The sequence below is a fragment of the Paenibacillus sp. GCM10027630 genome, assembly GCF_042676305.1.
Classification (GTDB): Bacteria; Bacillota; Bacilli; order Paenibacillales; family NBRC-103111; genus Paenibacillus_S.
On record NZ_JBHTGY010000016.1, the window covers coordinates 1 to 57,447 of the forward strand.

Annotated in this window: 63 protein-coding genes and 2 pseudogenes (1 of these 65 only partly in view); 52 read left to right on the top strand and 13 right to left on the bottom strand. The window is 45.1% G+C overall.

Features of this window, described 5'->3' with window-relative positions; genetic code table 11:
• Positions 1-520 precede the first annotated feature (520 nt).
• The 3 genes from ACFQ0C_RS09025 (at position 521) to ACFQ0C_RS09035 (ending at position 3,100) form a co-directional block, all read left to right on the top strand.
• On the top strand, positions 521-1,540 hold the full coding sequence (locus tag ACFQ0C_RS09025; protein ID WP_379366011.1) for a DJ-1/PfpI family protein: 1,020 nt from the start codon (positions 521-523) through the stop codon (positions 1,538-1,540).
• Positions 1,541-1,652: 112 nt separating this feature from the next.
• A complete protein-coding gene (locus ACFQ0C_RS09030) occupies positions 1,653-2,297 on the top strand; it encodes an NAD(P)-dependent oxidoreductase (RefSeq protein ID WP_379366012.1) in 645 nt (214 codons plus the stop codon).
• Positions 2,294-3,100: an SDR family NAD(P)-dependent oxidoreductase gene (locus ACFQ0C_RS09035; RefSeq protein WP_379366014.1), complete on the top strand. Its 807-nt coding sequence runs from the start codon at positions 2,294-2,296 to the stop codon at positions 3,098-3,100. The genes ACFQ0C_RS09030 and ACFQ0C_RS09035 overlap by 4 nt, the downstream gene beginning before the upstream one ends.
• Here ACFQ0C_RS09035 and ACFQ0C_RS09040 read toward each other — a convergent pair.
• From ACFQ0C_RS09040 to ACFQ0C_RS09065, 6 genes are all read right to left on the bottom strand, one after another.
• Complete coding sequence (locus ACFQ0C_RS09040; protein WP_379366016.1) at positions 3,097-3,465, bottom strand: transposase; 369 nt, start codon at positions 3,463-3,465, stop codon at positions 3,097-3,099. The genes ACFQ0C_RS09035 and ACFQ0C_RS09040 overlap by 4 nt on opposite strands.
• Before the next feature lie 364 nt (positions 3,466-3,829).
• On the bottom strand, positions 3,830-4,282 hold the full coding sequence (locus ACFQ0C_RS09045; RefSeq protein WP_379366018.1) for a Rossmann-fold NAD(P)-binding domain-containing protein: 453 nt from the start codon (positions 4,280-4,282) through the stop codon (positions 3,830-3,832).
• Positions 4,236-4,496 (bottom strand): SDR family NAD(P)-dependent oxidoreductase, encoded by a 261-nt coding sequence (locus ACFQ0C_RS09050; RefSeq protein ID WP_379366020.1) that lies wholly within the window; start codon positions 4,494-4,496, stop codon positions 4,236-4,238. Before ACFQ0C_RS09050 ends, ACFQ0C_RS09045 begins: the two co-directional genes overlap by 47 nt.
• Before the next feature lie 26 nt (positions 4,497-4,522).
• Positions 4,523-4,768, bottom strand: coding sequence for an NAD(P)H-binding protein (locus tag ACFQ0C_RS09055; RefSeq protein ID WP_379366128.1), 246 nt, complete (start codon positions 4,766-4,768; stop codon positions 4,523-4,525).
• Complete coding sequence (locus ACFQ0C_RS09060; RefSeq protein ID WP_379366022.1) at positions 4,654-5,181, bottom strand: NAD(P)-dependent oxidoreductase; 528 nt, start codon at positions 5,179-5,181, stop codon at positions 4,654-4,656. The genes ACFQ0C_RS09055 and ACFQ0C_RS09060 overlap by 115 nt, the downstream gene beginning before the upstream one ends.
• Before the next feature lie 72 nt (positions 5,182-5,253).
• Positions 5,254-5,883, bottom strand: a complete 630-nt coding sequence (locus ACFQ0C_RS09065) for a DUF2306 domain-containing protein (RefSeq protein WP_379366024.1) — start codon at positions 5,881-5,883, stop codon at positions 5,254-5,256.
• Positions 5,884-6,064: 181 nt separating this feature from the next.
• Here ACFQ0C_RS09065 and ACFQ0C_RS09070 point away from each other — a divergent pair, with 181 nt between their 5' ends.
• Both ACFQ0C_RS09070 and ACFQ0C_RS09075 read left to right on the top strand, forming a co-directional pair.
• Complete coding sequence (locus tag ACFQ0C_RS09070) at positions 6,065-6,658, top strand: TetR/AcrR family transcriptional regulator (protein ID WP_379366026.1); 594 nt, start codon at positions 6,065-6,067, stop codon at positions 6,656-6,658.
• Between the two features lie 191 nt (positions 6,659-6,849).
• Positions 6,850-7,491 carry a DJ-1/PfpI family protein gene (locus tag ACFQ0C_RS09075; protein WP_379366028.1) on the top strand — a complete coding sequence of 214 codons (642 nt, stop codon included), beginning with the start codon at positions 6,850-6,852 and terminating at the stop codon, positions 7,489-7,491.
• Between the two features lie 24 nt (positions 7,492-7,515).
• Here ACFQ0C_RS09075 and ACFQ0C_RS39120 read toward each other — a convergent pair whose 3' ends face one another.
• Positions 7,516-7,881 carry a hypothetical protein gene (locus tag ACFQ0C_RS39120; protein WP_445324349.1) on the bottom strand — a complete coding sequence of 122 codons (366 nt, stop codon included), beginning with the start codon at positions 7,879-7,881 and terminating at the stop codon, positions 7,516-7,518.
• 36 nt (positions 7,882-7,917) lie between these two features.
• Here ACFQ0C_RS39120 and ACFQ0C_RS09085 point away from each other — a divergent pair, with 36 nt between their 5' ends.
• The gene (locus ACFQ0C_RS09085) at positions 7,918-8,280 is read left to right on the top strand and encodes a PHP domain-containing protein (protein ID WP_379366032.1); all 363 of its coding nucleotides are present in this window, start codon (positions 7,918-7,920) and stop codon (positions 8,278-8,280) included.
• A gap of 92 nt (positions 8,281-8,372) precedes the next feature.
• Positions 8,373-8,729, top strand: a complete 357-nt coding sequence (locus tag ACFQ0C_RS09090) for a response regulator (protein WP_379366034.1) — start codon at positions 8,373-8,375, stop codon at positions 8,727-8,729.
• A 217-nt stretch (positions 8,730-8,946) separates the two neighbouring features.
• Here the strand turns inward: ACFQ0C_RS09090 and ACFQ0C_RS09095 are convergent, their stop codons facing one another.
• A complete protein-coding gene (locus tag ACFQ0C_RS09095) occupies positions 8,947-9,309 on the bottom strand; it encodes an Ldh family oxidoreductase (protein WP_379366036.1) in 363 nt (120 codons plus the stop codon).
• Positions 9,310-9,820: 511 nt separating this feature from the next.
• Here ACFQ0C_RS09095 and ACFQ0C_RS09100 point away from each other — a divergent pair.
• The 4 genes from ACFQ0C_RS09100 to ACFQ0C_RS09115 all read left to right on the top strand — a co-directional run bounded on the left by ACFQ0C_RS09100 (position 9,821) and on the right by ACFQ0C_RS09115 (position 12,952).
• The gene (locus ACFQ0C_RS09100; RefSeq protein ID WP_379366038.1) at positions 9,821-10,306 is read left to right on the top strand and encodes an RrF2 family transcriptional regulator; all 486 of its coding nucleotides are present in this window, start codon (positions 9,821-9,823) and stop codon (positions 10,304-10,306) included.
• Between the two features lie 57 nt (positions 10,307-10,363).
• Entirely contained in the window at positions 10,364-11,281 is a 918-nt protein-coding gene (locus ACFQ0C_RS09105) for an NAD(P)/FAD-dependent oxidoreductase (RefSeq protein WP_379366040.1), read from the top strand.
• Positions 11,278-12,711 (top strand): MDR family MFS transporter, encoded by a 1,434-nt coding sequence (locus tag ACFQ0C_RS09110; RefSeq protein ID WP_379366042.1) that lies wholly within the window; start codon positions 11,278-11,280, stop codon positions 12,709-12,711. Before ACFQ0C_RS09105 ends, ACFQ0C_RS09110 begins: the two co-directional genes overlap by 4 nt.
• Before the next feature lie 70 nt (positions 12,712-12,781).
• The gene (locus ACFQ0C_RS09115) at positions 12,782-12,952 is read left to right on the top strand and encodes a hypothetical protein (RefSeq protein ID WP_379366045.1); all 171 of its coding nucleotides are present in this window, start codon (positions 12,782-12,784) and stop codon (positions 12,950-12,952) included.
• A 65-nt stretch (positions 12,953-13,017) separates the two neighbouring features.
• Here ACFQ0C_RS09115 and ACFQ0C_RS09120 read toward each other — a convergent pair whose 3' ends face one another.
• Both ACFQ0C_RS09120 and ACFQ0C_RS09125 read right to left on the bottom strand, forming a co-directional pair.
• Positions 13,018-13,176 (bottom strand): transposase, encoded by a 159-nt coding sequence (locus ACFQ0C_RS09120; protein WP_379366130.1) that lies wholly within the window; start codon positions 13,174-13,176, stop codon positions 13,018-13,020.
• Complete coding sequence (locus ACFQ0C_RS09125; RefSeq protein WP_379366132.1) at positions 13,104-13,466, bottom strand: transposase; 363 nt, start codon at positions 13,464-13,466, stop codon at positions 13,104-13,106. Before ACFQ0C_RS09125 ends, ACFQ0C_RS09120 begins: the two co-directional genes overlap by 73 nt.
• An 8-nt stretch (positions 13,467-13,474) precedes the next feature.
• On the opposite strand from ACFQ0C_RS09125, the gene ACFQ0C_RS09130 reads away from it, so the two are divergent.
• The 16 genes and pseudogenes from ACFQ0C_RS09130 to ACFQ0C_RS09205 form a co-directional block, all read left to right on the top strand.
• Positions 13,475-14,143 carry a type 2 periplasmic-binding domain-containing protein gene (locus tag ACFQ0C_RS09130; protein WP_379366047.1) on the top strand — a complete coding sequence of 223 codons (669 nt, stop codon included), beginning with the start codon at positions 13,475-13,477 and terminating at the stop codon, positions 14,141-14,143.
• 371 nt (positions 14,144-14,514) lie between these two features.
• Complete coding sequence (locus ACFQ0C_RS09135) at positions 14,515-14,955, top strand: DedA family protein (RefSeq protein ID WP_379366134.1); 441 nt, start codon at positions 14,515-14,517, stop codon at positions 14,953-14,955.
• A gap of 29 nt (positions 14,956-14,984) precedes the next feature.
• The gene (locus tag ACFQ0C_RS09140; RefSeq protein ID WP_379366049.1) at positions 14,985-15,554 is read left to right on the top strand and encodes a class I SAM-dependent methyltransferase; all 570 of its coding nucleotides are present in this window, start codon (positions 14,985-14,987) and stop codon (positions 15,552-15,554) included.
• A 106-nt stretch (positions 15,555-15,660) separates the two neighbouring features.
• A complete protein-coding gene (locus ACFQ0C_RS09145) occupies positions 15,661-16,047 on the top strand; it encodes a DedA family protein (protein WP_379366051.1) in 387 nt (128 codons plus the stop codon).
• 100 nt (positions 16,048-16,147) lie between these two features.
• Complete coding sequence (locus ACFQ0C_RS09150; protein WP_379366053.1) at positions 16,148-16,840, top strand: response regulator transcription factor; 693 nt, start codon at positions 16,148-16,150, stop codon at positions 16,838-16,840.
• Complete coding sequence (locus tag ACFQ0C_RS09155) at positions 16,821-17,891, top strand: HAMP domain-containing sensor histidine kinase (protein WP_483875016.1); 1,071 nt, start codon at positions 16,821-16,823, stop codon at positions 17,889-17,891. The genes ACFQ0C_RS09150 and ACFQ0C_RS09155 overlap by 20 nt, the downstream gene beginning before the upstream one ends.
• A gap of 632 nt (positions 17,892-18,523) precedes the next feature.
• Positions 18,524-18,682: a type II toxin-antitoxin system RelE family toxin gene (locus tag ACFQ0C_RS09160; protein WP_379366055.1), complete on the top strand. Its 159-nt coding sequence runs from the start codon at positions 18,524-18,526 to the stop codon at positions 18,680-18,682.
• Positions 18,683-18,866: 184 nt separating this feature from the next.
• Entirely contained in the window at positions 18,867-19,139 is a 273-nt protein-coding gene (locus ACFQ0C_RS09165; protein WP_379366057.1) for a YciI family protein, read from the top strand.
• Positions 19,140-19,152: 13 nt separating this feature from the next.
• Entirely contained in the window at positions 19,153-20,337 is a 1,185-nt protein-coding gene (locus tag ACFQ0C_RS09170) for an aminotransferase-like domain-containing protein (protein WP_379366059.1), read from the top strand.
• A 27-nt stretch (positions 20,338-20,364) separates the two neighbouring features.
• Positions 20,365-21,342 (top strand): MBL fold metallo-hydrolase, encoded by a 978-nt coding sequence (locus ACFQ0C_RS09175; RefSeq protein ID WP_379366061.1) that lies wholly within the window; start codon positions 20,365-20,367, stop codon positions 21,340-21,342.
• Between the two features lie 52 nt (positions 21,343-21,394).
• Entirely contained in the window at positions 21,395-22,693 is a 1,299-nt protein-coding gene (locus ACFQ0C_RS09180) for an LLM class flavin-dependent oxidoreductase (protein WP_379366138.1), read from the top strand.
• A 50-nt stretch (positions 22,694-22,743) separates the two neighbouring features.
• Entirely contained in the window at positions 22,744-23,496 is a 753-nt protein-coding gene (locus ACFQ0C_RS09185; RefSeq protein WP_379366064.1) for an amino acid ABC transporter ATP-binding protein, read from the top strand.
• A 28-nt stretch (positions 23,497-23,524) separates the two neighbouring features.
• Positions 23,525-24,388, top strand: a complete 864-nt coding sequence (locus tag ACFQ0C_RS09190) for a transporter substrate-binding domain-containing protein (RefSeq protein WP_379366066.1) — start codon at positions 23,525-23,527, stop codon at positions 24,386-24,388.
• 27 nt (positions 24,389-24,415) lie between these two features.
• Entirely contained in the window at positions 24,416-25,117 is a 702-nt protein-coding gene (locus ACFQ0C_RS09195; RefSeq protein ID WP_379366068.1) for an amino acid ABC transporter permease, read from the top strand.
• Between the two features lie 12 nt (positions 25,118-25,129).
• Positions 25,130-25,849, top strand: a complete 720-nt coding sequence (locus ACFQ0C_RS09200; protein ID WP_379366070.1) for an amino acid ABC transporter permease — start codon at positions 25,130-25,132, stop codon at positions 25,847-25,849.
• 94 nt (positions 25,850-25,943) lie between these two features.
• Positions 25,944-26,180 (top strand): annotated as a pseudogene (locus tag ACFQ0C_RS09205) (CPCC family cysteine-rich protein); the annotation flags it as partial.
• Between the two features lie 57 nt (positions 26,181-26,237).
• On the opposite strand, the gene ACFQ0C_RS09210 reads toward ACFQ0C_RS09205, so the two are convergent.
• From ACFQ0C_RS09210 to ACFQ0C_RS09220, 3 genes are all read right to left on the bottom strand, one after another.
• Entirely contained in the window at positions 26,238-26,393 is a 156-nt protein-coding gene (locus ACFQ0C_RS09210; protein ID WP_379366072.1) for a hypothetical protein, read from the bottom strand.
• Positions 26,394-26,397: 4 nt separating this feature from the next.
• The gene (locus ACFQ0C_RS09215; RefSeq protein WP_379366074.1) at positions 26,398-27,570 is read right to left on the bottom strand and encodes a sialidase family protein; all 1,173 of its coding nucleotides are present in this window, start codon (positions 27,568-27,570) and stop codon (positions 26,398-26,400) included.
• A gap of 107 nt (positions 27,571-27,677) precedes the next feature.
• A complete protein-coding gene (locus ACFQ0C_RS09220; RefSeq protein WP_379366076.1) occupies positions 27,678-28,382 on the bottom strand; it encodes a GntR family transcriptional regulator in 705 nt (234 codons plus the stop codon).
• A gap of 289 nt (positions 28,383-28,671) precedes the next feature.
• Here ACFQ0C_RS09220 and ACFQ0C_RS09225 point away from each other — a divergent pair, with 289 nt between their 5' ends.
• The 25 genes and pseudogenes from ACFQ0C_RS09225 to ACFQ0C_RS09345 form a co-directional block, all read left to right on the top strand.
• Positions 28,672-28,899 (top strand): hypothetical protein, encoded by a 228-nt coding sequence (locus tag ACFQ0C_RS09225; RefSeq protein WP_379366078.1) that lies wholly within the window; start codon positions 28,672-28,674, stop codon positions 28,897-28,899.
• A gap of 163 nt (positions 28,900-29,062) precedes the next feature.
• Positions 29,063-29,938, top strand: a complete 876-nt coding sequence (gene dapA, locus ACFQ0C_RS09230) for a 4-hydroxy-tetrahydrodipicolinate synthase (RefSeq protein ID WP_379366080.1) — start codon at positions 29,063-29,065, stop codon at positions 29,936-29,938.
• Between the two features lie 22 nt (positions 29,939-29,960).
• Positions 29,961-31,553: a type 2 periplasmic-binding domain-containing protein gene (locus ACFQ0C_RS09235; protein WP_379366082.1), complete on the top strand. Its 1,593-nt coding sequence runs from the start codon at positions 29,961-29,963 to the stop codon at positions 31,551-31,553.
• Between the two features lie 24 nt (positions 31,554-31,577).
• Positions 31,578-32,540, top strand: coding sequence for an ABC transporter permease (locus ACFQ0C_RS09240; protein ID WP_379366084.1), 963 nt, complete (start codon positions 31,578-31,580; stop codon positions 32,538-32,540).
• Positions 32,541-32,553: 13 nt separating this feature from the next.
• Positions 32,554-33,429, top strand: coding sequence for a carbohydrate ABC transporter permease (locus tag ACFQ0C_RS09245; RefSeq protein ID WP_379366086.1), 876 nt, complete (start codon positions 32,554-32,556; stop codon positions 33,427-33,429).
• A 6-nt stretch (positions 33,430-33,435) separates the two neighbouring features.
• The gene (locus tag ACFQ0C_RS09250; protein ID WP_379366088.1) at positions 33,436-35,238 is read left to right on the top strand and encodes a hypothetical protein; all 1,803 of its coding nucleotides are present in this window, start codon (positions 33,436-33,438) and stop codon (positions 35,236-35,238) included.
• Positions 35,239-35,242: 4 nt separating this feature from the next.
• Positions 35,243-36,319 (top strand): sialidase family protein, encoded by a 1,077-nt coding sequence (locus ACFQ0C_RS09255; RefSeq protein WP_379366090.1) that lies wholly within the window; start codon positions 35,243-35,245, stop codon positions 36,317-36,319.
• 26 nt (positions 36,320-36,345) lie between these two features.
• Positions 36,346-38,469, top strand: a complete 2,124-nt coding sequence (locus ACFQ0C_RS09260; protein ID WP_379366092.1) for an MGH1-like glycoside hydrolase domain-containing protein — start codon at positions 36,346-36,348, stop codon at positions 38,467-38,469.
• A gap of 1,144 nt (positions 38,470-39,613) precedes the next feature.
• The gene (locus ACFQ0C_RS09265; protein ID WP_379366094.1) at positions 39,614-40,012 is read left to right on the top strand and encodes a 6TM ABC transporter family protein; all 399 of its coding nucleotides are present in this window, start codon (positions 39,614-39,616) and stop codon (positions 40,010-40,012) included.
• Positions 40,013-40,098: 86 nt separating this feature from the next.
• Positions 40,099-40,956 (top strand): annotated as a pseudogene (locus ACFQ0C_RS09270) (ATP-binding cassette domain-containing protein).
• 479 nt (positions 40,957-41,435) lie between these two features.
• Positions 41,436-41,573 carry a hypothetical protein gene (locus ACFQ0C_RS09275; RefSeq protein ID WP_379366096.1) on the top strand — a complete coding sequence of 46 codons (138 nt, stop codon included), beginning with the start codon at positions 41,436-41,438 and terminating at the stop codon, positions 41,571-41,573.
• 582 nt (positions 41,574-42,155) lie between these two features.
• Entirely contained in the window at positions 42,156-43,172 is a 1,017-nt protein-coding gene (locus ACFQ0C_RS09280) for a LacI family DNA-binding transcriptional regulator (RefSeq protein WP_379366098.1), read from the top strand.
• A 77-nt stretch (positions 43,173-43,249) separates the two neighbouring features.
• Positions 43,250-44,209: a carbohydrate ABC transporter permease gene (locus tag ACFQ0C_RS09285; protein WP_379366100.1), complete on the top strand. Its 960-nt coding sequence runs from the start codon at positions 43,250-43,252 to the stop codon at positions 44,207-44,209.
• Positions 44,206-45,027 (top strand): carbohydrate ABC transporter permease, encoded by an 822-nt coding sequence (locus ACFQ0C_RS09290; protein WP_379366102.1) that lies wholly within the window; start codon positions 44,206-44,208, stop codon positions 45,025-45,027. The genes ACFQ0C_RS09285 and ACFQ0C_RS09290 overlap by 4 nt, the downstream gene beginning before the upstream one ends.
• Positions 45,028-45,109: 82 nt before the next feature.
• A complete protein-coding gene (locus ACFQ0C_RS09295; RefSeq protein ID WP_379366104.1) occupies positions 45,110-46,489 on the top strand; it encodes an ABC transporter substrate-binding protein in 1,380 nt (459 codons plus the stop codon).
• A gap of 124 nt (positions 46,490-46,613) precedes the next feature.
• Complete coding sequence (locus ACFQ0C_RS09300; protein WP_379366106.1) at positions 46,614-47,387, top strand: glycerophosphodiester phosphodiesterase; 774 nt, start codon at positions 46,614-46,616, stop codon at positions 47,385-47,387.
• Positions 47,388-47,403: 16 nt separating this feature from the next.
• Positions 47,404-47,991, top strand: a complete 588-nt coding sequence (locus tag ACFQ0C_RS09305) for a histidine phosphatase family protein (protein WP_379366108.1) — start codon at positions 47,404-47,406, stop codon at positions 47,989-47,991.
• 916 nt (positions 47,992-48,907) lie between these two features.
• Complete coding sequence (locus ACFQ0C_RS09310; protein WP_379366110.1) at positions 48,908-49,126, top strand: hypothetical protein; 219 nt, start codon at positions 48,908-48,910, stop codon at positions 49,124-49,126.
• A gap of 73 nt (positions 49,127-49,199) precedes the next feature.
• Complete coding sequence (locus tag ACFQ0C_RS09315) at positions 49,200-49,508, top strand: transposase (protein WP_445324350.1); 309 nt, start codon at positions 49,200-49,202, stop codon at positions 49,506-49,508.
• 447 nt (positions 49,509-49,955) lie between these two features.
• Positions 49,956-50,867 carry an AEC family transporter gene (locus tag ACFQ0C_RS09320; protein WP_379366114.1) on the top strand — a complete coding sequence of 304 codons (912 nt, stop codon included), beginning with the start codon at positions 49,956-49,958 and terminating at the stop codon, positions 50,865-50,867.
• Positions 50,868-51,294: 427 nt separating this feature from the next.
• A complete protein-coding gene (locus tag ACFQ0C_RS09325; RefSeq protein WP_379366116.1) occupies positions 51,295-52,578 on the top strand; it encodes an IS110 family RNA-guided transposase in 1,284 nt (427 codons plus the stop codon).
• Positions 52,579-53,540: 962 nt separating this feature from the next.
• The gene (locus ACFQ0C_RS09330; protein WP_379366140.1) at positions 53,541-54,080 is read left to right on the top strand and encodes a UvrD-helicase domain-containing protein; all 540 of its coding nucleotides are present in this window, start codon (positions 53,541-53,543) and stop codon (positions 54,078-54,080) included.
• Between the two features lie 412 nt (positions 54,081-54,492).
• A complete protein-coding gene (locus tag ACFQ0C_RS09335; RefSeq protein WP_379366118.1) occupies positions 54,493-54,840 on the top strand; it encodes a 3'-5' exonuclease in 348 nt (115 codons plus the stop codon).
• A 313-nt stretch (positions 54,841-55,153) separates the two neighbouring features.
• Positions 55,154-56,251 (top strand): NAD(P)/FAD-dependent oxidoreductase, encoded by a 1,098-nt coding sequence (locus tag ACFQ0C_RS09340; RefSeq protein ID WP_379366120.1) that lies wholly within the window; start codon positions 55,154-55,156, stop codon positions 56,249-56,251.
• A 564-nt stretch (positions 56,252-56,815) separates the two neighbouring features.
• Positions 56,816-57,447: the start of a hybrid sensor histidine kinase/response regulator gene (locus ACFQ0C_RS09345; RefSeq protein ID WP_379366122.1), read on the top strand. It continues 2,473 nt past the right edge of the window; only the first 632 of its 3,105 coding nucleotides appear in the window; it begins with the start codon at positions 56,816-56,818; its stop codon lies off the right edge, out of view.

The window sequence follows — 57,447 nt, forward strand, 5'->3', positions numbered from 1 at the left end:
TCAAGTCCTATTTTTCATCTTCAGGCAAAAAAAGAGCGGGCTATCTTTTCGATAACCAGCTCTTTTTTGATATTTAGCCCTATGCCTTAACTTAATGACATTGCCTATACGGGAGGTTCTTTTGGTGAAAGGAGGATGTCAAATGTCATGGAGGTCGTTGGTTACATAAATACGATATTCGAAAAAGTCTAGCCTGCTTGGGCTATTGCCCTTCATTGGCTCTCGTAGTGTAACTGGTTGCAGTTGCTCAGTAATCCTCCTGCTCGGTATCGATCTTTCCACCTTGATTGAGAAATTGGAGAAGGGATAATTATGAGCCCTTTTCCACCATATAATCCGAATACCCAAAATAATTTGGACTTTACAAAAAGACTGTTTTTAACGTACTCCGTGTAGATGTTGAAAAGCAGTCATATTTTTAAAGGAAATTTGATGATTAACATGTTATAATTAAAAAGAACCGGACGGTCCGGTCCGAGCGATTCGGTTTGATTAAAAAAATTATTAAGGAGGTGTAAAAATGAACATTCAAGTCGTTTTATTTGAAGGGTTTGATTTATTAGATGTCGTTGCCCCCTATGAAGTATTTGTTACAGCGAGCCAAATAACTAATGAGGAAATTAACGTTCGTTATGTAAGTGTCGATGGCCATAATTTAATGCGTAGTGGCGTTAATAACTACCCGATGGCAGTTGAAGAAAAGTTGGATCTTTCAAAGAAGGGAATTATTTTATTGCCAGGTGCGGCAGGGTCGTTAATTGAGGGAGACCCCGACTCCATTCCAATGAAATTGAAAAATGCTTCTGAAACGGAGTTGGGAGAACTTATAAAAAAAGCCATAAACGACCCGGAAATTTTAGTGACATCGGTATGTGGCGGTTCTATGCTGATGGCAATGACAGGTGTACTGGAAGGCAGGAACGTTGTTACACATCATATGGGAATGGATTTACTATCCGCAAGTGGTGCAAATGCTGTTCATGCTAGAGTTGTGGACGATGGAGATTTAATTACTGGCGCTGGAGTAACATCTGGTTTAGATCTTGCAATTTATGTTGTTGAAAGAGAATATGGTCCAAGGATCGCTCATGAAGTGGAAAAACTATTCCAGTATGAGAAACGAGGAACGGTTTGGAAGAATTCGGGCGCCTTACCTGTTGATTATCATTCGAATACAGGCGAGGATGAAGTGGAATCCAACCATCAGATGGGTGCGAGCAATAAGCATCAATCAGAAATTGATGGCATTTGGAAAGTTGAAATCTCAACTGCGATTGGTAAAATTCATGTGACTTATGATTTAAAGGTGAGAGACAATAAACTTCATGGCACGGCTACTACAGTCGATGATGAAACAGATGTTTCAATCTTAGAAGATACAGAGATTATCGGAAACAGATTGAAGTGGAAGCAACAAGTAAAGAAACCCATGAAATTAAACCTTAATTTTGATGTGACAATTAACGGTAATACCCTAGAAGGTAAAGCAAAGACAGGTATGATTTCTTCGAAATTATCGGGTAAGCGAGTATCTCCATAAACAAGTACTCTTTGGTGGAAGGGGCTTAGATTGTAAGCCTCTTCTAATCTAGTGCGGTAGCAAAAGCAAATAAAAACTACGATAACTTCTAATTAAGAAGGAGAAGATTAAAGTGAAACTATTCGTGGTAGGTGCAAACGGAGGCATAGGTAGGCTAATTGTTAGCCAAGCCCTAACTGATAAACATGAGGTGACTGCTTTTGTACGAAGAACGGAGGGGCTTGAATTAAGTCACTCCAATTTAAAGGTTGTAATCGGCAATATATTGGAAGAGCAACATAAATTACAGGATGCCATGAGGGGACATGATGCGGTTATTTCTGCGTTAGGAAACGGATTGGTTGTAAAGCGTAATGGAGGAAAGATTTTAAATCGTGCAATGAGTTCGGTCGTACAAGCTATGAACGTTAATAATATAAAACGATTATCGCTTTTGATGAGCTATGGCGCAGGTGAAACATTAAGCCATGCAAACATTTTTATTAAATTTTTAGGATATACCTTTTTTCATAAAGATTTTGCAGATTTGAGCGCAGCAGAAAAAGTCGTAGTTGAAAGTAATCTTGAGTGGACTATTGCATATTTTGGATCTTTAACTGATGAAACCGATAAAAATAAATATGTCGCTTCGTCTTCTCTAAAGACGCCTTCCAAATTGACGATCTCTCGTTCATGTGTTGCAGATTTTGTCCTCACCTCAGTTACTGATCGAAAGTTTGTTAAGCAACGTGCTGTGCTAAGTCGGTGGAACGGATGACCTTACTTAAAGGAAAAATTATTGTTGTGACTGGTGCAAGTTCAGGCGTTGGTGCTGCCGCGGCTAAAAAATTATTTGAATGCGGAGCTCACGTTATACCGGTGGGGAGATCAATCCAACGAACGAAGAAGATAGCCAAGGAGTTAGGGGTCAACCCATACACTGCTGACTTTACTGATCTAAACAGTGTAAGGAGTCTAGCCAATCAACTTCTAAATGATTTTTCAAAAATCGATGTATTGGCGAATAATGCAGGAGGAATTCCTATAGAGAGTGGATTAACCGTGGATGGCAATGAACCTATTTTTCAAGTGAATACATTGTCTCCATTTCTACTGACCCTGATGTTAACCCCACATTTGAAAAAAAATGGACGGATCGTGAATACCTCCTCTCGTTCTCATAAAGGAGCGTCCATAAACAAGAGAGATTGGCAAAGGACGAATGGGTTGCGGTCTCATGCGATTTATGCTCGAAGCAAACTTATTACTGGGATGTTGTTCAGGGAGTATCACAGACGACATTCAATTGAGTTTGCGGACTTTCACCCTGGACTCATCAGCTCTGATTTTGGTCGATATATGGGTTTTTACGCGAATATTTTGAAGGTAGTCTTTTCGCCGTTGCTTGCAACACCAGAAAAGGGAGCAGAAACATTAGTTTATTTGGCTGAAACGAGCACTAAACTTAATGGCGATTATTATGTACGGAAACAAAAAGCACAAGGGAACAGGATGCTTGACGATCCTACTTTATCGGCATGGTTATGGGACGAGTGCAAGCAAAGAATAGGAAAACTTTAATGAATTACATGACTTATGCAGCTAACTAGTAGAAAGCTCATGAAATAACGTTCATGATGTACTACCGTTCTATGCCATAGTTCCAGCGGAACGGGATCGGGTTTTCGTTGGCTTCTTGAAGGTAATTCAATACGTTGTTTTAATTCGTCTATAGATTTGACGCGAAGATGGCGAAGTACTTGTTTAGTCATTTTCACGAAAAAGCTCTCAATCACATTCAGCCAAGAACCATGTTTGGGGGTGAGAATAACCTCAAAGCGCTCCGGCCGAGTGTTCAGGTACGCGTTTGTTTCTTTGGAGATATGATCCGAATGGTTGTCTAAAATGATTTGAATGCGCAAACCCTGGTTGTAATGCGCATCCATGGCGATGGATGAAATCCTGTTTCTGGAACGCGGGAAGGTCGTGATGCGCGGGACGCATGAAGAACTGATATGAGCGCTATCGCAGGTTTATCAGTTGGATCTTTTGTGATGCGCGGGAAGAGTCGGGGCTGCAGCCTGCCTGGTTTCCAATATGTCGACCGGATCGATTGCATCGCTGCATCGATCGGGCGCAGCTTGCGGATTTACGAGGCGGCCCGCATCCTGTTGACGATTCGGACGGCTCACGTTTTTAGGAGCGGTTCCAGTTTTCTAAAGCACGCTTCCCATAGCCACGCGGCGGTTGATGGATCGTGAAGCAAGGGAGAACCTTGCCGGATGCGCTTGCGAACATAATAACCGCCATTCAGTTTTTCATCCGTCTCCACCAAATAAACCAGCGTCTCGGCTCCTTGAACGGGATTCGAGAGGAAGGGGGCGAAAACGACCTCAAAATATTCGCATAAAATCCCATGTAGCGTCCGAAGTCGGAGCTGATGATACCGGGATGAAAATCCGCGAATCCGATATCCGGATGCCGCCGCCCGTATTTGCGAAGCAAGATGCCAAGCGCCAGCTTGCTTCGGGCATAGACGGCATGAGGGCGAAGTCCCGAGGTGCGTTCCCAATCGCCCGAATGGAGCGAAGCTCCCTTATGCGACCGGAAAGAGGTATTAATGAATCTGCCTCGGCGTCTTCGAAGATGAGGAGTCAACAATAAGGTCAAAAGAAAAGGGGATAGCGCATTCACCTGGAAAATTGGTTCGTTCCCGTCATCCGTGACGGTGACCGGTTGGAATACCTCCGGCGTTGTTGGCAAGCACATCGATCCCGGGGAAATCATGCAGGAGCCGATCCGCCAATTCGCATACGTTGCGAAAACGGGAAAAGTCGACGGTATATCCTTTGACGCCCAACTCGCGGGCAATCGCTTCGGTGCGGCTGCCGGAACGCCCGACCGGGACCACGATGGCCCCCCGTACATGTAGTTCCCGCACTGCGGCGGCTCCCACTCCTGTACTCGCTCCGGTCACGACAATGATCTTTCCGACTGCAGAGGTTATGGGTTTCCCGTCGCTTTCCCCGGCCCGCTCAATACGACGCGCTGACGGATGTAGGCCCCGCCGGTAGCGGCGGACAGAAGGAAGTCGGCTACGACCGCACGAGGAATGGACAGTTTTCCGGGTGTGGCTAGCGAAGTGGATATGCCGTATCTTCCGCTCGCAGGATCGTCGGTGAGCGCTCCGAAATAGCAGATGGTCCAGTCGAGACCGCTGTCGACGACGCACCGTTCCGCCGCGCCCAGATTGACAAAGTTTTCCGGAATAGCGTCTTTCCGAGCAAGCGGATCCCGACATTCGCATGCTTCAGTGTCGGCCCGGCCCCATAGCTCAGCAGCAGCGCAAGTCTTTGGATCCCGTTTGCCTTCATGGCTTGAACGAGATGGGTCATGGCCGCTTCCATGATTTTCGGTCCGCCGTTCCCTTTGATTGCCAAGCCATTCCCCAGCGCGGACAAAACGGCATCATGTCCGGCCATCCTTGTCAAGAGTCGCTCTTCATCCTCCACGATGCGGCCAATGGTGACGTTCAATTGTTGGTGCGGCACTAGCCCGTCTTGCCTGCGAACGAACGCCGTCACCTGGTGGCCGTTCGCAAGCGCTTGCTGGACCATCTGGCTGCCGACAGCTCCGTTTGCACCTACGATAAAGAGCCTCATAAGCGTTTAACCTCCTCTGTACGTTGCACATAGCGTTGTTCCGTCACCGAGACCGTCCGATCCGAAGGTCGGTCAAGTCAGCCACTTCTTGCGAAGCGCGATTTCGGCCAGCACCAAATTGAGCGACAAGCTGCCCCATACGGCGAGCGCATACGAAGCTTCGTGCGACAGATGGAGGCCGTGTTCACCAAGCATCAACAGAAGATGAATGATCAGATTCGCATAGGTGAGGAAAAAGCTGCGTGTGATCCAGCACGTATGCTGCGCGACATTCTTTCGGCGAATATGGATGTAGCCGAGCCAGGTTGTGGCCAGCCAGAGGCTGTTCAGCACGAGGAAACCTACCATCGTCAGACTTCCCGGGACAAACCAGGCCATGTACAACCCCGGAATCACATTAAGCAGAATCGAAAGGACATAAATACGTCCATTCCATCTGTGCCAGGCGATCGCTTTTTGCCTGATGGCACGAATGGTGCCGACTGGCCCCGTAATCAGCGCGATGACAGCCAGAACGATGTGCGACCGGAGCATGAATGTCCAGAGCGGACGATCGGCCGTAAAAGCGTCTCTGGCGGCGAGCAATTGGTTGAAACCCGGATCCGATACGAAATTTTTGGTCAGCGTATGAGCGACCCACATGAACGAAACGACAGCGAACACAATGACAACGGCGGTTTTCTTTTCGGTGCGATTTTTCACGTCGGCATCCTTTCCTTGGATAAAATCGTGTCTAATGATAAATAATAGGACCGGACCGTCCGGTCTGTATTTCTATTATACGATACTTACCGTTCATTTTAAATAGACAACTTTGGGCGATTTGTGACAATATATAAGGAAACCCCCGCCGCCGCCGATCACATGATGAGGAGGAAGAAGCATGAGGAAACCAGACGAAATACGGGAAAAGATCATAGACCATGCCTTGCATTTGTTTAATACACGAGGCATCGCTCAAACATCGATTCAGGATATTATGCAGGCAACCGGCTTGCCTAAAGGGGCGATTTACCGACGGTTTGAAACCAAGGAATCGATTGTACTGGCTGCCTTCGAGAGGGCCGGGCAGATTTTGCAGGAGTTCTTCGTGCAAGCGGAACGCGAGGGGACGACGACCTTCGACAAACTCCTGAAAATCTCGGCGATTTATCAGGATGCCGTAGACAACCCTCCGATTCCTGGCGGTTGTCCGTTGCTGAATACGGCAGTGGAGAGCGACGGAACATTTCCCGAGCTTAAAAAGAAGGTGGCTGTTGCCTACGGCAGCATGGTCCGGTTCGTGCAGTCCATCATTGAGCAGGGCATTCGAAATGGGGAGCTTCGTTCGGGCACGGATACCGCCGACTTGGCTTCCTTCCTGATCGATTCGATGGAAGGAGCCATCATGGCGAGCCGGCTGACGGGCAGCAACGAACCCATTCAACGAAATATGAAATATATGGAGAGATTGTTGAGAAGCTATTTGATTCAGTAAATGGATTTGAAGCGGGAGTTCTTATCAAAACGATAAGCGGCATCCATAAAGGATGTTGCTTTTCCATTTTCATTGGTTCACAAATCATACACAAAAAATGTCTGGCGAAGGGAAAAAATCTAGGGTACAATTGGGTACGGGAACGGACCGGACGGTCCGGTTCTAAAATTCACAGTAAGGAGATGGAGACCTTGAAAATCCAAGTGGTATTGTTTGACGGTTTCGATATGTTGGATGTGATCGCACCGTTTGAAGTGTTGGGAGGTGCTTCGCTGCTGGCCACAGGAGAAGCTCCCGTCCAATTCGTATCGGCAGAAGGCAAGAGAAAAGTAAACAGCGGGCTGTATGAGGTGGAGTTTGAAGCTACGGCGCAACTGGATCCGAATGAAGCGGGCATTATCGTGGTACCGGGCGGCGCGGGAGATATGCAAGGGGACGGACCCGGCTCTATCTTCGCGTGGCTGAAGCAAGCTTCCGAATCCACACTTAAACCCTTGATGCAGCAAGCGATGGTCAACCCCGCCGTGATTGTGGCGACGGTATGCGGGGGTTCGACACTCCTTGGCATGATGGGTCTCATGCAGGGCAGACACGCAGTCACGCACCATCTCGGAATGGATGCACTACCATCTTTGGGGGTCATCCCCGTTCGCGCTCGCGTCGTAGATGACGGAAATTTGGTGTCAAGCGGCGGAGTGACCTCGGGTATCGATCTTGCGATGTACTTGGCGGAACGGACTTGGGGTTCCCGAATCTCCACCGAATTGGAGAGCATTTTTGAGCACGAACGTCGAGGCACCGTTTGGAAGAAGGAGCAGTCAATAGCAGGTTAAGGGGTTAATATACACTGCATAAGCTCAAAACTGAGGTATGACTTCGAAGCTGAGATGGTTTGATTTGCGTTCTATCCCTGTGTTGCGTCCCGGCTCCTTGCGGAATTGAGCACTTTTTTCACTGTGTCGAGAAGTAATAACCTTTGAAAATTGACTGTTTACCGCGAGTATACCGTGTGCTATTGGCAGTCCGTTATGTAAGCGTCGTTTACCCGCGGCGGCAACGACAGGCCTAGCGGCACCTGCAGAACCAGAATCTGATCTTCCCGGAGCGGCTCTTCGGGCACGCAATGTCGGCATTGAATTAGAGTCGCTTCCTCCGTCTCCTCCGTCGTGAGCACGCCGGCGGTTTCCCTCACAAACCGGCGGATGCTGATGGATTGTCGTCATAGGCTACGTAGCCTATGACTTATGATGACGCTTTCGATGCGGATCGGCACGATTCTCGCCGCTGGCGGCGTCCCGGTGCTTGCACATCCAGGGCAGATGAATAATTACGACGCGGTACCGGAATGGCTGGAAGCCGAACTGAGGGGCATAGAGGTCAAACATCCGGATCATAGCACGATGGATGAGGCTAGAGCACGGGTGCTGACTCATGAATATGAGCTGATTATGACGGGCGGATCGGATTTTCATGGCTTCTATGGTGACAAGAAGAGTCCGCTGGGGTCGCAGAGTCTAGGTATTCAAAGCGTAGAGGCGATAAAAGAGAAGAAGCGATTTCGCAATAACATGCTGAGCAACAAAAGCGTTGCTTCACGGGTAACAAAGCAATCATCCAACTGAATGGAATGTGTAGCTGGTTGTCCCGCACGGAACCGGACATTGCCCTTAGGGTGGTGTCCGGTTTTATCTGGGCAAATATTGAGGAGAAAGTGATGACCGAACCCATACATGTTTTACTCGTATCCGATCACGACATCTGTTTGAACGAATTAACCGCGCTTCTGGGAACGCAACCGGATTTTAACGTACATCCTGCAAACATCGGGAAGGAAGCAGAACGGTTACTGCTGCAGGAGCCGCTCAGTGTTGGGGTTCTTGGCTTCGAATTGATTACGCCTTTCTATGCAGGGTTGGAAATGGCGATGGAATTGCTGGCCGTCAAACCGATCCGGCTCATTTTGCTCACCTCGATGGACGAGAGGGAGGCGATTCTCCATGCTCTTATTATAACTTATTTTTCAGCCTCATGTGTCTCAGACTATGGGAGCATTATAGAGGAGCGGGACTAATTACAAACTTGACTTCGGTGAACGATTAGGAAAGGTTTATGGAGAACTTGCCCCGCTGCTCCCGCTCTCGTGGTTTCTGGCAGTAGTTAGGTAAGCTCTACGTTGCAGAGCTGAATTGCAAAAACGCAAGTCGCTTTGAAGCCCGGAACGCCGCCGCGCGGCACACTTAGCGGATTTTTCGCCAATAGTCCTGCCGTTATGACAAATTTAATACTCGTTAATGTAAGCAATACTTCTCAAGGATTGCAACAAGTGAGGGCGGAAGGTCGATTTCAATTTTATCCTTAGCATAGTTGTCTCCGGGGATATGAATACCCTTGGAGGACAGTCGTTCGATCTGTGATGCCATTCGAGCGGGAAAATCGGGAGCGAGTAGTTCGGGATTTAGGGCCACAATGAACAGGCCTACACCAGGCGAGTGACTCCCCTCCTCAAAGGATGGCGCATCAAGTGACCAGTTCGCACCTGTCGTACCTGCCGCGAGTATTTCAACCATGAGTGCGATATTAGCACCACGAGCACCTCCAAATGCAAGTAAAGCCCCCTTGATCGTTTCACGGGAATTCGTTGTGTTGTGCAAGGTATCCGCTGACTTCGCGGTTTAGCCCGATGTTGCCAAGGTCGCGTAAGTTGTCCCTCGCTTCGAGAACGACGATGTAGCCTTGCCTGCCCAAACGAAATTCTTTCTCTGCTTCGTCGTCCAGTTGAACCCTTAGTCTTCTTCACGTCCAGACGACCAGATGCGATCATCGAAAACACTTCGGGAAAAATATGGCGGTAGGTAATGTTGAGCTAGCCAACAAGCACCGGCTTTATATCGAACGATACACCACAACTTCTTGATAATGAACGTTCCATCTTGATTGAGAAATTGGAAAGGAGTTTCGCGACGTTTGATCTTAAAATCGGATTAAATGGGGGGGATTCAAAAGCCATCACCGATGTGATTTCAATTTCGTCCACCACTAGAAACGACGTTCGGATCAAGGAAAAGTCATTGCAATTTAGAACTTGCACTTTAGAACTGAATCATTTATTATGGATATTAAGGGTCCACATTAATCACAATATTGAGGAGGGAGGAAGGAAAATTGCAGTACTCCAAAAGTACAGATTATGCTCTACACGCCCTAATTCATCTGGGGAACTCGCAGCGTTGCAACAACGTCGGGATCAAGGAATTATCCGGGGTACTTGGTGTTTCCGAAAGCTATTTATCCAAAATCATGTCCAAGTTGAGGCAGGATGGGATCTTACGTGCGGTGCCAGGGGTGAACGGCGGTTACGAACTTGCACGACCTGCGGATCAGATTACGTTTCTTGATGTGATTCAAGTGATTGAAGGAAGGCAGAAGTTGTTCGAATGTTCCAATTCGAGTTCTCGGCAGCATCAGTTGTTAGCGGAAGAGGGGGCTGCACAATGGGATCTGAAACGTCCGGAAAAAAATGAATGTCTGGTAGAGAAAGTTATGTACGGCGCGGAACAGCATCTGTACCAATACTTGCGGGAATACACGATCCAGTCGGTACTGGATGAAGCATTCAAACGTTGTACCCATGGGGCAAACAAGAAGTGATACGCTTCTTGCGCCTTAATTATAGATATTACAGATCGATTAAGGAGGTATTTAAGAATGGAAAAACAACTTTTAGATGTGGCCATTATTGGCGGAGGACCAGCTGGGTTGAACGCCGCCCTTGTGCTTGGGAGGGCAATGAAAAGGGTAGCGGTGATCGATGCAGGCCGTCCCCGCAACGCTGTGACCCGCGAGATCCACGGGTTTCTTACCCGCGACGGGATCAGTCCGAGCGTGTTTCGACAAATTGCGAAGGAAGAAATCAGCGCCTATCCTTCCGTATCATTCGTGGCGGATATAGCGGTGTCTATCACGGGAACCGACGGACGGTTTCAGATTGAGACTGCGCAAGAACAAACTTTTACAAGCAAAAAAATATTGTTTGCCGTCGGCATGCAGGATCAGCCGCTTGCCATTCCGGGACTGGCGGACGTATATGGGAAAAGCGCTTTTGTCTGCCCGTATTGCGACGGCTGGGAATTAAGGTATCAACCGTTGGTCATCATTAATAAGGGGGCTGAGCTTATGCATTTTGCTCCACTCATATCCGGATGGACGAATCGTTTTGCCGTCTGCACGAATGGCCCTGATCAACTGACTGATGCCGAGCGCGAGGAACTCCAGCGAAATCAAGTGCCTCTGTTCGACTCGCCGATCCGATATATCGACTCCAGCCATGGCATCGTCCGGCAAGTCGTTCTTGAAGACGGGACGACCGTTCCATGCACGGGGATCTTTTTCAAACCAGAACTGGTAATAGGATCAGACTTACCGCGAACGATTGGATGCCAAATCACGGAATGGGGGGCGGTCGTCGTCGATGACTTCGGAAAAACGAACGTTCCTGGCATCTATAGCGCTGGGGATGCAGCATCGCGAATGCATCAGGCCATAGCTGCTGCCTCGATGGGCGCATTTGTCGCTGCGGTCATCAGTAATGAGCTAAATACAGAGGTTTGGAGGAGAAAAGGATGAGTAATTTGAACAATATCAAGCGCGGCCCGATCTTGTTTGCCCTGATTATCGGCCTGTTCGTCGCAGCTTTGAACGAAACGTTGATGGGTAATGCCCTTCCCGAATTGATGAAATCGTTTGATGTGTCTGCGGCGACGGCCCAGTGGCTTTCCACTGCCTTCATGCTCGTCGTTGGCGTACTTGTTCCGATGACGGCAATTTTGCAGCAATGGTTCACGACCCGAAAAATTTTTCTGTCAGCGATGAGCCTGTTCTTTGTTGGTACAGTGATCGCAGCGGTGTCGCCGACATTCAGCGTGCTGCTAATCGGACGGATTATTCAGGCGATCGGGACTGGCATGCTGCTGCCGCTTGTTATGAACGTCATCATGACCATTCATCCGCCGGATAAGCGGGGTGGAGCGATGGGAACATTAGGGCTCGTCGTTATGTTCGCGCCGGCGATTGGCCCGACCGTATCGGGTTTAATCGTTGACGGGCTTTCGTGGCGCTGGCTGTTTTACATCGTAACACCGTTTGCGCTGCTATCCGTTATTATCGGAGCCGCTGTGCTGAAGAATGTATCGGAAGTCACCAAACCGCGTGTGGATTTTTTATCTATCGTGTTGTCGACGATCGGCTTTGGTGGAATCGTCTATGGGTTCAGCAGTGCCGGCGAACACGGTTGGTCGGAACCGGCAGTTATCTGGACGATCGCGGCGGGTGGCGTTGCGTTGTTGCTGTTCGTCTGGAGGCAGCTTATATTGAAGCAGCCTGTCATGGATTTACGTGCGTTTAAATATCCGACATTTGCGCTTGTCGCGGTGCTGCTGTTTGTGCTTATGATGACCTTTTTCTCATCGGCCATCATGCTTCCGATGTTTATGCAAGGCGTGCTCCTGATAACGGCATTCAAGTCCGGTTTGATCCTTCTTCCTGGAGGAATCATCAATGGGTTCATGGCCCCGGTCTCAGGCAAGCTGTTTGACAAGTTTGGGCCGCGCGTTCTGGTCATTCCTGGATTGGTCATCGCTGTTATCTCACTGTGGCAATTCACCCGATTCAACGAAACGACGAGCACAGGCTTCCTCGTGGCCATTCACATCGCGCTGATGATTGGCATCGCGCTAGTCATGATGCCTGCACAGACGGCAGGACTTAACCAGTTGCCAAGCCATCTGCACCCGCATGGGACAGCGATCTTAAATACACTGCAGCAGGTGTCCGGCGCAATCGGTACTGCCCTATATATCAGTATTATGTCGAGCGGGCAGAAGCAGTATTTGAGCGGTGCAAACGATCCGCAGGCTCCGGCGGAAATCGCTAAAGGGCTCGCATCCGGCATCAACAACGCATTCTGGTTCGGCGTCATTATCGCGCTCGTCGCGCTTATGTTAGGTCTCTTTATCCGTAAAGGGAAATCGCCGGAGCAAGAACAGGCGGCTGGATGAATTAGCTCGAGAAGCTTTTAAACCGATTACACAGATTAAGCGTCCTTACGCGATTCTGGGAGTCAATGTATTGGCGGCAGATACCGAGGAGGAGGCGCGATGGCTGACTTCAACCTTAGAGCAGCAGTTTCTGGAACTAGTTTGGGGGACTCTTGGTCAAATGAAGCCGCCTGCCAATAAGTATTATCTCTGGTCTAACGCCCAATGGGTACTTGATCTAACTCCATTGTTTCCAAATTAACTATCAGGGCTACTAAACAAAAGGAGTCGGTTTCTATTATGAGTAATTCCACAAAATACGTTGGCTTAGACATGTCGTAGAAGCAAAGAGGATGCCGGTTTTTCAAAGGAGTAGCCTCTACCTAAGCGGTTAATGACACGGATAAGGCCGTTCAGAGACTCCGTATAAGCGTTTGTGATGCGGTGGTCAAAGTAGGCGAATACCTCTTCTTCCCAGTTTGCCATAGCCTTTGTAAGAGGCTCAAAAGCGGATTGTAATTGCTTCGGTATCTTGGCTTTCCAATCGTGATATTTTTGAGGAACGCCTTTTGTCTTGTATCGCAGTCCCATATATCGAAATAGGATTCCTTTAAGTCGTAAGCTATGCCAAGAGAGGGGTGATTCTTAGTCCATAAGTCAAGCGTTATCTTATCCATCTCTGTAAGCTTTTTATGGCGTTTCAGGAGGATAAATCGGTCGTGCATAAGCCCGCGCCGTTCCTTCGGTGATAAGCCCTCTCTAAGCTGTTTGCGGATGGTTAAAAATGCAGATGGGAATTAGGTTTCTTGATCCTGAAACGCACCGACCAAAACTTCGGGAAGGTGACTGTAAGGAATATTTCCGCATTATAAAAGCTGCCTACGGAATACCAGGGAATATTCAAGATACCGATGAACGTATATTCGTATACGGAAGGGCATTCCGTCGAAATGGAACTGTTGCAATGTCCATAGACTCCCCTGAGATGTTCAGCAAAAAGCTTTCATTTAAGTTAGGAGCCGTAAGTTTCCCTCTGATTAATAATAATCTTATAGTTCCGTCATTAAGTGATTCTGGATGGTTTTTGATCTTACATCCTAGCTCAGAACATAGGGAAGACGCGTTTGAGGTTATATCTTATTTAGTGTCGGAAGAATACCAACTTTATCTTTCTAGAATTGGTCGATTCTCTTCCTTATCAAACAGAAAGTACGAGGCGAATTATGGACAGGATAATCCGAATTTCTCAGAAAATAACATAGAATGGGTGTTTCAAGGTATAAAAACAGGTTGGGCAAATCCGCAAAGCCCATATGAGAATATGGCTGGAAGTATTGTTAGAAGTGAAATGGAACGAGCTGTGCGGAAAAAAATCCTATGGGAAGAGGCAATTGAAACAATGGAAAGACGGATTCTTGAGAAATTAAGCATTGAAATGCACGCAGTTTTTTAATGGCTTTATTAAGCTACCATGAAAGAACGGATTAACTTTCATGCTCTGTGGTGCAACGCAGGGGGTGCATGGGAGGCTAACGGGTACGATAGTTGAATAACAGAAAAAGCAGCCCAAAACTGTATTGTTCCAGTTTTGGGCTGCTTTTTGTTGATACTCCCCAAAATACATTTGTACAGCTAACCAAATGTATTTGTGTATTCGGAATGAATTCCTCTGGTTAAGAGAATTTTCATTAAGCGTCCTATTGAATAGGACGTTTTTGTTTTGAGTTTTTCTCTTCAGAAATTCTTTAGTTTTATCCCCGTAAGTTCCTTAGAATTTTAACTTAATATAATCTTATCGACTTTAACTGAGGAGGTTACGTTATTATTCTTATCGGTTTATTGACATGTGTTACGACCGGATATTTATTAGGCAGACTTTTCGGAAAACGAATGGTTGTAAAGTTTAACAAAAGCCGTCATTTTCTAAAGGCAGAAAAATTATTTGAGAAATACGGCGACATTGCAATGTGCTTAGGATTTCTCATTCCGGTCGTGCGTTATATAGTCCCTGTTTTCGTAGGCATAAGAGGCGTGTCATACAAGAAATTTGTTCTGATATCATATTCCAGCGCACTTGTTTGGACAGCTACATTTTTTACTCTTGGAAAGGTTTTTGGCGACAAAATATTGAGATTGCTAGCATTAGTTGATTATAAATCGGTAGGCATTGCTGCACTGATAACTGTCTTGGTATTTATCTTAAATAAGATGTTTAAGCCTAAAGTTGCCAATCACGTATTGTTGCATGAGCAAATCAACAATTGAAGAAAATAAGGAGAAGGATGGAGAATTTCATGGCTTCTGATCAATATTTAATGTTTTTACAAAAATTTATTCAAAATCCTAAGCAAATCGGTAGTGTATTGCCTAGTTCTCGATTTTTGGCTAATAAAATGGTTCAGTCTGTTCCGTGGAGCGAAGTTGGTTCTGTTGTTGAACTTGGATCCGGCACGGGTGCAGTCACTCGGTATATCAAATCGAGTGTATCGGACTTAACCAAAGTGTTTTTGTTCGAGAATGACGAAAACATGAAGGCTAATTTGCAGAAGCAATACCCTAATTTTGTATGTGACACAAACGCATGTTATTTAACAAATGTAATAAATCACCACGGCATCCATCAGTTAGACTGCATTATTAGCGGATTACCGTTTTTTAATTTTCCAAGAGAAATTCGAGAAACATTAATTGATCAAATTATCAAAGCCTTAAAACCGGGCGGCTACTTTGTTGCCTTTCAGTATTCTCTCCAGATGAAAAAGCATTTAGTAAATGCATTCGATATCGAAAGGATTAATTTTTTGCCGCTTAATTTCCCGCCAGCATTTGTGTATGTATGCCGTAAAAAAGGGGGGATTGCATGAATTACGACACACTCATACATTCTATTTCACAATTTGGATATGCCGCGTTATTTTTTGCGCTTGGCTTGGCATCGTGGGTATGCCGATACCAGACGAGGTCATCGTGATGACCGGAGGAGCTGTAAGCAAAACGGGTATTCTCCTTACGTTTCCAGCTTTTATTGTCACCTATTTAGGTGTGATTTCTGGGCTATCACTTGGTTATGTTCTCGGCAGAATTCTTGGAACACCGGTGCTTGATAAACTTCGGCGTAAAAAGAATATCGATAAGCATTTAAAAACAGCAGAAAACATGTTAAACAAATATGGAAATTTTGCTTTAAGCTTTAGTTACTTCATTCCGGTCGTCAGACATATTATTCCCTATTTAGTTGGGATTAATAAAATGCCGTATCGTCATTATGTGCTTTATTCTTTACACCGCTGGACTTGTTTGGACATTTGTCTTTTTTGTGTTAGGTCAACTAGCAGGAGCCCATGTGCAAAGTGTTGAGACAATGGTATATCATTACGGTATATATGTAGGACTTTCATTTACGATAATCATTTTTATGGTTTTTATTATTCAGAAGCCAGAAAAGGGGGAAAGCAAGATGAACACAGTACTAGTCGTAGACGACGACTCGGAAATTCGCGATGTTATTCACGTTTATTTGCGCAACGAAGGATATAAGGTGTTAGAAGCAGAGGACGGTCTTAAAGCGTTAGATGTATTAAAGGTAAACTCCGTGCAGCTCATTATATTGGACGTTATGATGCCCAATTTAGATGGTATAAAAACGTGTATGAAGATTAGGGAAACTTGGACAACACCCATTATTATGCTCTCTGCTAAAGAGGAGGATATCGATAAAATCACGGGTCTTTCTAATGGCGCTGATGACTATGTGGCCAAGCCCTTTAATCCTTTAGAACTGCTTGCAAGAGTAAAAGCTCAGCTTCGGAGGCAAACGTACACCGCAAAAGAATCAATCGATTCCGCGATTACTATACAAGAGCTTGTTATCGACAAAGCAAAGCATTTCGTATCGCTAAGGGGGAAAGAGGTTTCCCTTACACCTCTTGAATTTTCTATTTTGGAGTTATTGGCAAGCCACTCTGGGCAAGTTTTTAGTGCCGATAAAATTTATGAAACGTTGTGGAATGAACCCTCCGGCTATTCCGATAACACGGTCATGGTGCATATCCGCAATTTGCGTGAAAAAATGGAGGAACATCCAAGAAAACCGCAATATATCAAAACGGTTTGGGGAGTGGGATATAAAATTGATAAATACACTATTTAGCCTGATAAGAGGTAAAAAAAGCATCCGGGTCCAGATGTTTTGGGCGTTTGTTTTTAGTTTTATTATTGCGGTTGTTTCCATGGTGTTCGTCTCGAATTTTAATCAAACTTATGTGCCGACTATTTTTTTTGTGCCTATATTCATCTTCTCTTTTTATTTGCTAACCGGCCGCGTGGTCAGATACCTCATTGCTTTAGCAGATGGACTCGATATCATTTCAGAAGGAAATTTGGATTACCGCATACCTATAATGCTGCGAGAAGATGAACTTGGGCGAGTAGCACTAAGCATTAATGCGATGACTGAACGATTAAATCGACAGATTCAAAAGGAGCGGAAGATTGAAAAATCCAAGATGGACCTAATAACAGGTGTATCCCATGACTTGCGCACACCCCTTACGAGCATCATTGGTTACTTAGATTTATTAAGAACTAGTTCATTTCAAGATCAGAATGAGTATGAACGGTTTGTTCAAAACACATATAGCAAAGCCATTCATTTAAAAAAGCTCATAGACGATTTGTTTGAATACACTCGTTTTACATCTAGCAGCATTAAATTAAACCTGAAGCAAATTGATGTCCATCAGCTGCTTGACCAAATGATCTTTGAATTCGAGCCTATTGCTCAGGAAAACAGAGCATCCATTGACAAAGATATCGGTAATACCGCTGTTGTTACGGCAATTGATAGCGAAAAATTTGCGAGAGCCATCGATAATTTGCTGATGAATGCGCTCAAGTATTCCATTAAGCCGGGGACAATCCGCATCTCTATGAAAACGGATGAACAGTTTTTTTACATTACGGTCGAAAATGAAGGAACACCCATCACAAAAGATCAAGAGGAAAAACTTTTTGACCGTTTTTATAAAGGCGATCACTCGCGGCGAATCGAAGATATCCAAACGGGTACCGGTTTAGGTCTTCCGATCACCAGAAACATTGTTGAACTGCACGAAGGAACGGTAACGCTTACACATAATGACGGGATTTTCGTCTTTATAATTACGGTCCCCTTCAGAAATTCTTTAGTTTTATTCCCATAGGTTCTTTATTATTTCAACGGTGGAACTATAGCTCAATAGACATAAGGAGAAGGCTGCCGATACCATAGAACGGTAGCCTTCTCAGCTATCGGGCAGGATTGTTTAATTCACTTCGAGGATAATTTAAGAAAGGAGAATTTGGCGAAGTTCGCATATTAAACGTTATCCGAGAACCTCTAGCGGCTTGAAAATTAATTTATTGCATTAGTATAAACTCGTGAAAGGTGAAGATGAATGAAAACTTTTACTGTTGCTACTGTTCAATATAGTTATAGTACTCATGATCCAGAGCTAAACACAATGATTGATTCATTCATCAAAAAACAATAAAATGACTGCAAAAATTAAATGATTTTACTACCCATTTGTTATCGCAATATTATCCATGTGTGTATTATTCGTAAACGTCAAATAATCCCGACTTATTGGCTAGCACCTTTCACATGCCTTGAGGAGAGGGTATTCTCACTGAAAAGATGCAGGCCCCCTTAGTCTCTGGTTCCTGCGTCTTTGCCAAGTCATGGATCTTCCCCGATTCAGATGTAGAATCTAGACCGTTAAATTCTACTTGATAATATTCAATCAGAATTCGTAAGTGCTCAAAATTATATTCGCCTCGAGGGCTACCTATAATGTACCTATTACATGTCACAAACCAAACCAAAAAAGATTTGAAACGGCTGGATAGGCCGATCATTATGATTGTTCTCGGTATATTGGATGATATTGCAGAAAACCCTCATGCCGGTGAACCACTAGCCATATCACAGCCGAAATTAATGGGTGCATAGCCCTTCATGTCTCCACACATGTGAAGTGCATCGTAATCGCCCATTTCTTTTCCTTAAAATCGTAAATAAAAATAATGTCGAAATTTCACGGATAATATATTGCAAAAGTAAGTGGCATAAACTATAATAACTTTTATTCCGAGTTAAACGATCGAAATAATAATACATATAGGAGAGATGAGGAATGGCATACTTTTCAGTATTTGTAACTGAATTGGATAATTCAAAAAAAGATCAATATTTTTCTGACCATATGAAATATTTGGATGATCTACGCGATCAAGGAACAGTTATCGCAAACGGCAAATTCGCTGATGGCTCCCTAGGATTGATTATATTCCGCGGTGAGTCTCAAGCTGAGGTTGAAGACATTTTATCTCGTTCTCCTTTCGCAATACATGGAGTTCGTGAATTTAAAGTTCATGAATGGGTAGCGAAATGGGGACCTGAAATTTAGGAGAGCGATAATCATGATCGAATCTTTTACGTATAATCGTTTTTTACAAAGTACTAGAACAATGGGTGGCACGAAAAATGATAATCTGGACCAAGTCCATTTATCATTTGGGTATCCCTATTCAGATTTGTTTCCGATTCAAGAGCTCGCCGAGGCAGCAAAACAAGCTACTTTCGAGCAAGGAAAGAGCGCACTTCATTATTTCGGTGGCCCGGCAATTTCATATTTGCCAAGCTGGGTAGGTGGGCGCCTTGAAAAAATCGGGATCCAGGTACCAGTTGAACAAATCAAAATTACGATTGGCGCTGCGCAAGCGATTGAAGTCATAGCACGTATTCTATGTAACGTAGATGATGAAGTTTGGGTTGAAAACCCCAGTTTCTTTGGTGCCATTCGTATGTTTAGTCTTGCGGGTGCCACTATAATTCGACCATTTGAAATCGATTCGAACGGTATTTTGATCGAACCTTTGCAAGTGGAATTGGATAGAAGAGCGCAAGCAGGTGAGGTATTGCCTAAATTGTTGTATGTGATGCCGAATTATCAGAATCCAACGGGAGTTTCTTTATCTGTTGAACGCAGAAAACAATTGGCTGCTTTGGCAAAAACGTATGGATTTTATATATTGGAAGACGATGCGTATCTGGAGCTGAACTATACAAACCAGTTTCTCCCTGCCATTCATACATTTGCTCCAGATCATGTGATTCACATTGGAACGTTCTCTAAAATTATCGGTCCTGGTGTTCGTTTAGGGTGGGCAGTCGTTCCTCCAGCCTTACTGAAATTTGTGCAGCAATTTATGAGTGGTTCGCAAACGAATCCATACATGCAAGAGATCGTATCCACCTATTTGCAGAACAACGATTTTCAATCGTATTTGGATGGTGTTAATGCACATTACAAGGATCAAAGAGATACGATGGTGGATGCGCTTGTAAACACATTTGGTGATCTTATAGAAGTCGAAGTACCACAGGGTGGATTTTTCTTGTGTGTTCGTTTCACACAACCGACAGATGTCATTCAACTGACTCAGATTGCAGAACAACATGGTGTAAGTGTGTTGAATGGTAGTGCCTTTTATGCAAATCGCGAAGGAAGAAACACAATTCGATTGTGTTTCACGTATTGTTCCAAGGAAAAAATTGTGGTGGGAATCCAGCTTTTATATGAGGCGTACCAGCAATTAAAATAGTTACTAATATTTGAGGTGGAGGTTATTATGAGTCATTATACGTTGCATACTCATGGGATTTATCAAATTCGTCTCCCCATGGGCAACCCTCCTTGGATGAACAGTTATTTGTTACCAGATGGGGATGGATACACATTAATCGATCCTGGATTTAATACAGAAGCCATTATTGCATTGTGGCATGAACTCAGTAAAGAGATCGGATTTACATTTGATCAAATTCGTAAAATATTAGTAACACATCATCATCCAGATCATTATGGTCTTGCTGGTTGGTTTCAACAACAATCCCACGCGCCTGTTTATGTATCTACCATTGCGAAAAAACAAATTGAAGGGTTATGGGGAGAGGGCAGACCACTTGTTTCTTTTTTCTTAGAAACCTATCAAAAGAACGGACTTCCAGAAGACTTGTTTGAGCAGCTGGAAGAACATTTGAAAAGCAATGTGCAACAAGTACTTCCACAGGCGACACTGACCACACTGGATGAAGGTGAAACGATCCAAATCGGAGACGCAACGTTCGAGGTATTGAGTATTCCGGGCCATGCTGCTGGTCACAGTGCATTTTACAGTAAAGATCTAGAAGTGATCTTTGTAGGTGATCAAGTGATGCCGGATAGCTTGCCAGATACTTGTTATGTGTCAGATGAGTTTGATCCTAGTCCCATTCATAGTTTTATCCAATCGTTAGATAAATTAAAGCCATATTCCGTACAATTCGCGTACCCTGGTCATCATCAACCATTTGCACATTTCAGTGAGCGATTAGAGCAGCTTAAGCAGCTAAATGCTGACCGTCAACAAAAAGTGATAGATCAATTTACAACGGATGAATGGAAAACTGCATACGAAGTATATTACGGCGTATTTGAACCTGTACCTGCTTTGATTCAAAAACGATTCCATTTTACAGAAACATTATCTCGAGTTCGTTATGCTGTGTCTGAAGGATTAATCGAACAAACGGAACAAAATGGAATTGTGAAATATAGAAAATTGTAGTTGTAGTGTAGAGGGTGGAGGATAAACAGTGACTAACAAACGTAATAAACAAATGAAATTAGGTGCTCGTGTATTCGGTATTGGACATTATCGTACATCTTGGCGTCATCCCAACGTACCGTCGGACGGTAATGTAAATTTTGCAGAGCATATTCGTCAAGTTCAAGAAGCAGAAGCAGCAAAATTTGATTTTGTATTTTTCTCTGATCGCTTGTACTTTGATGAGCACAGTGCTCCAAAGTCAGTGAATCAATTTGAGCCATTAACTTTGCTTGCTGCACTAGCTTCCATTACCAAAAATATTGGTCTAGTCGCTACAGTTTCGACTTCGTATTCAGAGCCATTTAACGTTGCACGTCAATTCATGTCAATCGATAAAATTAGTGGTGGACGTGCGGGTTGGAACGTTGTATCTACAGCATTAAGTGGAGCATCTTTAAATTTTAGCCGTGATTTACACTACGGTCATGTTGAACGATATCAACGTGCTAAAGAACATTTGGATGTTGTACAAGGTTTATGGGATTCATGGGAAGATGATGCGTTTGTATATGACAAAGAAAACAATCACTTTTACGATAAAGATAAATTACACACTTTGAACTATGAAGGTGAGTTTTTCAAAGTTCGGGGTCCGTTAAACATCAATCGCTCTCCACAAGGACAACCCGTGGTTTTTCAAGCAGGTCAGTCTGAGGCAGGTAAAAAATTTGCGGCAGAGTACGCGGAAGGTGTATATACTACTCCAATTTCGTATGAAGAAGCAAATACATTTTTTGAAGATTTAAAAGCTCGTGTTGTAAAAGTGGGACGTGATGAAGACGATATTCTAATCTTTGCTGGCTTGAATCCGGTAATTGGTAGAACAGAAGAAGAAGCAAAGGCAAAATTTGATGAAGTTCTTTCTTATATCACCTATGAAGAGGCGTTAACAGAGATAAAGTTGTTCTTTAAAAATGTGGATTTGTTTAAATTCGATCCAGATGCACCATTCCCTGATTTGCAGGATGAAGGAAATGAAGGATATAGCTATATGGCAAATCGGATTAAAAAGGCCGCGAAGGAATTAGGACTAACACTTCGACAAGCTGCATTCCGTTATGGCACGCCAAAATCCGAGTTTGTAGGGACTCCTGAACAAATTGCAGATCGCATGCAAAAATGGTTTGAGGATAGAGCGTGTGACGGTTTCTTCGTATGGCCTCCATATAGCGAAGGAACGCGTGAGTTCATTGACCTTGTATTACCGATCTTGCGTGAACGGGGATTGTTTAGGAAAGAGTATGAATCCACAACATTGCGTGGAAACCTAGGACTGGATTTTGTTCCAAATCGTTATGCTAATTCTTGATAGGATCATGGATATCGATTGAGCATCGAGAGAATTGGGGTGGAAAAGAAATGCTTCAGTTAGAAAATATCCATAAAAAGTTCGGTTCGGAAGAAGTGTTGAAAGGAATTTCGCTACAGGTCAATCGCGGTGATGTCATTTCGATTCTCGGTCCAAGTGGATCAGGGAAAACAACACTTTTAAGATGCATTAATTTGTTGGAGAAGCCCAATCAGGGAACGATTAAAATCGGTGATTTATCAGTCAATACTGAGAAATTATCCCGCAAAGATATTTTGCAACTACGTAGAAAAACAGCTATGGTATTTCAGTCGTACAACCTATTTGCCAATAAAAATACACTGGAAAATGTGATGGAAGGTTTGCTTGTTGTAAAGAAAATGAAAAGAGAGGAAGCGAAAGCCAAAAGCTTGGCTCTACTTGAAAAGGTTGGATTGGCAAACAAAGCAGATCATTATCCCTCTCAATTATCTGGTGGACAACAACAACGCGTCGGTATCGCGAGAGCACTCGCTTTAGATCCAGAAGTTATTTTATTTGATGAACCAACGTCTGCATTAGACCCAGAGTTGGTTGGAGAAGTGCTGAATGTCATTCAAACAATAGCTCAGGAAGGTGTAACGATGATTATCGTTACGCACGAATTGAGTTTTGCCAGGGATATTTCCACACATGTAGTTTTTATGGAAAAAGGGAACATCGTAGAACAAGCTGAACCGAAGGAGTTTTTCTCTAATCCTCAGCAGCAGCGAACAAAAGAGTTTATTAGTAGTCACCTATCAGAATGGTCCTATGATATCTAATTCATCTATAGAAAAGGGAGTAAGAGAAATGAAAAAGTTTTCTTTAGCAGCAATTATTTTAGCATCGGTTATGGCGTTAACTGCATGCGGCTCTAGCCCAAACAAAGACAATAGCGGGGCGCCTTCAACAGGCGGCGGCGAAACTGCTGCCGCAAAGGTAACTGTGCTTAAAGTAGCACGTAACGCAGTACCTAATCCTCCATTCAGTTATTTGAATGACAAGAATGAAATGGAAGGATACACGGTTGAGTATTTGAAATTACTGGATGAGCGTCTGCCAGAATATAAGTTCGAATATGAACAAATCGCTCGTGAAGCTATGCTTGTTGGTGTTGAGTCTGGTAAATATGATTTCGCAGCAAACTTCTACTACCGTAACCCAGAGCGCGAAGCAAAATATTTGTTCGGTAATGTAGAATACGGTTATTCCTTGAACTCTTTGATCGTGAAAAATGATCGTAATGATATTCATAGCTTGGATGATATGAGAGGGAAGAAATTAACTCCGATGAGCCCATCCACTGGATTACGTACGGTAGTCGCCGATTACAATAAGAAAAATGCTGGTAATCCAATTATTGCAGAAGATATCGATGCGGTAACAGATGCAGAGTCAGTACAATGGGTAGCTAGCGGTAAATATGACGCATTTTTAACAAACACAACCGTATTTGACAACGTAAATAAGCAATTGAAATTGCCATTGAAAATTGCAGCTTATATAACAAAAGAACCGATTTGGGTATTGTATAACAAAGAGAAAAAAGATCTAGCAGCACGTATTGACGAAGTAACAAAAACATTGGTGGAAGACGGTACATTGCCAGCACTTTCTGAAAAATATTTTAAGGTGAACATGTTCAAACCACTTGATGACGTAAAGTTGAAGTAATATTTTTTTGAACGGAGGGGCAACCTTTTGATTAAATTTGCAGAAGTCATAGATGCGTTTTGGAAGCTGCTGCCTAAACTGCCCCTTACGTTATCCTTTACGGTATTGGCATTAGCCGGGGGCACCTTACTGGGATTCGTATTAGCTCTGATTCGAATTTTTCGAATCCCAGTGCTTTCCCAATTGATAATTGTGTATATTTCTTTTATGCGTTGTACACCTGGAATCGTACAATTATTTTTAATTTTTTACGGATTACCCAAGCTATTGCTTCAAGTTGGCATCCAAATTAACTCCTGGAGTAATTTTACGTTTGCAGTGATCGCCTTTGGATTGCATTGTGGAGCTGTTATGTCAGAAGTGATTCGTTCTTCCTACTTAGCCATACCGAAATCACAGCATGAGGCAGCGAGTGCAGTCGGAATGTCATATTTCCAATCGTTGCGACGCATCATTATTCCACAAATGCTGCGTATTTCAATTCCGGTAGTTGGAAATAATGCAATTACGATTTTTAAAGAATCGTCTTTGGTGTTCACAGTCGGTGTTGTTGATATCATGGGTCAAGCTCAAATATTAACCCAACGTAAGTATGGGATAACCCTGATTGAAACATATATAGCTGTATCGTTCATATATTGGTTCTGTTCGATGTTATTTGGCCGTTTGCTTGCCTTTTATCAATATCGTGCGGAACGGAAATATAAGATTATGGCTAGAAGGGCGTAGGGGTGATTTAACATGTTACTAGATTGGGGTTATATGCTGAGCAAGCTGCCTTTAATTATTGATGCAATACCAAGAACGTTGCTGTTGGTGTTGGTATCGGCAGCCATTGGATTTATTCTTGGCTTTTTACTATCTATTGTTCGTTCTTACCAAATACCTGTATTATCACAAATAGCAACAGCGTACATTTCCATTTTCCGTGGCGTACCCTTGCTTGTTCAAATGTACCTCGTATATTTTGGATTACCACATATATTTGCCTATTTAAATGAGGCTTTTGCAGTTACATTCTTTCCTGTGGAGTTTAACAAGATGTTTATTGCACTTCTCATTTTTTCACTGTATACAGCAGCGTATCAGGCAGAGGTTTGGTATTCTGCACTTCGTGCAGTGGACTACAATCAAATGGAAGCTGCCTTATCGGTTGGAATGACATTACCACAAGCGCTGATTCGTATTTTTATTCCTCAAGCATTAGTAAGTGCAATTCCGAATTTCGCAAATTTGTTTATAGCTTTATTTAAACAAACGTCACTTGCTTTTACGATAAAAGTAATTGATATTATGGCAGTTGCAAAAATGGAAGCTGGTTCTACTTACCGTTACTTGGAGATGTATGTACTCATTGCAATTGTCTATTGGATTTTGATATTAGCATTTGAACAATCATTTGCATATTTAGAAAAATATTTTTCAAATCAGAAAAAACGTAGTGCTGTTTCCAGGGGGTAAGTGTGTATAAGCACTGACAAATTGGAGACCAAACAAAACATATGGCTAATTCCAAGACCACCACTTGACCATATTGTAAAAGGCTTCTCACAATACTTGTCCCTGTTGCGGATATAAAACACTAGATGAAGAACCATCAGACTTAGGAGTTCAATACGCTAACCCCGATTATGAAGGAGGAGCTAATTTTCCATCTTTACGACAAGCACAAAAAAACATAAAACTTGGAGCGAAAGAATTACGAAAAGTAAATGATGATGAAAGTGACCTAGAATGGAAGCCATTTAATTTTATTACGGGACACGATAGCTCCATAAACAATCAGAACTAGGCTGCCGGCACTAACGGCAGCCTTTACTCACCTAAGTATCTCTTCCGAAGATCGACTTCAGTAAATGTCCATCTCGGTTAGCCCATAGGCAGGAATCATAAAAAACGGATGGTGGTGGATAGAAGGGTGGTTCGTCCCCTGGCGAATTCGGGCATGGGTCCAACGGTCATGAAAGTACATGCTCTCCGACGGATAACAGTTTCCTTTTCCCATACTACTACCCCTTAATCCAATCTTCCGTCACACGCGCATATTTAATACACTTCCGGCTTGCATGCGAATACGTCACGTGAAGCAGTCCATCCCGACCTTGAATGACATAAGGATACTCGTACCGACGGTTTGAGCTCCGATTGTGCTCCCCGCAGAAATTTTCCCCCGTGGAGATATGACGCATATAAGGCCAGCTCACGCCATTGTCCTCGGAGAGGGCGATGGTCACCGGACAACGGTCATAAGGCCACACGGTGAGAGATGGATCATCGTTCGCTTGAACCGGGTTATGGATGAGGGCGATATTCCCGCTTTGCAACCGGATAGCCCGAATAGACGAGTTATTGTTGGGCAGACCGGTACGTTCGGGTGAGGTCCAGGTGCGCCCGTAATCGGCCGAACGGCTGGCATAAATGCGGTCCGCCGAGCGGCTGCGGAAAAACGCGATCAACTTGCCGGGCTCAAGTTCGATCACGGAGGCATGCACCCGGCCCCGGCTGTTCGGAACGGGGTATTCCTCCCACGATTGCCCTTGGTCACGGGAGATTTGCATAACGCTAACGTCTCCCCCGTAATGGGTGCCGTCAGAAATCGTGCTGTACCACATGCTGAACAACCAATCGCCGTTGCTTAAGACAACGATGGATTGACGGCAAAAAGCTCCGGGATTGGAAAATACCGTTTGAATAGGCCCCCAAGTCAAGCCGCGGTCCGCAGAGAGGCGGCACCGGATTTCTGACGTTTCCTGCCTCCCGAAGGAACCTTCCGCTTTACCCTCAGCTAGCGAGCGCTTCCATTCCTGCAAGGAGCATCCGCGGGTTTCTTGAGCGGTATACAGAAGCCAGAGCATTCCGTCGGGTGCTTGAAACAAGACGGGATTTTGCTCCGAGCGGGTGTAATCCTCCGAGAGACGAACAGGCTCCGACCAGACGGATGCGCCTTTCGATAATCTGGAGACATAGATCTTGATGTCGCTTGTGCCCTCATCCGAGCCGGCAAACCAGGCACAAAGCAGATCTCCGTTATCGAGCTCGACCAAACTGGAAGCATGGTTGGAACGGCAGCCGGTCGGGAGATAGGCCTCCACTTGCTCCAATTCATGATGGCGGTACAACCGGCCCGTTTCGATGAAATCGGCCAAATTCACAATATCACTGCGTGGTTGAAGGTCGCTCACTTCAAAATCACCTCTTTAAATTTTTTACATGCACAAATAACATAACGAAAAGACGCCACGGCGGCTTAGGTGTATCGTTAAGCAGTGTGCGTCTCTAGCTGTCGGAATCAGATGATCCCGCCGTTAGTTTTAAGTTTGTTAAGAAGCCGTTCCTTGGAATCCTCCATGTGCAGTTGAATAACCTTTTTGATGTCGCCGATATCGCCGCCCTTTAGCGAGTTGATAATGGAATAGTGCTGATCCTGGGCGGTAACGACCATCTCCTTGGAGATAAGAGAGGACTTCATGGCGACAAAACGGTAATTCATCAGGTTCTGATAGATCTCAATGTTTTTTTGGTTCTTGCCCAATTTGATGAACTCCAAATGAAAAGCCAGGTTAAAATCAGCCTGCAAATAGGACTCGAATACGGAGGAATCGATCAAGCGGGAGGAGTGGACTAAAATATCGTCCATCTTAGTTAGGGTCTGAGTCAGTTCCTTGGTAGAAGGCGAAGAAGCAATTTTGTCGACCGTCCAAAATTCGAGCATCAGGCGGGTGTCCATAATGTCCAGAACATCGCCGACTTCGATCGGTTTGACGAAAGTGCCGACTTTGGAAACGGTTTTGACCAGCCCCTCCATCTCCAAGCGATTAAGAGCATCACGGATAGGAGTGCGGCTGACGCCAAGCTTTTCCGCCAATTCCGGGATGGACAATTTCTCGTTAGGCTTAAAATCCCGGCGAATGAGCCGTTCCTTCAAGATAGCGTAGGTTTTGTCCCATAAGCTGGAATTATCAAGTTTAGGTAAGTTTACTTTTATCGAGATCACCTCCTTGTGGGATGTTGTATACTAGTTTTTAGTGTATTCCAAGTGATTTGTATAGTCAATACGGTTAAAAAAGTAATAAAATTCGACTAAATAACCTAATTTTAGGCGATTGACAGGAAAATATTGTGAGTGTAATATTCAAACCATGTATACAACATACACGCGTAAATTATAGAAAATGAAGCACATACAGAGAGAATACTTTATCTAGAATATTTATTTCCAGCTTAAATGTAAGCGCAATCATTTCGAAGGGCGTAAACTGCTGCCTCATGTCATGGAATTCAATATGAATTCAATCGCGGAGAAGCTGGTTCACGTAGTGGAAGCCATTGGGCAGCAGACGCACAGAGCGTCCAAAGCAGTTAAAGCAGAACGAGTTGTCGCACAGATCCAGGAATGGACCTGGGAGAGCAAATTCCGCAAAATCTCAGCGAATACGGTGTATCGGTCGGTGACTGCCACAGATTGCCGAAGCGGCCGCCAAGGCCACACGTTTTTTAAACAACAACCCTAAGCGGGTATCTGTTCCGGATATCCATGCCATCTATAAGAAGTTGCTCCCATAAAGGGAATTTCATGAAGGAGGTGTTGCCGAGCAATGTTCTCTACAGCTTCCGCAAGGTTTTCGGTCTTCACATGCTTTTCCAAATCAGTTAACTAATAAGGGGTTAATGCTCATGTTTAAACCGGAAGGTATCATTCCCGCTATGATAACGCCCTTTACCGAAAACGATGAAATTAACGAGCAGGCGATCCGCCAGCTGGTAAACCGATTTATCGACGCAGGGGCGCACGGAATTTTCTGCTTAGGAACCAACGGTGAATTTTTCTCACTTTCTTATGATGAAAAGGTACGAATCGCAGAGATCGTAGCAGATGAAACCAGAGGCCGGGTTGCCGTGTATATGGGAACCGGTGGGGTCAGCACCAAAGAGGCCGTTAAGTTGTCCAGAGAAATGGAACGGTTGAAGATCGACGCTTTATCCGTCATCACGCCTTATTTTCTGCCGTTTAGCCAAAAAGAGCTGCTCTACCATTATCATACGCTGTCGGCGTCGACATCGCTTCCAATCCTTCTCTATAACATTCCTTCCCGAACCGGCGTTTCGCTTGAGCCGAATACGGTAGGAGAGCTGTCGAAGCTGCCGAACATCGTCGGCATCAAAGACAGCAGCGGCAGCTTCGATAACATCCTTCAATATCTAGATAGGGTGGATCCAGATTTCTCGGTATTGGCAGGTACGGATTCGCTCATCCTCTGGACCTTGCTGGCGGGGGGGAAAGGGGCAATTGCCGCAACGGCGAACCTTGCTCCCCAGTTGGTCGTTTCCATCTACGAATGCTGGAAAAATGGTCAGATTACGGATGCCCAGAAGTTCCAAAACCAACTGCGGCCGATTCGCGCTGCCATTCAGCAAGGGACGCTGCCATCCGCGCTCAAGGCGACCATGAACATGCTCGAACTGCCTGCGGGAAATCCGAGAGCCCCGGTATCACCGACAAGCGACAAAATTAATGAAGAGCTGCTCAGATTGATTAAATTTACAAGCTAAACTTATCGAGGAGGTTACGTCAATGTTTCGTTATCGTAGTCAAAGGCCTAAAGCATGGGTCATGGGGATGGCTGTTCTATTACCTCTCACTTCCATGCTCGCCGCATGCAGCGGAAATAATGCCGCCGATACTCCGAAGGATGCGCCTAAAACCCAAGAGAAGAGCGAGACCAAGCAGAAGGTTTCTTTTTCTTATACGATGGAAAGCAAGTTTGTGAAATGGGCACTCGATCTGAACTGGTATAAGGTTCTACTGGAGAAGGGAAATGCCGATGTGAATCTGATCGATGGTGGCGCCGGCGCACAATACTACAAAAATATCGACTTGAAAATCGCCTCCGGCGACTTCCCGGATACGGGGATCGTTAATATCGCCCAAGCGGAAGTATATGGCACCCAGGGCGCGTTCCTGGACCTGAAGCCACTGATCGATAAATACGCACCAAACATCAAGAAATATATCGACGCTAACCCCGATTACAAATCGATGATTACGGCGTCCGATGGCAAGATTTATGGTCTTACGCAGGAGTATCCGAAAATCTCCGGTGTAACGTTCTACCGGGAGGATATGTTCAAGAAAGCGGGCATCAGCAAAGAGCCTCGCACCATCGAGGAGCTAATGGATGCATTCCGCAAGCTGAAAACGGCGTACGCGGACAACAAGAACTTCTACCCGTTCAACGGAAGAGACGGCTTCCTCAAATTCCAGTCAGTGTTTGGAGCTCAGGACCGCATCGAGAACGGCAAAGTGCAAGGTATCTATTCCATCGGATCGGGCACGGATATTTATGCGCCGGGCTTCAAGAAATTGCTGGAGTGGTATAAGCAGCTGTACGACGAGAAGCTGATCGATCCAGAATGGGTCGCCGGAGCTGCGACGGAGGAATCGTGGCAAACGAAGATGCTCATCGGCAACGGCGCGGTATCTGATGACTTTTTTACACGGCCTTCCTTATTTATGGTGAACGGCGGGAAGAAAAACGATCCGAATTATTCGATGAAGGTTCTTCCTTATCCGTTGGGGCTCGACGGCAAACAGGCAAAGCGATCCACGAACGCACGTTACCCGGATAACCGCTTCCTAGCAATCAATGTCAAAGCCGATAAGAAGGCTCCGGACATCATCAAGTTTCTCGACTTCGTGTTCTCGCTTGATGGCCAAACCATCATGCAGTACGGCGTAGAAGGCGAAAGCTTCAAAACGGTTAGCGGAAAACGCGAGTTCCTGAAGACATATGCAGAGGAAGTCGTCAAACCGCTCGGTACGCCGAACTGGCTGTTCCTCCAGGATCGTCTCACGTTCCCAGCACCGGTCAATAACGAGGCGTTCTATCAGTTCAATGACGACTTTACCAAGAGCTTCGCTTCGGATTATTTCGGTAAATACACCGAGAATTATCCAGCCCTGAAATACAGTACAGATCAGCAGAAGGAACGTGCCGACCTGGCGGCCAAAGTTAACGAGGCGTTAAACGCCAACATTGTCAAATTCGCAAGCGGCAAACGTCCGATGTCCGAATTCGAAGCTTTTTTGACCGAAATGGAGAAGCTTGGCTACAAACGTGTAGTCGAAATCGATCAAGCCGCTTACAATACGTTGAACAAAAAGTAATCGTTAAGCGAAGGAGTAATCGGCATGAATTCCACACTTACTCAATCCAAGACGGCGGCGGCCAAGCCAATGAGACGAACGCTGCTCCTCTATTTTTGGAATACCCGGTTGCTGTACCTTCTTCTGCTTCCGGGACTTATCCATATGGTGCTTTTTAAATACTTGCCGTTATTCGGCATCGTGATCGCGTTTCAGGACTACAGTCCATTCAAAGGCGTGTTCGACAGTCCGTGGGTCGGTTTCAAGCATTTCATCAACTTCTTCAAGGACCCATATTCGCTAGTGCTGATTAAAAACACGATCCTGCTCGCTTTTTATAATCTGCTGTTCGGCTTCCCGGTTCCGATCATTTTCGCTTTGTTCCTTAACGAAGTTCGGGTCAAATTGGTCAAACGGTTCGTACAGTCGTTCAGCTTCTTCCCTTACTTTATTTCTTCCGCCGTTACGGTTGGCATCGCGTACACCTTCCTGTCTCCGCAGAGCGGTCTGGTCAACATGCTGCTGCAGCACCTCGGCTTCGAGCCGATCTTTTTCATGGCGGATGCCGGCTGGTTTCGTTCGATCTATGTGAGCCTTAGTGTGTGGCACTCCTTCGGCTACGGCGCGATCATTTATTTGGCGGCGATCACCGGCATAGACCCGCACCTTTACGAGGCGGCGGAGATGGACGGGGCGAACCGCTGGCAGAAAATGTGGTACGTTACGCTGCCGTCCATCTCTAACATCATTGTCGTGATGTTCATTATTAATATTGGACACATTCTTTCTGTGGATTTGGACAAAATTTTGCTCATGTACAATCCTAGTGTATACGAGACGGCAGACGTCATCCAAAGCTACGTATACCGGGTCGGCTTCGCTTCCAAGGGCTTTACCGATTACAGCAAGGGGGCGGCCATTGGTATTTTCCAGTCCATCGTCGCTTTACTCATGGTGTACGGGGCAAATCAGGCGGCCAAAAAATATTCAGATACCCGACTTTTCTAGGAGGTGGCAGGCAGTGAATACGAAAACGCAACCGTTCGATTACATCAATCATGTGATGCTTCTTCTCTTGTCTGTCATCTGCATTTATCCTTTCATTAATATCGCCGCCGTTTCTGTGAGCGACGGCGTGCAGGTGATGTCAGGCAAAGTGTATTTGTGGCCAGAAGGCTTCAACTTGGAAACCTACAAATACATCTTGAACAATCCGCGGCTTGGCATCACACAAGGGTTCTACAATTCGGTGTTCTATGCTGTCGTCGGTACTGCGTTTGCGGTGATGATGACGTTTATGACAGCCTATGCGCTGTCCAAAAAAAGATTGAAGGGTCGCTACGCCATCATGATGCTGTTCCTAATAGCTTGGATCTTCGACGCCGGGTTAATCCCCAACTACCTGATCAACCAGAAGCTAGGCTTAGTCGATTCCAGGTGGATCATGATTCTGCCGGGCGCCATTAGTACCTTCCTGTTGATCGTCACCCGCTCTTTCTTGGATACGCTACCATATGAACTGGAGGAATCGGCTTTAATCGACGGCGCCAACGATATTCAAATTATGAGCAAGGTATATTTCCCGCTTTCCACTCCCGTATTGGCCACGATAGGCGTGTTTTATTCGGTAAACATCTGGAACTCCTTCCTGACGCCGATGATCTATCTCCGGGATAAAGCGATGCACCCGATTCAGCTGATACTGTACAATCTGGTCATCCGTCCAGATCCGGGCAGCACGACGCTGGAGAACGTGGTAAGCGATGGGTACACCTTGCTGCCCAAAAATATCGAGGCTGCCGTTATCGTGCTCGCGATCTTTCCGATTCTGCTCGTTTATCCGTTCGCACAAAGATATTTTACACAGGGCATGCTAATGGGCTCGCTGAAAGGGTGATGTAATATGGATCGATTAAGTGGACCAGTCCGGTATACCGGCGGAGAAATCGCGAATCTGGATTATCATCACGGCCAGCTCCGGCCGGCTGTCGGGGTGCAGCATTATCAGGTGCTGCGGGCCAACCGCTCCCATCCCGAATGGGCGGACGGCTTCGGCTGGACATATAATCACGCTCCAATGCTGGCTTATTGGAACGAGACCTTCTATTTGGAATATTTAAGCGATCCGGTGAGCGAGCATGTGCCACCGGGTCAAACACTGCTTGTCACCTCCGGGGACGGGATTCGCTGGGGCAATCCGCGTGTTGTGTTTCCGCAGTACCGCCTGGCCGAAGATGTACGGAGGTCGGACGGAGTTGTCCTGCAAGCGGGTACAGCAGCAGTCATGCATCAGCGGATGGGCTTTTACGTGAGTCCTGGCGGCAAGCTGCTGGCACTCGGGTTCTATGGCTTCTGCCCGACTCCGAAGGATAAGCCGAACGACGGATTAGGGATCGGCAGGGTGGTACGCGAAATTTGTACAGACGGTGCCTTCGGCCCGATCTATTTTATCCGATACAACCGTCACGCCGGATGGAATGAAGAGAATACGCAACTCCCTTTCTATAAAGAAAGTCCGGATGCAGTGTTTCGGGAGGCGTGCGAAGCGCTGCTGGCCGACAAGCCGGCGACACTGCAGTGGTGGGAGGAGGACCGAAGCCCGGGCGGATATTATGCAGTGGAAGGACAGCGCGCCTTGTCCTATTACCGTTTATCGGACGGCCGGATCATCGGGTTGTGGAAATCGTCCAAAGCGGCGGTAAGCTCGGATGAGGGGAGGACGTGGTCTCCCGTTGAGGACGTCCCGTCCCTGATCATGGCCGGGGCGAAAATATGGGGACAGCAAACATCTGACGGCAACTATGCCCTCATCTATAATCCTTCTCCGACCGGAACGCACCGCTGGCCCCTCGCCATCGTCACGGGGAAGAATGGGACCGATTTCGACCGGCTGCTGCTAGCCGGCGGAGAGGTAGCACCTCGAAGATACGGTGGGCAGCATAAGGATTACGGCTTGAATTATGTGCGCGGTATCGAGGCCACCAACAGCATTCCGCTGCGAGGCAGCCTCTGGATCACCTACAGCATGAATAAAGAAGATATTTGGGTCTGCGAAATTCCGGTTCCCGTCCAGGATCGGATTCATTCGCATGTCCGCGAAGTGTTTACCGATCTGGAGAGCGGAGGTCCTGTGCCGGGGTGGAATATATACAGTCCGCTATGGGCACCTGTCACCGTGGAGGATTTTCCTTCCGTGACAGATAAAAGCCTGCGGCTCGTAGACCGTGACCCTTATGATTACGCCAAAGCGGAGCGGGTATTTCCGGAGAGCCGGAGGGTGGAGATCCGCTGCAAAATCTCGGCAGGGCAATCCGATCATGGTCAGTTGTTTATCGAATGCTGCGACGGGAAAAGCACGGCGTCGCTTCGTGTCGTATTCGACAGCAACGGATATATTCGGGTTTTGAATCAAGGGTACTATGTGGACGTTCATCCCTATGAGGCCGGAGTTTGGTACGATGTGGCGATCTCGGTGGATGCGGTGCTGCAAAATTATGAGCTTGCCATAGGCGGGATCAAGAAGAAATTCCGGTTCTTTGCCCCGGTGCTTTCCGTTGAAAGAATTACGTTCCGTACGGGTCCCGTCCGACGAGAGCCTCATTTGGAGACAAGGGTACAAGGCGGGGATGTGGGCGACGGAGACGAGCCTGTACCGGAGGCGCATTTTTACATCAATCTATTGGAGACGAATGGAGAGGAGCTGTAATTTTATGAAATATGAGAAACCTTACAAGCCGGTGGAGATGGAACACGTGACCATTTACCGCAACGACGGTGAATTTTGCTCGTGGCCTTTCAACGCCGGCATGTGGAAAATAAACAAAAACAATATTTTAGTCGCCTTTATGAATATCACATGCGATTATTCCATCCCCGGTAACCGGAACCATGATCGGGTGGAGACGTTCGGACGAATTGCTGCCGCAAGGAGTCTCGATGGGGGACGCACCTGGGGGCAACCGTCGACTATAGCCAACAACATAGAGCTATCGGATCAATTGAAATTCGGCAAAGCGGAGAGCTATAGCCGACCTGTGGATCCGTCCGATCCGAATACGCTGCTCAGTTGTTGGTCAACTCCCAATTCGGCGAGCGATCAGGCTAAGGCCTGGTTCAAGTGGTCGGAGGACGGAGGCGAAGGCTGGGGACCGGCAGTACTGCTGCCGCAATGCGGTATCCCGCGGTTCCAAGGGCGCCCGTCCTATCTAGTCCGCCCGGACGGCGTCATTCTACTATTCCTGACCGCCAGGCCGAAGAACAACAATTACGACCGACCGGTCGTTTATGCTTCTTATGATGGGGGCCGCCATTGGTCTTTGATGTCCATGATGCCGGCGAGTCAGGAGTACCGGATGATCTGTCCCTCCCCGGTTCTGCTTCCAGACGGCACCATTCTGGTCGCGGTGCGCTGCAAGCCGTCCCTGGATGGCGCGTGGGATGAGTTGTATTCCTCGGAGGACGGCGGGAGGACGTGGACTTTCGTCTCGAGAATCAACGATCACGGAGATACGATCCATCTCACCTTGCTCGAGGACGGCAGACTGTTCTGCGTCTATGGTTTCCGGCGACCGCCGTACGGGGTACGCGCACGGATCAGTGAAGACTTTGGCCTCACATGGGGCGCTGAGATGATCCTCCGGGACGACGGCGGACATTACGACCTAGGGTATCCGCGGGCGGTGGAAGTGGAGCGTGGGCAGGTACTGGCCGCTTATTATTTTAATGAAGATAATGGTACCGGAACAGGAGGTCCCCGGCATATTGCCGGAACCTTACTACAACTTTAGTAGCGAGCTGAGGAGTGAGAGGCGCAATGACGACCAAGGTCAAAATCGACGATGTGCTGGCGTCAGGCAAACGAAGCTTGCGGACGCTACCTAAAGCTTGCTTGCTCGGTCCGACGGGAGCCCGCTTGTGGGCGGATTATGTGGATCCGGTTCCGGGTTTTGCGGGGGCTATTGATTTCATCCATAAGCTGAACATCCCGCTGCTGTACACGGTAAAGCCTGAGGGCTGCCGTTCTTTCGAGCCGGCTAACGTAAGCTGGTTTCCGAGTCACTTAAAGACGGAATTCAAAGGGCTGGGATTTCGCTACACGGAGAAAAAGTTTATCAGCTGGGACGACTGTGCGGTCTCCTGCCAAGTCTGGGAAAACATCGGCGAGCGGGACCTCGTGCTCAAGCTCGATACGGATTCGGCTAGACTGCAGGTCAGAGAGGGGGGCGGTTTCTCGGGCGTGCTCGACGTGCCTCAGTATGAGTTCCGCATTCGCGCAGTAATAGAAACAAGCCGGCCGGAGTTGGTTAGCGGACTGGTGCTTCCACCTAATGGCAGGGTGGAACTGATTGTGGCTGCCGCACTCGGCATTGAAGGAGCGGATTGGGAGGATGAGCTGCGCCGACGGGCCGAACGGTTCACGGCTAACGAATCCGGAATGGATGAGATTATCACGAAGCAGCAGTCCGACTATCAAAGCTGGTTCGACCGGACGCCCCGGTTTGAATCCAGCGACCCACTGCTCGACAAAACCTGGCAGTACCGCTGGTTTGTGCTGCGGCATAACCTGGCCGACCCGCGGTGGGGTCGTCTGCAGCATCCGTTATTTTATGAAGGCCGCTCGCATAAAATGTCCAAGACTCCTTTTGAGCCCAAGGGGTGGGAATTCAGTAAAATGATCCCGCTGACCGTTCCGATGCACCTACTGGAGGCGAGATGGTACCCAGACACCGCACTCGGCAAAGGCGTTATGAGCAACATGAAGGCAAGTCAGGATGAAGAAGGATTCTACCGCTGCTTATTCGTCAACCAAACACTGCATTCGTACGCCAATTTCATGGGCTGGGCCGCGTATCAGTATTATTTGGTTCATCGCGATATTGCGTTCATCCGGGAAATCCTGCCTTCCTTGAAGGCCCAAGTTAACGGGGAAGGGCAGAAGCTCGGCAACCGCAGTGACAAGCTGTTAACGGAATATACGCATAACCGGACAGGGAAGGAATACCAGCCGAGCTACTGGTATTTTCATCAGTTCCCGAAGGACATCAAGGATCCGAATACATTTACGCCTTTAAAAAGAGTCGACCGCTCCGTGTACCACTATTTGAACAGTACGGGAGTGGCCCGTCTGTGCGAAGCGCTGGGAGATGATGAGGCACCGCAGTACCGGGAGCTGGCAGGAGAGATACGGCGCGATATTTTGAACAAGATGTGGGATGCGAACTCTACGTTTTTCTACGATTTACACTATGAGAACGATGATAAGGCCTTCGTCAAAAATGTGGTCGGGTTTTACCCATATTGGGCTCAAATCACGGAAAGCGAACACGACGAAGGCCTTCTTCATGCGTTCGTCGACAGTGAGTTCAATACGCCGTGTGCGTTTCCTTCCGTGTCCGCGGATTGCCCGGTGTATCAGCCAGAAGGCGGCTGGCAGGGGCATTTCTTCAAGGGCCGTAACGGCTGTGTCTGGGATGGCCCGACTTGGCCATACACGAACAGCATTGTACTCGACGCACTTGCGGCGGAAAGTAAACGTAGGCAGCACACCTTAGATGAGAGGTTCGGCTACTATTTGCGGGAATATGCGATGCTGCATTTTTCGAACCGAGATCTGAAACGACCGTATTTGGTCGAGCATTACAGCAGCCAGACTGGTGAAGCGCTGAGCGATGAAGTCGACTATAACCACTCCTATTATATCGATTTGCTGATCCGGCATGTGGCCGGACTCACCATCGAGGAGAAACGGATCGTACTCGATCCCGTGAATATTAGTTTGGACTATTTTCACCTGAGCGGCATTCATGCCGCCGGTCACCAGATCGATGTGAGCTACAGCAAGCACGGGGGCTCTCTGCCTCAAGGGTATACTTTGACCGTTGATGGACAAATCGTATGCAGCAGCGAGAGGCTGGCCCGTATGGAGTATAACTTGTAAATGAAGTGTAACAATATATTTAAAGCAGTTGAACTTATAAAAATTTTGATTCATTGGCATTAATATTGTCGGGTGACAAGAACATTATCTCATTAAAAGTCCCTAAATCGCAGTTTTTTTGTTTTATGGGATAAGGTTCTTGTCAAAACCAAATGACAAGAACTTTATCCCATTCCCGACAGACGTCTTGAAGCTGATTGGTGGATAAACGAAATTTGGCTGTACTGATTAAGCTCCCATGAAAATTAAATTAGCTCAAAACCAGTAAAAGAGCATAAGAAAACAGACCCAGAATAACACTCTATAAAAAAAGGCTGAGCCTCGTGAGCAATCATATAGAGATTGTAGTTTTGTTTCTAGCAAAAGCGATCACTGACAACAAATAAAGGCAGGGCTGGTGCTACCAAAAAAGGATTAATCTCCCATGAGTGCTACCCTTAAAGGGTGCGACATTCTGTGATGCACCGTGGTGGTCGGAGTCAGACTAACGGTTGGGCTCTACGGCACCATAGCTAATCGACCTTCTTCGCCAGCCGTACAAACAGTATAGACAGGGGGACCCATTTTCATCCTCTGTTGTCGGTCGACACAAACATTATCCCTTTCATGGTCGCTTATATTGCGGCTCTTTTTTAATAATGGGACAATGTTCTTGTCGCGAGCCGGCGATACAAACATTGTCCCATTTTCAATATACCACAAGACTCAGAATAGATAGTTAACAGGCAACCAGCCAAGCGGCGTGGTTGCCTTTGTATGCGAATAGGGGATCTTATTTTTAATAGACGAAAAAGACAGTGATATATTGTGTAACTGTAGTTGGACAAGAACATCCATTTGAATCCGCGTATAGAGCGGTTTTTGGATTTAACACTGTAAGTTCTTGTCCAAAACGCTGGATAAGGTGGGGTTCATAAGCTTACCACAAATTTATAGATATTTGTCGGTCATGAATGGAGAAATAAGTCATGGCTTTGTTAAGTATTTGAGACTGGAGATTTATGAATCCATCATGCGGGCAAATTGGTCATTCTTTTAAAAAAAAAGAAGATCCGATCTCATCCATAATATGACCAATGAGCTTCATCGTGTAAATTATGGGGTGTATGTTTTTCTTGGCCTGATTCTGGTGGGGTTGTTCACATTGGTTCAAATTTTTATTGCGTTATGGCTGTCGGTTGAACTGACCCTAACCGTATTGCTTTGCGGTATTGCTCTTGCTTTGTATTCCCGCAGGTTTGCGAAACAATCCCGTGCGTACGGTGATCAAGCTTCATCACTGACCCAAGCTTATATGGCTGGCATGATAGACCATTTCAACGGTACCAAAGAAATCAAAAGCAATTTGATGGAGCAACAGCATGTGAGTTGGTTTCGCATATTGTGCGAGAAGATGGAGCGAAATTCCGTTCAATTTATGGGATTGCAAAATCGTTCAACGTTTTACCACAAAATAGTATCCGGTTTTTTAATTTATTTTTTATGTATATGTCTGTCATATTCTATCAAGTACAGGCCGAAAAGCTTGTTTTTATTATTGTAATCTTCTCCCGTCTGTGGCCGAAGTTTGCAACCATACAGAATCATTAGGAGCAGCTATCGCAATCGCTTCCAGCCTTCAACAGCTTAATGGAGCTGGAAAAAGACTATAAGGCGGCTAAAGTAACGGAACTACAGTTTGCCTCCAAAACAGAAAACATTTGCGTAGAGCAGGCTATTGAATATCGAAACGTATATTATCGTTATGATTCAAATCAGAAGGCCTACGCGCTGCAAGATATTAGCTTAAGAATGCCGGCCAACAGCATGACGGCTATAGTAGGGAAATCAGGCGCGGGCAAAAGTACACTAGTGGATCTTTTAATCGGACTTATCGATCCGGAGAAGGGTCAAGTGTTGATTGACGGCAAAGAGCTAAGTGCGGAATTATCGATAAGATTAAGGGGAACCGTAGGTTATGTACCTCAGGACCCATTCTTATTCCACTCCACGATTAAAGAAAATTTTTATGCAGCTGCCCCTAGTGCAACGGATGAAGAAATGTGGGAGGCGCTGCGATTCGCAGCATCTGACGAATTGATACGGCAGCTGCCTGATGGACTGGAAACGGTGATCGGTGAACGTGGCGTACGGTTGTAGGGAGGAGAACGTCAACGAATCGTATTGGCAAGAGCGATTCTTCGGAAGCCGGCTATTCTTATTCTGGACGAAGCTACAAGTGCACTTGACAGCGATAATGAAGCGATTATTCAAAAATCGATCGAGAGATTGAGAAAATTAATTAACGTTCTGGTAAATGAACCTCATAGGGTAACTATTAGTAAGATTAATAACCAAGGTGAGTTTAAAGCTGAAGTAAGAAAAGTGTATAATAAACAGCCATTTGTGAATGGTATCCCAATTAAGAAAGTCTTGCCTGAGGTACGACAGAAGATTCTGGAATTAGAAACATTATGTCAAACATATCGTTTCGACATTAAGAATTGACTATAACAAAGCAGTCATTAACGGAGAACGATAATGGAGGGGCTCGCTTAGCGGTAGCTCCTCTTTGGTTTATTGAACGGGCAGATTAGTGCAAGCGTAGTACTTTGCTCAAATTCCAGAAAATCCATTGTTCTTTCCCCACTGTTTAAGATGCTCAATCAATATGCTGCCTAAATAAATAAGAACTGTTACATAAGTAATCGGTCATGGTCCAGGTATCGGTTAATGCAGCTGAGGATAATGGTAACGGATGAGGATTTTAACAACGAGTGGGTTGGTTTATAAAGAACCGGTAGTAACTCTAAGCTCCCCAAATGGAAGCAAAGAAAAACCAACGTTAGTGAACACGACCAGACCGGTCATTATATGGGAGAAGGAAGCAACATCAATTTGAGAAGCTTTATGTGGAGATTTTGGATGAAACGGGGAACATGAACTACACACGGGTTGGTGCCAGTTTCAGATAGGGATAGTCAGTTTTGTTCCAACGGGAATCAAGCACATGGCGGGTGCTGGTCGATCTTCCGACGGATCGTTTACTGCAGCTGAGACTGATAGTATCGGATGCAGATGTAAACAACTGGTCAGCAACCCAAGAGGAAAGATACCGGAAGTAGCTCGAATGACTAGAACAGTATTACCTCTGCCTATAGAATATGCAGGGCTCCATTGTTAGCATTTATCACACATAAAATACCAACCACAGATTAACTTTATCCAATATGAATAAGGAGAAAAAGCCGATTTCGCTTAAGAGGTAGGCTTTTTTTTCATCAACCTATCTAGCGCTTCGTACTCAACCGATCCACGACACTACAAACGGCGGTTTTTTCGGCAAAATGTATGTTGGAACTAACAACGACGGTAAACTGGCCGGCGATGTCAGTAATGACAAAGAGATGAGGCAGGGTTCCTTGCTGGGCACGTTCCATATTGCAAAATCAGCCTCTTCATGGATTACGACAAAAACAGCGTCTTTTCGCTAAAGGATTTTTAATCAAATGGAAAAAAGTAATCGCATTATCGCTTCACAATATCTTAAAATCGTTTTCGCTGAGTATCTTGTATAATGTAAAAAGAAGCAAAACGTTTCGCTGGAAATATCCCTTAGTTTTAATAACAAATTATCTATATAAAAGCTATTTTTATGACAATCTAGCAAAACGTTTCGCTAGATGGCCAGGATGAGGAGTGAGACGATGGCCACGATGAAAGATATTTCCAAATATGCGAAGGTTTCAATTGCGACAGTATCTGCAGTCATCAACAAGTCGAGTTATGTCAGCCAGGAGTTGACGGAACGTGTGAACCAAGCGATCGAAGAACTGAATTATCGTCCGAATGCGGTTGCCAGAAGTTTGAAAGGAAAAAGTACCAAAACGGTAGCGGCGATAGTTACCGACATTGAAAATCCTTATTATCCTGCAATGATAAAAGGGATGGATGATGTGGCGATCATGAACGGCTACAGCTTTATATTGTGCAATACGGCGAACGATCAGAAACGGTTTATCAATTACCTTGATCTAATTGTAGAAAAACGTGTCGATGGTCTTCTTATATCCAATATATCCCATAGGGAAGAGTTGGAACAGGTTGAGAAGAGAGGGCTTAACTATGTACTACTTAATCGGAAGCCGCCAGCTTACGACAAAAATTACGTCGGCATCAACAACCATCTGACCTCCGAGCTTTCCGTCAAGCATCTCGTAACACTCGGATATCGCAATATCGCTTACATCGGTGGAGATTTGAAAATATCGACCGCACATGAACGATGGGAAGGATTTCAGTATGGCATGACTGAACAAGGTTTAGAAGTAGATGCAAGTCTCGTTTTTCATGGAGACTATACGATAGAATCCGGATATATAAATGCTAAGAAAATGATTTCCGTTCAGAAACGGCTTCCCGATGCGATTTGCGCAGCAAGCGATATGATCGCCTTTGGGGCAATCAAAGCGCTGCGTGAATCCAGTATCCGTGTACCCGAAGATATTGCTATCATGGGCAACGACAATAACCCTTATTCTGAAAATTTCATTGTCCCTTTATCCACAATTGATCATCTTAAGTATGATATGGGGAAAATGGCAATGGAATCTTTGATTGAAAGAATAGAAGGGAAGGAACGAGGTATAGATCGGCAAATTATTCTCAATCCATCGCTAGTCGTGCGGGTAAGCTGCGGTTGGTTGAACAGATCAAAAGATTAAGGCCATGGGATATTACATAGATAAGGAAATATAAATAAATGTTATTTCCTAATAAGAACAATGGAAGGAAGATACCTATGAGTCGTTTTGAAAAGAATGTTCCGCTTCGTCGATCGTCTCAAAATCTGAAAACGTCGACGACAAAGACACAGAGCCTACGGTCTAAAAAATGGAGGGAACAAATGCTCGCCTACATTTTTCTAACCCCATCTTTGCTGTTGTTCGGAACATTTCTTTTTTATCCATTGATCAAATCGGTATATTTGAGCTTGTATTTGACGGATCCGCGCGGCAGAGTGGCATTGTTTGTCGGTTTGAACAATTTCGTTGATTTGGTCACCAATGAAAAGTTTTTTCAAAGCCTGATAGTAACGCTTTCATTTACGCTGCTGACAGTTCCGACGGCCATCTTTCTCGCGCTCCTGCTCGCCGCATTGACTCATAACAAGATTCGCGGCATGAAGCTGTTTCAGTTCGTCTTTTCACTGCCTTTGATTATCGCCACCGGGACAGGATCAGTCATTTGGACGATGCTCTACCATCCGACTTCTGGAATGCTAAATTATGTATTGACGCTTGTCGGCTTGAAGCCAATCCACTGGCTTACGGATCCCGCTTGGGCTCTTGTAGCTGTTGCCATCATGACCATCTGGATGGATCTAGGGTTCAAATATATTCTCCTTTTGAGCGGTTTGAAGGGCGTTTCCGAAGAAATTTACGATAGCGCCAAAATTGACGGGTCCAGTCCACTGCGCACCTTTTTCCATATTACGTTACCGATGATATCACCGACTCTCTTTTTCGTAGGGATCGTATCGGTCATCCAAGCGTTCCAAACCTTTGGACAAATTAACGTACTGACCAAGGGTGGTCCAATGTACAAAACAGAAGTAATTGTGTTCAACATATACAATGATGCGTTCGTCAATTTCCAATTCGGCAGCGGCAGCGCGCAGGCATTAGTCCTGTTTGCGATCATCCTGATATTGACGATCATCCAGTTTCGGTTTGCTGAGAGGAAGGTGCACTATCAATGATGACACGTCTGCAAACTTCCCTGATTTATTTGATTCTAGTCATAGCTGCGCTGCTAACGATTTATCCGTTGCTATTCGCTTTGTTTAACTCCTTTATGACGGACGCTGAAACGGTTTCTTATCCACCAAATCTTCTCCCAAGCAGGCTGAACTGGGAAAATTATAAGGAAGTTATTCTAAATATTCCTGTCGTCACTTTCGTATTCAACAGTTTTATCGTATCGACGGCCATTATGGTGGGACAATTGATTATAGCAAGTCTGTCCGCTTACGCCTTCGCTTACTTGAAGTTTAGAGGAAAGACCGTACTGTTTACTCTGTTTTTATCTACCATGATGATTCCGTGGGAAGTGACAATGATCCCGAATTATCTAACAATCAGAAGCTGGGATTGGATCGACACCTACCAAGGGCTTATCGTACCGTTTCTGGCAACAGCGTTTGGAACATTTTTGCTTCGACAATTTTTCCTCCAACTGCCAAACGAGCTGTTCGAAGCAGCCAAAATCGATGGTTGCAGTCATCTGAGAAGCTTTTTCTCGTTAGTGCTCCCGTTGTCAAGACCAGCATTGGCCGCTCTTGGTGTCTACTCGTTCTTGAATCACTGGAACATGTATTTATGGCCACTTCTGATCACCAATACAGTAGACATGCGGACGGTACAAATCGGAGTCAGTATGTTGAAGAATGAGGAAAGTGCATCATGGAACCTTGTGTTTGCAGGCGTGGTAGTAGTGCTCCTGCCCACATTGGCTCTGTTAGTGCTCGGTCTCAACCAACTAGTTAGCGGAATCACTAAAGGAGCCGTCAAAGGCTAACTGTATCGATTATCGAAGTAGTATCGTCCGATCCGGAACGGACGTTCTGCATAAATAAAAAATATATAGGAGTGGTTAAGAAATGAAAAGATTAAACAAGAAAATCGTTCTACATCTCACGATGGCGTTCATATTGCTAATGATGGCAGCGTGCGGACAAGCCAACACTCAGCCTGCCGTAAGTGGAACAGATAGTAAGGAAACGCCGAAAGTGGCCTCAAGCAGCGAACCGGTAAAAGTAGTTTGGTGGCACGCAATGAGCGGTGCAAATGGTAAAGCGGTGGACCAGTTGGTTTCCGATTTCAATAGTTCGCAGAATAAGATCAAGGTTGAAGCTATATATCAAGGCAGTTATGATGAAAGCTTGAACAAACTAAAAGCGTCAATGGATAGCAAAAACGGCCCTTCCATTGCGCAGGTGTACGAAATCGGTAGCCGCTTTATGATCGATTCCAAAGCCATAACGCCAATGCAGAAGTTTATTGATCTAGAGAAATACGATCTGTCTCAATTGGAAGAAAATATCCTCGGCTACTATACGATCGATGGTAAGCTGAATTCGATGCCTTTCAATACCTCGAATCCGATTCTTTATTATAATAAGGATTTGTTCAAAGCGGCTGGTCTCGATCCGGAAAAACCGCCGGTAACCTATGAAGAAGTGTTGAATGTTTGCGCGAAACTAACCGAGAACGCTAAAATTCCCTGCGGATTTACCATTAGAGGTTCTTACATGGAGCAGTTCTTCGCAAACCAAGGAGCAGAACTTGTCAATAATGGAAATGGTCGTAAAAGCCAAGCCACTGAATCTTTACTCAATAGCGAACCGGGCGTGAAGACATTAACATGGTGGAAAAATATGGTTGATACCAAAACGGCAGTTAACTTCGGTCGCAAGCCCGACGATACGATAAAGGCGTTCTCTGCCGGCCAAATCGCCTTGACGATCGATACAACCGCCAGCTTGCGCAGTATTGTTAAGAGTGCAGAAAACAGCTTCAAAGTTGGAACGGGATTTCTGCCAAAGCCGTCCGATGCTAAAGAAGGCGGCATAATTGTAGGCGGCGGGAGCTTATATATCATGAACAATCGTTCTCAAGCAGAGCAACAAGCAGCATGGGAGTTCATTAAGTTCGCTGTCACACCGAAGCAACAGGCTAACTGGCATGTAAGCACGGCTTACTTTCCGATAACAAAAAAGGCATATGACGAGCAAGTACTTAAGGACAATATGGCGAAGTATCCACAGTTTCAAACAGCAGTCGACCAGCTGCACAAAACAAAAAACAACCTGTCTTCGCAGGGCGCTCTAATCGGTGTGTTCTCGGAGGCCAGATCGCTTACCGAAAATGCAATAGAGGAAGCACTGAATGGGAAGAACGCTCCTAGTGAAGCACTGAATGCTGCTGCTAAAGAGATTACGGGCAAAATCAGTGTATATAACAAAACTGTAAGCAAGTAATATACGCTTGCTTGCTCACAACACACGTGAGGGCGTAATGTTCGGTTTGTGACATGCCTTCGCGTATGGTTGGGAGTAACACGGTTCAATAAGAAAATTTTATAAGGGAAGGAGTCGATTTATAATGGCACACAAGGATAAACGGCCGTTAATCATCGGCCATCGCGGAGCCTCTGGAGAAGCGCCGGAGAATACATTGGCTTCATTCGGTCTGGCTTTGCAGCAGGGGGCGGAAGGGTTGGAGCTGGACATCCATCTGTCGGCAGATGGAGAAATTTTTGTATGTCATGATTCAACGGTCGATCGAACAACGAACGGCACGGGGGAAATTGCTAATATGTCGGTGGAGGAACTGAAAATGCTGGACGCTGGGAGTTGGTTTGATGAACGTTATGCCGGCGAGCAGCTTCCGTTACTGGAGGAAGTGTTTGCTTCTGTACCGGCTGAAATCTTGATCAACGTGGAGGTCAAATGCCCACTTACCCCACGGTTGCAGGAACGGCTGCTGCAGCTATTGAATCAGTACGATCGATTGCAGAGTGTAGTGTTTTCGTCCTTTCACCACAAAGTATTGTTAGGTCTGAAGCAAGCTGAGCCCCGATTACAAGTTGGACTATTGTATAGGGGGAATTTCATCAATCACCGTAATGTGGCGGAGTTGACAGGGATGGATATATACTCGTTGCATCCTTATTATACGCTGATTGACGCCGAGGATGTGACCGATGCAGTTTCGCACGGGCTGCGTGTATATACTTTCACAGTAAACGATCCGGTGCAAATGAAACGGGTGTATGATCTTGGTGTGTCGGGAATCGGAACTGATTTTCCGGCGCTGTTGAAAATAATGCTGGATAGCTTGGAATCGCAAGATAAAGCTGGCAGTATGATATCGTAAATCGGGAGAGTTATTGATGATCATTGGTTTTGTTAGACATGGGGAGACCGATTGGAATAAAGAAGGCAGATCCCAAGGACATCGTGATATCGAGTTAAATGAAGAGGGGCAAGCTCAGGCGCATGCAGTAGCAAAGCGCTTGAGTGCCGAACAGTGGGATATTCTGATTAGCAGCGATTTGCTGCGTGCCCAAGAAACGGCGCAGATCATCAGTCAACTGTTAAAAAAGCCTGTTCAATTGGACAAGCGTTTGCGGGAAAGAAGCTTCGGACAGCTCGAAGGAACAACGGTGCAGGAGCGCATAGACCGTTGGGGCTCGGGTTGGGAATCATTGGATCTTAATGTGGAGACATTGGAGCATATGCTTGTGCGAAGCACGGAGTTGATGCACGAGCTGGTTGTCCGGTATAGCGGTCAGAAAATACTTCTAGTTAGCCACGGAACTTTTATTGCTGTCACTTTAAAACATTTATTGGGGGGACAAGAGATTTCCACGCTTGGGAATACCTCGATTAGTGTAATTCGTAAAGAAGTCGATTGTTGGCAGGGCGAAATGATCAACTGCTTTAAACATTTGGGAGATGGGTCCGGCTTATATTGTTGACTGTTATGAAGAAGGTTTTAGTCTTAACGGTGCAGAGAATGATGAACAAGTCGATAGATGATCGGATGGTTCTCTGAATAACAAATAGGCTTGTCCTGAGTTCAAATTGAACTCTGGGAGAGCCTATTTGTTATGTTCGTGTAATTTTTCAAATAATCTTTTAGGTATGGGCTTCAAAGAGGAAAGACATGGGAATGGGCCTATACACTTTGCCTGTGAACAAGAGAATCTAGTCATTGAGATATATCCAGGGGTGGAAGCAGAGCAACCGAATTGGAAGGCAGCAGGGGCAGTAATGTTGGAATTATTAAAACTTTACAATACGCTCAACTTCAGAACTTCTTATCATAATAAAATTAATCATTGCCCTTTCACCTATTTTCATTGGAATTTGTGTATTTTTCGGAAGTCCCTATGAATAGTTCACCTGTATATCACTTAAATTTGTAAGTTAATTTCCCTTATATTTTTCATCGAAAATGCCCCCATACTCTCGAAACCTATCAATTACCACCAATATGTTAGTCTCTGTAGACTGACCCTAATATACGAATCAACGACAGACATGGACGAGAATATAAGGTCCTAGACTGTCGCTGTCTTATTGAAATGTCGTTCCTCGTTCGCTTAATTATCAAACCTGACTTTATCACCTAATTTGAATTATTTCTACTCTTCTACCATCAGGATCTTCAACCACTGATCTAATTCCACGATCACTCTCAGATGGCATTGTTATCACGGTCTCACCATTATTTATTAATGTATTTATCGCTTGCTTCATATCCTCTACATTAGAAAAATTTATTTTTAAGCTAAACATTCCTGTTGAGCCTAAGAAATTGGCTTTGTAAAAAAAGGAGCGCCTAAGGTATGATGGGTTTGTCCACTACACCATTAAGGAGGCGCTCTTACTATGAAGTTTAAACAAACCGACGGACAAAATCAACGAATTGAACAAATTACTACTTCGCATCTCGTCGTTGGGATCGACATGGCCAAAGAAACTCATGTGGCACATTCCACAAATTTCCGAGGAATCGTCATTTCAAAACGGCAGATCTCATTTTCAAATAGCATTGACGGTTTTGAAAAACTGAGCCGAATCGAAGTTCGACTTAAAACGGCTCATTGAAGAATATGAACGAGTTACCACCATGCTTGAGGAGATTGAAAAAGATATCGAAGCATTGCTTACTGAGATTCCAATGGCGCAGCAGATTCGTACCATAAAAGGTCTCGGAAAGATCTTCACAGCGGCCATACTAGCTGGCACAGGAGATCTAAGACAGTATGCACATGGACGTCAGGTATTACGAAAGGCAGGCCTAAATTTGGCCGAAAGTACGTCTGGAAAGCGAAAAGGGCGAATTATTCTTTCGAAACGAGGAGACTCGGNTCTTGTTTGGAATACCCCTGTATTCCGTCATCTTCATGAGTATAATTTGCAAGAAAAGAAGATGAAAAAGCAGCAATCCAGTTGGAATTGTTCAGCGAGGAGAAAGTTTCACGCCTGAGAAAACCGTCCTGACCTGGACAGAAGCAGCTTAAGTAAAGAAGCATCACGTATATTGACTCATTCGTAGGATTTCACAAAGCTCACCGACCCGTGTGGCCGTCCAACTGGACGTAACATCTGCTGAGGTGAAATGGATGGTTTAACCCCTCAACTGGGAAATGGGCTTACCAGCCCTTATTAATCTCGCCCTCCGAGGTGGATTTGGTGCTGTTGATCCGCCGGGGCAAGTAAGCTGCCTGTTTGTTCTTGGTATCAACGGTCTGGAGCTAGTCATGGTACTCATGGTATACTGCGATATAGGAATGAAACCAACGAATAAGGATAGTCCCATAGGGCACTGGCCCGAATTGTTAGTTGTAGGAGACAGGGGTGCATTAGCATAGATAAATTTATTCTTCCAATTGGAATTCTTATAGCAGGATTATTGCTGGGCAAGGGCGTGAGGGTGCTTTGGGAAAGAAAGCACATTTCCGATTCAGTATCTGTAGAGGTGATTCTTAAACGGATCAACCAATTGGTATTACTCGGCATTAATCCACTCATTATTTTGGGTGCTTTCTGGTTCGTTAAGCTGGACAGCATGAAATTGGCGTTACTGCCTATGTTGGGTGTTCTTACATTGGTATTGGGCGGGATCCTGGCGATCAGTATTTCGAAATTTCAGAAGCTGGACCGTGCGAAAACAGGAGCGATGTTTGTATCCGGGTCTTTTACGAATATGGGCAACTTTGGAGGGTTGTTTTGCTTTGTATTTATTGGTCCGGAAACGGTTCCCTATATAGCCATGTTTCGATTATTGGAGCAGTTTGTTTATTATGCGATCGGCTTTCCAATTGCCAAATCATTTGGGTCAACGGATCAACCTGAGGGACAAAGAACAAGAGGGCTACTTAACCTATTGGTCGATCCGTATGTCCTGTTCTCTCTATTATCGATAGTAGTCGGCTGTTTATTGAGTATCTCTTCGTGGGAAAGACCGGCAGTGTACGGAGATTTTATTGCGTATGCGGTTCCTTTGTCGAGCTTGCTATTGGTGATCCCGATTGGTTTCAACATGAAGGTGAAAGCGATCCGCGGGTATTTGAAGGAATGCTGCTCCATTTCTGTGGTGAAATTTCTAATGGTGCCATTGGCGGTTACTTCGTTAGCGTATTTTCTCGGCATAGGCCAGTTGGAAGATTATATGGTGCTTAAAGTGATATTGATTCTAACCGCGATGCCGCCTGCGTTTACTTCCTTAATTCCACCTCAGCTATATAAATTGGACGGCGATTTGGCCAATTCCAGTTGGCTTTTTAACACTGCGCTTTTGTTGCTAGTAGCTCCTATATTGTATTACATAGTAAGCACCATGTAATCCAGGCTGATTCTAAGCCTTACTGAAAAACATGACCAACCCATGGTTATTGGGCTATGAGGAGGTAATGGGATAATGTTCTTGTCTCCCGACAGCTTGTAAGTCGTCAGGGGATGGGATTAATTGTCCGGCGACACAAACATGAGTGCTTTTAGATCCCCGTCAATCGGGGATTTTTTATTTCAAAGCACCTATGTTTGTGACGCGAGGTCACGACACAAACATAGGTGCATAATCGTTTTGCGACACAAACATATGCGCATAATCGTGGTGATATTAAAGCTTGGATTTTTAATGAATTATTCACATGGCCATTAAACCTTCCTGTAGGACCTAAAAAATGGTCTTTGTCAAAAAAGGAGCACCTCGGTATGATGGGTTTGTCCACGGGTTTGAAACCCAACACCATCAAGGAGGAGCTCTTATTATGAAGTTTAAGCAATCAGACGAACAAAATCAACGGATAGAACGAATTACTCCATCTCACTTAGTAATTGGCATTGACATGGCGAAGGATGCACATGTCGCACAGGCAACAAACTTTCGCGGAATTGTTCTTTCTAAACGACATCTTACGTTTACAAACAACAAAGAAGGGTTTGAAAGGTTTGGAAGTTGGATTCATGAGTTGCAACAGAAACACCGTTTGAACAACATAATAATTGGAATGGAACCGACGGGACACTATTGGTTTAATCTAGCGAATTGGCTGGTTGAAGAGAGGTTAAGCGTTGTTCTGGTGAACCCTGTTACGACGAAGAGAAACAAGGAGAATAGAGATAATTCTCCTTCCAAAAATGATCCGAAGGACGCTCTTGTCATCGCGGATGTTGTTAGTCGGGGGTATTACTCTGAATACACGAAGCAATCGCATTCTTTTCAAAGGTTACGCGTTATCATGAGCGATCGAGAGTTTTGGGTTGCGAATTGCATACGGCTTCAGAACCGAATTATTCGCTGGCTGGATATCCGTTTCCCTGAATATACTTCAGTTTTTTCGGATTGGACATGCAAGCGATCCATGGCGACGCTTTATGAATTCCCTGTTCCAGCAGACTTACATGGGGTGACTGCAGCAGAAATCATAGTAAGCTGGAGAAAGCACATGAAACGAGCCGGCGGAACTACAGGACTACAGAAGGCTGCACAGCTCCTCACTTCTGCAGCTAGAAGCATAGGAGAAACGATAGCTACCCACGAAGCCAAACAGGATTTGCGCCGACTACTTGAGGAGTATTGTCGCATTGTCGAGATTCTAGAGATGATTGAACAAGAAATCCTGGTGCTCCTGGATAAGATACCTTTGGCTCATCAACTTCGCTCCATTCAAGGTCTAGGACCCATCTTCATTGCGGCTATCCTTTCAGGTGCAGGTGATCTAAATCTGTATTCACACGGGCGACAACTGCTGAGAAGAGCAGGTATGAACCTGGCTGAGAGTATGTCAGGGAAACGGAAAGGACAGATCATCCTCTCGAAACGGGGAGATGCAACCCTACGAAAGTATTTGTATTTAGCGACCTTACGTCTTATTGGTAACAACCCGTTGTTTCGGAAGTGGCATGAACATAATGTACATGTAAGGCACATGAAAAAGTACCGTTCCTTGTTTAAATTAATTGGTAAACTAGCACGTATTCTGGTTGGTTTAGCTCAACGAGGAGAGTCTTTTAATCCTGACAAGGCCGTTATTCATGACAGAGTAGCTTAAAGTATATCTAAATTACGTAGGTTGGTTCATTCGCAGGATTACAAAGAAAGCACGGAGTACCGATTACCCGTTACTTAAGGGCACTGACCCGCACATTGAACATGATCGGCCTCCACCCCTTGGACAGGTATAACGAAGGAAGGTAAGGGCATAGACCCGTTGAGATATGGGAGGGTGAACCTCCGAGGGCATTGTGGAGAATGCGTGCAGTAAATGGAATTATGAGGGAATTAAGTCTTATCCTTTATTTCCGTATGCCTTCATGGCTGTTCGGTGGTGCCACGACCACAACTTTACCGTTATATCCTTTTTTCCAAGAGGGTGTAATCCTGCGAATGAGCGAGTAAACGTGAGAAAATCCCTTAATACCGAGGGAAGTAACGGGCAGGATAATTAACATGTGTATGGAAACATATACACCAATACACCAATCGGAAACCAGCACCTAAACTGTAATTGAGGTGATATAGATAATGATTGTAACCAGTTACAGCTACCCCGAAAATTACTCTTAGCACAAACCCAAAAATGGCTAGACAACAAACAACGAAGACGAAGAATTGTAAGAGGACAAAAACATATTTGCATTATCAGCCGCATATCGGGTTGCCGTTATTCCAAGGTCTCAAGGAGAAGATCAATCTTAAACTTATCGAAAACAAGACATTTGATTCTGGAGCCATAGGCCTCGTTTACCAGACGGTTAGATGACCTTGCCTCGATAAGTAGTTTGCATTACCCAATCAGTCAACGGGGCTGAACTAACGGGACACGTTAGTTGCACTGCGGTCAATTGTCGGGTGACAAGAACATTATCACAAACCGAAGAAGAAGAAGAGAAGACATGACACAAATGTACCAAAAATGTAATGCCAGAAATCATGTTTAATTTAGAATTATGTCGGTGGCGGGCTTAATTTATATCGTGCGCTTCAACAATATGAATCTGCACGCGAGTTTATATATCCGTTGACGAATTTCAAGATATGAATCCGCTACAAATGGATATTTTAAAGATAATTGCTCCTCATGATGGAAGTGGTGCAAAACTTATAATAGTCGGTGATGATGACCAGAGTATTTACGCTTTTCGAGGGTCAGACCCAAGATTTATTAAACACTTCCATGAAGCTTATGATACATATACATTAGAACTAATGACAAATTATCGCTCAAAGCAGAACATTGTCCATGCTGGTAATAGGGTGATTCAAGCAAATGCTCATGACAGAATAGAAAAGGCAATGGAGCCATTTCATAAGGTTACTGGTGATGCTTATGTTTGGGCAGCACCTGACCAGGGAGAAGAAGCTAATTGGATTATTACCAAATCTCAAGAGGTTGGAAAAATCAAGCCCTTCGTCTTCAATGATAGAATTGAGCCAGTCAATTATACCCTGTCAACCATTTTGTATTGTTCGGTTGGTCAACTGCAAAGTGTTTATCAAGCGCTAGACAATCGTGGAATTCCTTTCGTGATTGAAAGCAATGAGGATATTTAGGGCATTTTTAATATTTATGAGTTTAAAAACAAGTACATGGACACCACTTTTACTTAATGTTGCTAGTGCACATTTTATTAAGAAACAAGATTTTAATAAGTTCATAGAACAGAGCCAATATTCATCAGTCTAAGCATTATTACAGGAGTTTGTAGTATTTATTAAGTGTGAAAAGAAGAAAAGTGATACTGCAATAATAGAAAGCTATTTAAACGGTATATTTAAGCTTGTAAAAAATAGTTCAGTTGAAGTCTTAGAATTTATAGAACCTCTCTTGCAGTTCCCTAAGAATAAAAATGACAAAAATATATCGAAAGAGGAAGTTGACTGGATAACGAAGGAATGCCAACACTATAAATCTTGGTCTGATTTCATAACTTATCATAACCGTTTAAAAGAGAGACGTAGTAATATGAAGAAGCGCTTGGAGCTTTACCATAAAGGAGAATTTAATGCTCTTTATTTCTTGACTATTCATAAGAGTAAGGGATTAGCTTTTGATAATGTATTTGTTATTGGTGTAAATGATGGAGGCTTACCTTCAAATCGAGCTGTACCACCGAGTGATGTTAATGTAGTTGAGTGTAGAGAGAAAGCAGAGCCTTCAACTACAACCGAAGAAGAGCGAAGGTTAATGTGTGTAGCTGCTACCAGGGCAAAGCATAATTTGTATGTAACATTCCCTAAGACAGTCCAAGGTAAGCCTAGCAAGCGGTCGATATTCTTGAAAGAATTGAATTTACCAATGAAGAATGGATGATACAATTGGAAAGATTATGTTTTTAATCTCGAAAATATAGTTTTTCGGTTGCAATATTGTGAAAAATTATTTGCCGGATAAGATAAGTTAATCATCCGATGGGGGTCCTAGGTACGCAAAAGTACACACGTCGCAATTTACAACTAGCCGAATCATAAGTCCCAGACCTGAAGGAAGGTCCGGCGTTGAAATTTTGGCGCTAGATCATGGTACGGTAAACCTCATCTCTGTTGGCGGAAACAAATTAACGAGAGATGCAGTTCTAAAAATTGTGAGTCGTGTGACTGGATAACGTGATTGTCGTGGAAAGGGAATGGATAGGGATAGCTTATGTTACAATAAGATGAAAAAGGGGGAGTCACTGCTGGAAAAACAAAAAGTAGTAATTATAGGAGCAGGAATTGTCGGAGCCTGTATGGCCTATCAACTAGCAAAACGAAATCAGGATGTAACAGTTATTGAACGACACCCTACCGCAGCGCGTGAAGTTACAGAAAAATCATTTGCCTGGATTCATACAACACATAAGGTGGCTCCCCAGTACAGACATTTATATGACAACGCTTCAGAAGAATACCTTGCACTGCAGCAAGAGCTATCCGAATTACAAATTCAATGGCACGGAGCATTAACGTGGGGCGATTCGAACCTAAATGAGCAAATCCACCTTCAAAAATTAAACCGGGAGCAGATTGAGGCATTGGAACCGAATCTGAAGGAGTATCCGAATGATGCGATGTTTACCAATGAAGAAGGAGCAGTAGATCCGATAGGATTAACGGAACTATTGTTAAGAAAAGCACAGGAATACGGAGCAAAGGTACAGTTTGATACCAACGTTACACAACTGCAGCAAGAAAATTCCCGCTTAATAGGCGTACATACATCCAAGAGGTTTATAGAGTCGGATGTTGTGGTATTGGCCGCGGGTACAGGCGTATCCGAACTTTGCAATTCGTTCGGTTGCTCCGTACCAGTAACGCCGTCACCTTCCATTCTGATTCGGATGAAGACCTCGAGTAGACTAATACACACATTAATCTCGAATGCGCAGTTTGAAGCACGTCAGCTAACTGATCATTCATTGCTAGCTGCGGAAGATTATATGGATGATTCGGAGGAAAATGGACCAGAGGCAGTGGGCACACGTGCCTTCGAGACGCTGCGTCGCAGCCTGAAGGATGGAGATCAATTGGAGCTGGAAAGCATCGAAGTTGGGTTGAGACCAATGCCAGAGGACGGCTATCCGATTGTAGGCTTTCATAATCAGATGAAGGGACTTTATGTGACGGTGATGCATTCTGCCATTACTCTGGCTCCGCTAATTGCGCGTCTAGCTGCAACTGAAATAATCAATCGAGAATCAAGATTCGAACTAGAGTCTTGTCGTCTCTCCCGATTTAAGCAGTAGGGTTGTAAAAATGCCAACTTAGTAGTCATCAGATTGCATTTATAGTTCATGTAACTGTAAACACAAATTTTGAGGTCATCCTCATTGGATGGCCCTTAACTCACTACTACTTCTTACATAAGCTTAATGTTTATACAAGACGCAGCAGGGTTAACTGGAGTAGACAGATTAGAAAATGTCGGGTGACAAGAACATTATCTCATTAATAGCCGCGTAAATCGCGGCATTTGTGTTTTATGGGATCAAGTTCATGTCAAAATCTAATGACAAGAACTTGATCCCATTCCCGAAATTGACAAGAACCTGACTCATTCCCGACGTAAGAGGTAATACGAAACCGTAGAATAACTTAAACGTTATTGCAGTGGGGAAGGCGATGCGTGCTCATATCAGGCGCAGTCTGGATGTCGCCAGGGAAACTTTACAGTTGTATTTGCAGAACGATTCTGAGGATAAGTGAGATAACTTTCGATAAAGACTTCTTAAGCAAAGGGCGGTTTTAAGCTACTCCAGCCGTAAGGCATGAGCAGCTTAATGTGGAGAAATAGAGGAAATACGCACTTTTTGTCGAATATCTACACTATGATGACGAAACGTAAAATTATTATCATTATCGCAACGTTGATCCTGTTGCTTACCGCTATCCGGCTCGTATGGATTACCCTCCAAGCGACTCCGGCCAACCAACCGAAAGCCATTAATGGTGTGCTGGATTTGCGGGGATGGAATTTCAAGCAGACGGGTCCTTTAAAGCTGGATGGGCAGTGGGCATTTTACCCGGAACAGCTAATCATGGTTAATTCGCAAGACACCAGCCCGCAAGAAGCGGGAAGTCAATATATTCAGGTACCTCAGAACTGGATATCTTCCCAATCGTCAGGCTCAACATTCGGCTACGGGTCTTATAGATTGCGCATTTTGGTAGACCCTGAGCAGGATCAATCGTTCGGTATCCGGGCCCAGGATATCGCTAGTTCATCCGAAATATTTATTGACGGACGTTCCAAGGGACATGCAGGGCAACCGGGAGCGGATTCGAGGGAATATAGGCCGGATGCGGTATTGTATACGGCCTTTTTCAATACGGACAAAAGTGAAATCGATGTTGTCATCCATGTGGCGAATTTTCATAATAAAGGTATGGGCGGGATAGTGCAGTCGCTATTATTTGGCAGGTTGGATGCGGTGACTGGGCA

What these genes read in the sequence shown, in the direction of transcription:
- ACFQ0C_RS09025 (WP_379366011.1), top strand. Translation starts at nt 521, where the DNA reads ATGAACATTCAAGTCGTTTTATTTGAAGGGTTTGATTTATTAGATGTC.
- ACFQ0C_RS09035 (WP_379366014.1), top strand. Translation starts at nt 2,294, where the DNA reads ATGACCTTACTTAAAGGAAAAATTATTGTTGTGACTGGTGCAAGTTCA.
- ACFQ0C_RS09040 (WP_379366016.1), bottom strand. Translation starts at nt 3,465, where the DNA reads ATGGATGCGCATTACAACCAGGGTTTGCGCATTCAAATCATTTTAGAC.
- ACFQ0C_RS09060 (WP_379366022.1), bottom strand. Translation starts at nt 5,181, where the DNA reads ATGAGGCTCTTTATCGTAGGTGCAAACGGAGCTGTCGGCAGCCAGATG.
- ACFQ0C_RS09070 (WP_379366026.1), top strand. Translation starts at nt 6,065, where the DNA reads ATGAGGAAACCAGACGAAATACGGGAAAAGATCATAGACCATGCCTTG.
- ACFQ0C_RS39120 (WP_445324349.1), bottom strand. Translation starts at nt 7,881, where the DNA reads ATGACGACAATCCATCAGCATCCGCCGGTTTGTGAGGGAAACCGCCGG.
- ACFQ0C_RS09085 (WP_379366032.1), top strand. Translation starts at nt 7,918, where the DNA reads ATGCGGATCGGCACGATTCTCGCCGCTGGCGGCGTCCCGGTGCTTGCA.
- ACFQ0C_RS09090 (WP_379366034.1), top strand. Translation starts at nt 8,373, where the DNA reads ATGACCGAACCCATACATGTTTTACTCGTATCCGATCACGACATCTGT.
- ACFQ0C_RS09105 (WP_379366040.1), top strand. Translation starts at nt 10,364, where the DNA reads ATGGAAAAACAACTTTTAGATGTGGCCATTATTGGCGGAGGACCAGCT.
- ACFQ0C_RS09110 (WP_379366042.1), top strand. Translation starts at nt 11,278, where the DNA reads ATGAGTAATTTGAACAATATCAAGCGCGGCCCGATCTTGTTTGCCCTG.
- ACFQ0C_RS09120 (WP_379366130.1), bottom strand. Translation starts at nt 13,176, where the DNA reads ATGGCAAACTGGGAAGAAGAGGTATTCGCCTACTTTGACCACCGCATC.
- ACFQ0C_RS09130 (WP_379366047.1), top strand. Translation starts at nt 13,475, where the DNA reads ATGCAGATGGGAATTAGGTTTCTTGATCCTGAAACGCACCGACCAAAA.
- ACFQ0C_RS09140 (WP_379366049.1), top strand. Translation starts at nt 14,985, where the DNA reads ATGGCTTCTGATCAATATTTAATGTTTTTACAAAAATTTATTCAAAAT.
- ACFQ0C_RS09145 (WP_379366051.1), top strand. Translation starts at nt 15,661, where the DNA reads ATGACCGGAGGAGCTGTAAGCAAAACGGGTATTCTCCTTACGTTTCCA.
- ACFQ0C_RS09150 (WP_379366053.1), top strand. Translation starts at nt 16,148, where the DNA reads ATGAACACAGTACTAGTCGTAGACGACGACTCGGAAATTCGCGATGTT.
- ACFQ0C_RS09160 (WP_379366055.1), top strand. Translation starts at nt 18,524, where the DNA reads ATGTACCTATTACATGTCACAAACCAAACCAAAAAAGATTTGAAACGG.
- ACFQ0C_RS09165 (WP_379366057.1), top strand. Translation starts at nt 18,867, where the DNA reads ATGGCATACTTTTCAGTATTTGTAACTGAATTGGATAATTCAAAAAAA.
- ACFQ0C_RS09170 (WP_379366059.1), top strand. Translation starts at nt 19,153, where the DNA reads ATGATCGAATCTTTTACGTATAATCGTTTTTTACAAAGTACTAGAACA.
- ACFQ0C_RS09175 (WP_379366061.1), top strand. Translation starts at nt 20,365, where the DNA reads ATGAGTCATTATACGTTGCATACTCATGGGATTTATCAAATTCGTCTC.
- ACFQ0C_RS09180 (WP_379366138.1), top strand. Translation starts at nt 21,395, where the DNA reads ATGAAATTAGGTGCTCGTGTATTCGGTATTGGACATTATCGTACATCT.
- ACFQ0C_RS09185 (WP_379366064.1), top strand. Translation starts at nt 22,744, where the DNA reads ATGCTTCAGTTAGAAAATATCCATAAAAAGTTCGGTTCGGAAGAAGTG.
- ACFQ0C_RS09190 (WP_379366066.1), top strand. Translation starts at nt 23,525, where the DNA reads ATGAAAAAGTTTTCTTTAGCAGCAATTATTTTAGCATCGGTTATGGCG.
- ACFQ0C_RS09200 (WP_379366070.1), top strand. Translation starts at nt 25,130, where the DNA reads ATGTTACTAGATTGGGGTTATATGCTGAGCAAGCTGCCTTTAATTATT.
- ACFQ0C_RS09210 (WP_379366072.1), bottom strand. Translation starts at nt 26,393, where the DNA reads ATGGGAAAAGGAAACTGTTATCCGTCGGAGAGCATGTACTTTCATGAC.
- ACFQ0C_RS09225 (WP_379366078.1), top strand. Translation starts at nt 28,672, where the DNA reads ATGAATTCAATCGCGGAGAAGCTGGTTCACGTAGTGGAAGCCATTGGG.
- dapA (WP_379366080.1), top strand. Translation starts at nt 29,063, where the DNA reads ATGTTTAAACCGGAAGGTATCATTCCCGCTATGATAACGCCCTTTACC.
- ACFQ0C_RS09235 (WP_379366082.1), top strand. Translation starts at nt 29,961, where the DNA reads ATGTTTCGTTATCGTAGTCAAAGGCCTAAAGCATGGGTCATGGGGATG.
- ACFQ0C_RS09240 (WP_379366084.1), top strand. Translation starts at nt 31,578, where the DNA reads ATGAATTCCACACTTACTCAATCCAAGACGGCGGCGGCCAAGCCAATG.
- ACFQ0C_RS09250 (WP_379366088.1), top strand. Translation starts at nt 33,436, where the DNA reads ATGGATCGATTAAGTGGACCAGTCCGGTATACCGGCGGAGAAATCGCG.
- ACFQ0C_RS09255 (WP_379366090.1), top strand. Translation starts at nt 35,243, where the DNA reads ATGAAATATGAGAAACCTTACAAGCCGGTGGAGATGGAACACGTGACC.
- ACFQ0C_RS09260 (WP_379366092.1), top strand. Translation starts at nt 36,346, where the DNA reads ATGACGACCAAGGTCAAAATCGACGATGTGCTGGCGTCAGGCAAACGA.
- ACFQ0C_RS09280 (WP_379366098.1), top strand. Translation starts at nt 42,156, where the DNA reads ATGGCCACGATGAAAGATATTTCCAAATATGCGAAGGTTTCAATTGCG.
- ACFQ0C_RS09285 (WP_379366100.1), top strand. Translation starts at nt 43,250, where the DNA reads ATGAGTCGTTTTGAAAAGAATGTTCCGCTTCGTCGATCGTCTCAAAAT.
- ACFQ0C_RS09290 (WP_379366102.1), top strand. Translation starts at nt 44,206, where the DNA reads ATGATGACACGTCTGCAAACTTCCCTGATTTATTTGATTCTAGTCATA.
- ACFQ0C_RS09295 (WP_379366104.1), top strand. Translation starts at nt 45,110, where the DNA reads ATGAAAAGATTAAACAAGAAAATCGTTCTACATCTCACGATGGCGTTC.
- ACFQ0C_RS09300 (WP_379366106.1), top strand. Translation starts at nt 46,614, where the DNA reads ATGGCACACAAGGATAAACGGCCGTTAATCATCGGCCATCGCGGAGCC.
- ACFQ0C_RS09305 (WP_379366108.1), top strand. Translation starts at nt 47,404, where the DNA reads ATGATCATTGGTTTTGTTAGACATGGGGAGACCGATTGGAATAAAGAA.
- ACFQ0C_RS09310 (WP_379366110.1), top strand. Translation starts at nt 48,908, where the DNA reads ATGAAGTTTAAACAAACCGACGGACAAAATCAACGAATTGAACAAATT.
- ACFQ0C_RS09325 (WP_379366116.1), top strand. Translation starts at nt 51,295, where the DNA reads ATGAAGTTTAAGCAATCAGACGAACAAAATCAACGGATAGAACGAATT.
- ACFQ0C_RS09335 (WP_379366118.1), top strand. Translation starts at nt 54,493, where the DNA reads ATGAAGAAGCGCTTGGAGCTTTACCATAAAGGAGAATTTAATGCTCTT.
- ACFQ0C_RS09340 (WP_379366120.1), top strand. Translation starts at nt 55,154, where the DNA reads ATGGATAGGGATAGCTTATGTTACAATAAGATGAAAAAGGGGGAGTCA.